General features: G+C 46.0%; 50 protein-coding genes (1 of these 50 running past the window's edge). 31 read left to right on the forward strand and 19 right to left on the reverse strand.

The features are described 5' to 3' along the window. Positions 1 to 502, forward strand: partial view of a glycosyltransferase family 2 protein gene (locus ACJJI0_RS01250; protein WP_444884312.1) — the 3' portion only. Its footprint begins 365 nt before the window's first position; only the last 502 of its 867 coding nucleotides appear in the window; the start codon falls outside the window, past its left edge; its stop codon occupies positions 500 to 502. A gap of 133 nt (positions 503 to 635) precedes the next feature. Here ACJJI0_RS01250 and ACJJI0_RS01255 read toward each other — a convergent pair whose 3' ends face one another. Next, positions 636 to 1790 carry a hypothetical protein gene (locus tag ACJJI0_RS01255; protein ID WP_444884313.1) on the reverse strand — a complete coding sequence of 385 codons (1155 nt, stop codon included), beginning with the start codon at positions 1788 to 1790 and terminating at the stop codon, positions 636 to 638. 2053 nt (positions 1791 to 3843) lie between these two features. Between ACJJI0_RS01255 and ACJJI0_RS01260 the strand changes: the two genes are divergently transcribed. Further along, entirely contained in the window at positions 3844 to 5331 is a 1488-nt protein-coding gene (locus ACJJI0_RS01260; RefSeq protein ID WP_444884314.1) for an APC family permease, read from the forward strand. A gap of 104 nt (positions 5332 to 5435) precedes the next feature. Here ACJJI0_RS01260 and ACJJI0_RS01265 read toward each other — a convergent pair whose 3' ends face one another. Next, positions 5436 to 6035, reverse strand: coding sequence for a hypothetical protein (locus ACJJI0_RS01265; RefSeq protein WP_444884315.1), 600 nt, complete (start codon positions 6033 to 6035; stop codon positions 5436 to 5438). A gap of 414 nt (positions 6036 to 6449) precedes the next feature. Then, positions 6450 to 6614 (reverse strand): hypothetical protein, encoded by a 165-nt coding sequence (locus tag ACJJI0_RS01270; protein ID WP_444884316.1) that lies wholly within the window; start codon positions 6612 to 6614, stop codon positions 6450 to 6452. Positions 6615 to 6897: 283 nt separating this feature from the next. Here ACJJI0_RS01270 and ACJJI0_RS01275 point away from each other — a divergent pair, with 283 nt between their 5' ends. The 3 genes from ACJJI0_RS01275 to ACJJI0_RS01285 all read left to right on the forward strand — a co-directional run bounded on the left by ACJJI0_RS01275 (position 6898) and on the right by ACJJI0_RS01285 (position 9558). Then, positions 6898 to 8379 (forward strand): lytic polysaccharide monooxygenase, encoded by a 1482-nt coding sequence (locus ACJJI0_RS01275; RefSeq protein WP_444884317.1) that lies wholly within the window; start codon positions 6898 to 6900, stop codon positions 8377 to 8379. Between the two features lie 168 nt (positions 8380 to 8547). After that, a complete protein-coding gene (locus tag ACJJI0_RS01280) occupies positions 8548 to 9255 on the forward strand; it encodes an alpha/beta fold hydrolase (protein ID WP_444884318.1) in 708 nt (235 codons plus the stop codon). Positions 9256 to 9333: 78 nt separating this feature from the next. Beyond that, positions 9334 to 9558, forward strand: a complete 225-nt coding sequence (locus ACJJI0_RS01285) for a GDCCVxC domain-containing (seleno)protein (protein WP_444884319.1) — start codon at positions 9334 to 9336, stop codon at positions 9556 to 9558. 88 nt (positions 9559 to 9646) lie between these two features. Here ACJJI0_RS01285 and ACJJI0_RS01290 read toward each other — a convergent pair whose 3' ends face one another. After that, a complete protein-coding gene (locus ACJJI0_RS01290) occupies positions 9647 to 10807 on the reverse strand; it encodes a patatin-like phospholipase family protein (RefSeq protein WP_444884320.1) in 1161 nt (386 codons plus the stop codon). A gap of 462 nt (positions 10808 to 11269) precedes the next feature. Between ACJJI0_RS01290 and ACJJI0_RS01295 the strand changes: the two genes are divergently transcribed. Next, complete coding sequence (locus tag ACJJI0_RS01295; RefSeq protein WP_444884321.1) at positions 11270 to 11752, forward strand: hypothetical protein; 483 nt, start codon at positions 11270 to 11272, stop codon at positions 11750 to 11752. Between the two features lie 243 nt (positions 11753 to 11995). After that, positions 11996 to 12316, forward strand: a complete 321-nt coding sequence (locus ACJJI0_RS01300; RefSeq protein WP_444884322.1) for a cupin domain-containing protein — start codon at positions 11996 to 11998, stop codon at positions 12314 to 12316. Positions 12317 to 12349: 33 nt separating this feature from the next. Here the strand turns inward: ACJJI0_RS01300 and ACJJI0_RS01305 are convergent, their stop codons facing one another. Further along, on the reverse strand, positions 12350 to 13393 hold the full coding sequence (locus tag ACJJI0_RS01305) for an alpha/beta hydrolase (RefSeq protein WP_444884323.1): 1044 nt from the start codon (positions 13391 to 13393) through the stop codon (positions 12350 to 12352). A gap of 435 nt (positions 13394 to 13828) precedes the next feature. On the opposite strand from ACJJI0_RS01305, the gene ACJJI0_RS01310 reads away from it, so the two are divergent. Next, positions 13829 to 14767 carry a PI-PLC domain-containing protein gene (locus ACJJI0_RS01310; RefSeq protein WP_444884324.1) on the forward strand — a complete coding sequence of 313 codons (939 nt, stop codon included), beginning with the start codon at positions 13829 to 13831 and terminating at the stop codon, positions 14765 to 14767. 27 nt (positions 14768 to 14794) lie between these two features. Next, positions 14795 to 15862, forward strand: a complete 1068-nt coding sequence (locus tag ACJJI0_RS01315) for a jacalin-like lectin (RefSeq protein ID WP_444884325.1) — start codon at positions 14795 to 14797, stop codon at positions 15860 to 15862. A gap of 195 nt (positions 15863 to 16057) precedes the next feature. Here ACJJI0_RS01315 and ACJJI0_RS01320 read toward each other — a convergent pair whose 3' ends face one another. Continuing rightward, positions 16058 to 17029 carry an EamA family transporter gene (locus tag ACJJI0_RS01320; RefSeq protein ID WP_444884326.1) on the reverse strand — a complete coding sequence of 324 codons (972 nt, stop codon included), beginning with the start codon at positions 17027 to 17029 and terminating at the stop codon, positions 16058 to 16060. A 73-nt stretch (positions 17030 to 17102) separates the two neighbouring features. On the opposite strand from ACJJI0_RS01320, the gene ACJJI0_RS01325 reads away from it, so the two are divergent. The 5 genes from ACJJI0_RS01325 (at position 17103) to ACJJI0_RS01345 (ending at position 24699) form a co-directional block, all read left to right on the forward strand. Beyond that, positions 17103 to 18506 carry an aminotransferase-like domain-containing protein gene (locus ACJJI0_RS01325; protein WP_444884327.1) on the forward strand — a complete coding sequence of 468 codons (1404 nt, stop codon included), beginning with the start codon at positions 17103 to 17105 and terminating at the stop codon, positions 18504 to 18506. A 197-nt stretch (positions 18507 to 18703) separates the two neighbouring features. Beyond that, a complete protein-coding gene (locus tag ACJJI0_RS01330) occupies positions 18704 to 19477 on the forward strand; it encodes a hypothetical protein (RefSeq protein ID WP_444884328.1) in 774 nt (257 codons plus the stop codon). Between the two features lie 395 nt (positions 19478 to 19872). Next, a complete protein-coding gene (locus tag ACJJI0_RS01335) occupies positions 19873 to 20337 on the forward strand; it encodes a GNAT family N-acetyltransferase (RefSeq protein ID WP_444884329.1) in 465 nt (154 codons plus the stop codon). 774 nt (positions 20338 to 21111) lie between these two features. After that, positions 21112 to 22980 carry a carotenoid oxygenase family protein gene (locus ACJJI0_RS01340; protein WP_444884330.1) on the forward strand — a complete coding sequence of 623 codons (1869 nt, stop codon included), beginning with the start codon at positions 21112 to 21114 and terminating at the stop codon, positions 22978 to 22980. A 57-nt stretch (positions 22981 to 23037) separates the two neighbouring features. Then, positions 23038 to 24699, forward strand: coding sequence for a D-arabinono-1,4-lactone oxidase (locus ACJJI0_RS01345; RefSeq protein ID WP_444884331.1), 1662 nt, complete (start codon positions 23038 to 23040; stop codon positions 24697 to 24699). A gap of 65 nt (positions 24700 to 24764) precedes the next feature. Here the strand turns inward: ACJJI0_RS01345 and ACJJI0_RS01350 are convergent, their stop codons facing one another. From ACJJI0_RS01350 to ACJJI0_RS01360, 3 genes are all read right to left on the reverse strand, one after another. Then, positions 24765 to 25547 (reverse strand): alpha/beta fold hydrolase, encoded by a 783-nt coding sequence (locus ACJJI0_RS01350; protein ID WP_444884332.1) that lies wholly within the window; start codon positions 25545 to 25547, stop codon positions 24765 to 24767. Between the two features lie 96 nt (positions 25548 to 25643). Then, a complete protein-coding gene (locus ACJJI0_RS01355) occupies positions 25644 to 26084 on the reverse strand; it encodes a hypothetical protein (protein ID WP_444884333.1) in 441 nt (146 codons plus the stop codon). Positions 26085 to 26337: 253 nt separating this feature from the next. Beyond that, complete coding sequence (locus tag ACJJI0_RS01360) at positions 26338 to 26820, reverse strand: Lrp/AsnC family transcriptional regulator (protein WP_152456185.1); 483 nt, start codon at positions 26818 to 26820, stop codon at positions 26338 to 26340. Positions 26821 to 27389: 569 nt separating this feature from the next. Here ACJJI0_RS01360 and ACJJI0_RS01365 point away from each other — a divergent pair. Continuing rightward, entirely contained in the window at positions 27390 to 30902 is a 3513-nt protein-coding gene (locus ACJJI0_RS01365; protein WP_444884334.1) for an indolepyruvate ferredoxin oxidoreductase family protein, read from the forward strand. 112 nt (positions 30903 to 31014) lie between these two features. On the opposite strand, the gene ACJJI0_RS01370 is transcribed toward ACJJI0_RS01365, so the two are convergent. Next, positions 31015 to 31698, reverse strand: a complete 684-nt coding sequence (locus ACJJI0_RS01370) for a ChrR family anti-sigma-E factor (RefSeq protein WP_252082294.1) — start codon at positions 31696 to 31698, stop codon at positions 31015 to 31017. 7 nt (positions 31699 to 31705) lie between these two features. Next, positions 31706 to 32323 carry a sigma-70 family RNA polymerase sigma factor gene (locus ACJJI0_RS01375; RefSeq protein ID WP_252082293.1) on the reverse strand — a complete coding sequence of 206 codons (618 nt, stop codon included), beginning with the start codon at positions 32321 to 32323 and terminating at the stop codon, positions 31706 to 31708. Positions 32324 to 32470: 147 nt separating this feature from the next. Here ACJJI0_RS01375 and ACJJI0_RS01380 point away from each other — a divergent pair, with 147 nt between their 5' ends. The 9 genes from ACJJI0_RS01380 to ACJJI0_RS01420 all read left to right on the forward strand — a co-directional run bounded on the left by ACJJI0_RS01380 (position 32471) and on the right by ACJJI0_RS01420 (position 43707). Next, entirely contained in the window at positions 32471 to 32902 is a 432-nt protein-coding gene (locus ACJJI0_RS01380; protein ID WP_252082292.1) for a nuclear transport factor 2 family protein, read from the forward strand. A 3-nt stretch (positions 32903 to 32905) separates the two neighbouring features. Then, positions 32906 to 33682: an SDR family NAD(P)-dependent oxidoreductase gene (locus ACJJI0_RS01385; protein WP_444884335.1), complete on the forward strand. Its 777-nt coding sequence runs from the start codon at positions 32906 to 32908 to the stop codon at positions 33680 to 33682. Next, positions 33682 to 34935: an NAD(P)/FAD-dependent oxidoreductase gene (locus ACJJI0_RS01390; RefSeq protein WP_444884336.1), complete on the forward strand. Its 1254-nt coding sequence runs from the start codon at positions 33682 to 33684 to the stop codon at positions 34933 to 34935. The genes ACJJI0_RS01385 and ACJJI0_RS01390 overlap by 1 nt, the downstream gene beginning before the upstream one ends. After that, positions 34932 to 35762, forward strand: a complete 831-nt coding sequence (locus ACJJI0_RS01395) for a DUF1365 domain-containing protein (RefSeq protein ID WP_444884337.1) — start codon at positions 34932 to 34934, stop codon at positions 35760 to 35762. Before ACJJI0_RS01390 ends, ACJJI0_RS01395 begins: the two co-directional genes overlap by 4 nt. Further along, complete coding sequence (locus ACJJI0_RS01400) at positions 35759 to 37012, forward strand: class I SAM-dependent methyltransferase (RefSeq protein WP_444884338.1); 1254 nt, start codon at positions 35759 to 35761, stop codon at positions 37010 to 37012. Before ACJJI0_RS01395 ends, ACJJI0_RS01400 begins: the two co-directional genes overlap by 4 nt. 1 nt (position 37013) lies before the next feature. Next, the gene (locus ACJJI0_RS01405; RefSeq protein WP_444884339.1) at positions 37014 to 37520 is read left to right on the forward strand and encodes a DUF2878 domain-containing protein; all 507 of its coding nucleotides are present in this window, start codon (positions 37014 to 37016) and stop codon (positions 37518 to 37520) included. 304 nt (positions 37521 to 37824) lie between these two features. Next, on the forward strand, positions 37825 to 38220 hold the full coding sequence (locus tag ACJJI0_RS01410; RefSeq protein ID WP_252082282.1) for a YMGG-like glycine zipper-containing protein: 396 nt from the start codon (positions 37825 to 37827) through the stop codon (positions 38218 to 38220). A gap of 174 nt (positions 38221 to 38394) precedes the next feature. After that, positions 38395 to 39411: an NADPH-dependent aldehyde reductase Ahr gene (gene ahr / locus ACJJI0_RS01415; RefSeq protein ID WP_444884340.1), complete on the forward strand. Its 1017-nt coding sequence runs from the start codon at positions 38395 to 38397 to the stop codon at positions 39409 to 39411. A gap of 771 nt (positions 39412 to 40182) precedes the next feature. Next, entirely contained in the window at positions 40183 to 43707 is a 3525-nt protein-coding gene (locus ACJJI0_RS01420) for an amino acid adenylation domain-containing protein (RefSeq protein ID WP_444884341.1), read from the forward strand. 207 nt (positions 43708 to 43914) lie between these two features. Here the strand turns inward: ACJJI0_RS01420 and ACJJI0_RS01425 are convergent, their stop codons facing one another. Both ACJJI0_RS01425 and ACJJI0_RS01430 read right to left on the reverse strand, forming a co-directional pair. Then, positions 43915 to 45213: a type II toxin-antitoxin system HipA family toxin gene (locus tag ACJJI0_RS01425; RefSeq protein ID WP_444884342.1), complete on the reverse strand. Its 1299-nt coding sequence runs from the start codon at positions 45211 to 45213 to the stop codon at positions 43915 to 43917. Beyond that, positions 45207 to 45590, reverse strand: coding sequence for a helix-turn-helix transcriptional regulator (locus tag ACJJI0_RS01430; RefSeq protein WP_444884343.1), 384 nt, complete (start codon positions 45588 to 45590; stop codon positions 45207 to 45209). The genes ACJJI0_RS01425 and ACJJI0_RS01430 overlap by 7 nt, the downstream gene beginning before the upstream one ends. 1264 nt (positions 45591 to 46854) lie before the next feature. On the opposite strand from ACJJI0_RS01430, the gene ACJJI0_RS01435 reads away from it, so the two are divergent. The 3 genes from ACJJI0_RS01435 to ACJJI0_RS01445 all read left to right on the forward strand — a co-directional run bounded on the left by ACJJI0_RS01435 (position 46855) and on the right by ACJJI0_RS01445 (position 49196). Then, positions 46855 to 47157, forward strand: coding sequence for a DUF1330 domain-containing protein (locus ACJJI0_RS01435; protein ID WP_444884344.1), 303 nt, complete (start codon positions 46855 to 46857; stop codon positions 47155 to 47157). A gap of 651 nt (positions 47158 to 47808) precedes the next feature. Next, positions 47809 to 48399 (forward strand): hypothetical protein, encoded by a 591-nt coding sequence (locus ACJJI0_RS01440; RefSeq protein WP_444884345.1) that lies wholly within the window; start codon positions 47809 to 47811, stop codon positions 48397 to 48399. A 212-nt stretch (positions 48400 to 48611) separates the two neighbouring features. Continuing rightward, positions 48612 to 49196 (forward strand): hypothetical protein, encoded by a 585-nt coding sequence (locus ACJJI0_RS01445; protein WP_444884346.1) that lies wholly within the window; start codon positions 48612 to 48614, stop codon positions 49194 to 49196. Positions 49197 to 49703: 507 nt separating this feature from the next. On the opposite strand, the gene ACJJI0_RS01450 is transcribed toward ACJJI0_RS01445, so the two are convergent. The 5 genes from ACJJI0_RS01450 to ACJJI0_RS01470 all read right to left on the reverse strand — a co-directional run bounded on the left by ACJJI0_RS01450 (position 49704) and on the right by ACJJI0_RS01470 (position 53655). Then, positions 49704 to 50870 (reverse strand): patatin-like phospholipase family protein, encoded by a 1167-nt coding sequence (locus tag ACJJI0_RS01450; protein WP_444884347.1) that lies wholly within the window; start codon positions 50868 to 50870, stop codon positions 49704 to 49706. Between the two features lie 126 nt (positions 50871 to 50996). Continuing rightward, positions 50997 to 51869, reverse strand: a complete 873-nt coding sequence (locus ACJJI0_RS01455; RefSeq protein ID WP_444884348.1) for an AraC family transcriptional regulator — start codon at positions 51867 to 51869, stop codon at positions 50997 to 50999. A gap of 156 nt (positions 51870 to 52025) precedes the next feature. Then, positions 52026 to 52568, reverse strand: a complete 543-nt coding sequence (locus tag ACJJI0_RS01460; protein WP_444884349.1) for a hypothetical protein — start codon at positions 52566 to 52568, stop codon at positions 52026 to 52028. Continuing rightward, the gene (locus ACJJI0_RS01465; protein WP_252082264.1) at positions 52568 to 52843 is read right to left on the reverse strand and encodes a hypothetical protein; all 276 of its coding nucleotides are present in this window, start codon (positions 52841 to 52843) and stop codon (positions 52568 to 52570) included. The genes ACJJI0_RS01460 and ACJJI0_RS01465 overlap by 1 nt, the downstream gene beginning before the upstream one ends. Positions 52844 to 53121: 278 nt before the next feature. Then, positions 53122 to 53655 carry a mechanosensitive ion channel family protein gene (locus tag ACJJI0_RS01470; RefSeq protein ID WP_444884350.1) on the reverse strand — a complete coding sequence of 178 codons (534 nt, stop codon included), beginning with the start codon at positions 53653 to 53655 and terminating at the stop codon, positions 53122 to 53124. Between the two features lie 392 nt (positions 53656 to 54047). On the opposite strand from ACJJI0_RS01470, the gene ACJJI0_RS01475 reads away from it, so the two are divergent. Together ACJJI0_RS01475 and ACJJI0_RS01480 are read left to right on the forward strand one after the other, a co-directional pair. After that, positions 54048 to 54437, forward strand: a complete 390-nt coding sequence (locus ACJJI0_RS01475; RefSeq protein WP_252082261.1) for a LexA family protein — start codon at positions 54048 to 54050, stop codon at positions 54435 to 54437. Next, complete coding sequence (locus ACJJI0_RS01480; RefSeq protein WP_444884351.1) at positions 54438 to 55691, forward strand: Y-family DNA polymerase; 1254 nt, start codon at positions 54438 to 54440, stop codon at positions 55689 to 55691. Positions 55692 to 56154: 463 nt separating this feature from the next. On the opposite strand, the gene ACJJI0_RS01485 is transcribed toward ACJJI0_RS01480, so the two are convergent. Next, entirely contained in the window at positions 56155 to 56586 is a 432-nt protein-coding gene (locus tag ACJJI0_RS01485; RefSeq protein WP_252082258.1) for a winged helix-turn-helix transcriptional regulator, read from the reverse strand. Positions 56587 to 56780: 194 nt separating this feature from the next. Between ACJJI0_RS01485 and ACJJI0_RS01490 the strand changes: the two genes are divergently transcribed. Both ACJJI0_RS01490 and ACJJI0_RS01495 read left to right on the forward strand, forming a co-directional pair. Next, complete coding sequence (locus ACJJI0_RS01490; protein ID WP_444884352.1) at positions 56781 to 57245, forward strand: hypothetical protein; 465 nt, start codon at positions 56781 to 56783, stop codon at positions 57243 to 57245. A 10-nt stretch (positions 57246 to 57255) separates the two neighbouring features. Then, entirely contained in the window at positions 57256 to 57636 is a 381-nt protein-coding gene (locus ACJJI0_RS01495; RefSeq protein ID WP_444884353.1) for a tautomerase family protein, read from the forward strand. Positions 57637 to 57671: the final 35 nt, after the last annotated feature.

Below are 57671 nucleotides of genomic sequence, written 5' to 3' on the forward strand. Positions count from 1 at the left end.
GACAGGGTTGAGGGAGTTCATTCACTTCAAGGACGTTGAGGTTGATATGATCGACGGCACTGATACACATCTAAGTGCCTGCCCCAGATTTAAAAGCCCATCGAATTATGGGTTAACAAAAGATAGAAGGATCGGTAAGATAGAAGACTTACCTGATACGGAGCAACCCTGGGGTCATTTCTATGGTTGTAATATGATCTATAAAAAAGAAGATATTATCAAAGTGGGAATGTTTGACGAATTTTATGATGGTACATGGGGGTATGATGATATTGATATGGCTTACAGGGTTATCAGTGAATTAAAGGTTGAACCAATTTTTGCAGATAAAGCCGTTGTTTATCATCAAGATGAGGTTGCACCGGCTGAGAAAATTGACAAGTCAGTCTCAAAGACTGAAAAGCTAAATAACCCAAACTATCAGTACATTTGCAAGAAAATTAACGGATACTATGAATTTAGTACTCGTGAGTTCAGGCGTTTTGGTTTAACAGGTTTTTAATTGACTGAAGTTGCTAAAATTTTTCTGAGTTGTTTTGTGTCTATTGGGGGATAGTGCTAGATCAAAATAGCAATTTACTGGTTCTTAATAAGATATGATTCACAATATTCGTGAAGAAATGAGCCTCCAGCCATTAGATGCCCGTTACATTGCATTCAACTGAGAATTTTCTTAAGAAAAAAGTTATCTTTTTTATGTCAAAGGCCGCTTTATTGGCAGTGGTGTATATCCAATAGCCCTTGTCATATTTGTTTATAGTAAAATTCAAGGTATCTCTAGCGACAGCATAGACTGCAATGCAGTCATCATCGTCAATGGGTAAGTAACTCAGCATAAAATCTACTTTTTCCGGCTGGTCAGATCTTTTCTTCACGCCAAGAACATCAAGTAAAACCATTCCGTAGTAAGCTATATCATATTTCTGCAATAGATGAATCTGCTGACGCGCAGATTTATTTAGTGTGCTGAAGGAAAATTTAAACCCGCAAGCAGTATTGCCGATTTTTTTCTGAATGATGTGTTGTTTGGGTAAATTTTGTGTAAATTCTTGTGTTATTATTATATTTGCCTTTTTCCTGCCCATAAATTCTGTAAAACAAACGATAAACTTTTCAGTGATATCCTCAAGAGAAGGTTCTTCAGTGCTCACTTTAGCCGATAACATTGCAATATCGTCAACGGCTCCTTTTGTATTTCTATACCCCTTCAAATAGAAAGGATTTTTTTTAGGATCCCTTCTATTGTACAAAATTAGTCCAACAATGAGAAATAAGGCCTTGAGAAAATCTATTGAATACTTCCAAAGAGAGCGATTTCTACTCCCATGGTAGAGTCTTTTTAACTTTAAATAATATTTTTCGGATCTGGCTTTTTCTCCTTGCAATACATGTTTTGCACATTTAACAACCAGCAGCCCCGTATATCCTGAGAAGAATTCGTGATTAATAATGAAGTAGGTACTGTCATCGCAAAAATGAATGTAAATTGGAATCCTCATCTTTTCTAGGTTTCTATAAACAAAATTTCTACTTGAATTTTTGGTTGTCTGCTTTTGTAATTCTTTTATTTGAGAAAGATAATAAGGCTTAGAGTGAGGAGCAGAAGTTAGCTCTACTAGATCATAAAGTATGCTCAAGCAACTCGTAACTTCTTCCTTTCCATATTTTTTAAAGCGATATACCATTAATGTTGTTACAGTATCATTCTCTTTTAAAAACTGCTGTACAAAACTTTTTGGAGTTTTTACTGGAGTAAATAGATTGATCAATATTTTGGTGAAAAGTTGCATTAGATCTCTCTGCGAGTGTGAGCTAATATCTCAGTTATAAGAAAACCATATTTTAAAGCTCTAAATAAGCTTAGTTTGTCATTAGAAGAATTAGAGGTCTCCTTATAGATCATTATTAAATTTATAACATTCAATGCGGAAAAAATTTCATCCAGTATTTCATTTAGGCTGTGTGTCAGATGTTGTGTTTAAAGAGGTGTCTATAACACTTATTCCAAAAAGCTATTTCCACGCCTCTTAAATCTCTTTTAGTTATTTTTAGTGATACCTTTGATATTGAAAGCTATTACATAATTTAAAATTGGTTGGTCTCACGTAATCACATAAAAATAAGACCGACAATTGAGAGTCGATTCAAGTCAGGATTAACAGGTGATCATTGGAAATGATCAAACCTTGCCCTTCTGCGCTTAAAAGAGGTCCAAAGCCCACTGATCGGCTAGAAAGCATGTTATGAATTTTTCCCTCCTGAGCTAATGGAAACGTCTTCTTTTATACTATCCCCATCGAGCACTTGCTGGAAAAGGTACTAACTATAGGAAGAGCAAGGTACTTGTTTAGGGGGGCGGTGAAAGTTTCTGGGACAACTTAATCAAAGGTTTCTGTTTGAAATGGGGCATCATTTCCGATTACAGCTTTTCTACAGCAAGAAAATGAGGGCTGAAGTTGGGAAACTATTCGGAGTTAGGATACAAAGTAGATGGTAGTAGTCGGCTGCGAAGACATTTTATTACGGGTTACCGTTAACTCATTAGCTGAAGTAAATTCATTGCATCCTAATTCATATTATGCATTGAAGTACAGAAATTGGTCGCTTTGTAAATTCTAAAGTGACTGCCCCTAACTTTCGCCGAGATTACTTAGTGAGTCATGGATTGGATCTCACTTGCCGGCAGAGGGGAAATAGGAAGCAGATCAAGAAAGGATGGTGAAAAGCTCAGAATTTATTAGATAGCTTCGAAGTCTATCTGTTGGTTGTATCGTATTTAGGCCTTTGATAGGTAATCCTCTTCTTCGCCAATGTTTTTTTATGTGCAATTTGGCAATGAAACTTATTAATTTTGTGCAAGATTTTCCATAATTATTTGTTGACTCGCTAATTTATTTTAATAAATGTCTGGTTGGTAGCAATTTTATATTTTTTAACAATATTTGAAATCTAGTACTCGACAAAAGTAGGGTGTTGTGTTTTGAGCTTGTATGTATAAGTATTTAATTTCTTTGAAATATTAAGCTAGGGAAGATGTTTGAATGGAAGTTGAATCAATCCTTGATTGATATTAATTGGTTGAAAAATAACTTAATAATTTTTCAGAGGAAACCGTACAATACTTCACTGTCTTACATAATCAATTTAAGGTGGTGATCGCACAATTTTTTAAAACAAAAGATGAACTTGTATGCCGATCTATTGAAACAGTTGCAGGTAGTTAAATTAATAGTATTACATTGCCATATGAGCTGCCGGTTTTTATAGTTTTATAATTATTAAGATGATGGCTTTTTTTGTTGATACTTACTTAAAGTCTTGAATCCAATGTTAGCCAATACAGGTGAGTTCCCCAAAAGTTATTTGCTATCAATTGTGACCCTAATACGTTTGCAATATGTTTGTACCAGTATAGATATTTTAATCAAATATATTTTCCTTATTGGGTAGGCTAAAGGTAGATAGAAAATATAAATATATTAGTAGATAAATGACGAATTCTATGCCTTTTAGAGGTATTACACGACGAATGATTCTTATTTGATGTCGGTTGATAGTTAAACAGTATACTAGGTGCTTCAATTGATCGGTATTGAATTTGTTAACCACAGAATATCTAGGGTCAATAGTTAAATATTAGGCTTTATAACTTCTTAGAGGTTATGAATCTGGTAATTTTATATAAGGTCGAAAAAAACTATTGGACGCTACGAGCTGTAGATAAGTAGATGCAAAAGCTTGTGTATATTTTTTTGATCAGATGGGTGAATAAGAACTATTGATATTCTTCGATTGGTAAAATGGTGATCTACTCAAAATATAAATTATAAAAATCTACCAAATATGCATCATAAGAAGGGTGGTAAAAAAAAAGCGACACTGCTAAGCGCAACATTGCTCAGTGCAACTTGCATGATAGGCTCGGGCTGGCTGTTTAGCGCCCAATTAACGGCTAGATATGCGGGTAACTGGGCATTTGTGGCATGGATACTCGCAGCAGTTTTAGTTTTGATGGTAGGTTTGTGTCTTGCGCGCGTCGTGTCGATTTATCCGGTCCGAGGTGCACTAGCTCAAGCCTGTGCTTATTCTTATAACAGTATCTTTGGTATGCCTTTTTCCTTTGCCAATTGGTTTGGCATTCTAATGGTGGTTGCAACGGAGGCTCAGGCTACTACACAATATCTTTCTTCTGCTATTGGCTCTTCTTTACTGATTGAAAGTCATAGTCTTACCATTTGGGGAAAATTACTTGCCCTTAGTATCTTAGCGTTATATCTACTGATTAATTTTTATGGTATTCGTTGGCTAACTAAAATCAATAATATTGTAACTGTACTCAAGATTTTTACTCCACTATTTGCTCTGACAGTTTTACTCATTGTAGTTTTTACCCGAAATCACATAGGTTCAAATTTTTCTCTTCCTTCCAGTCAGGAATTTGAGTTCCATAGTGCCTTTTCAGCCATCATTGGTGCAGGTTTGATCTATTCCTACAATGGGTTTCAAGTAAGTGTTGCTTTTGCTAGTGAAATCAAAAATCCTAAACGCAATATTCCTTTAGCGATAACACTGTCGATAGTAATCATTACTTTGGTTTATTTGTCATTGCAATTTGCTTTTATGGAGGCCGTTCCACATCAGGTGTTGATAGAGAATGGTGGCTGGCAGGGGTTGAACTTTGCTTCACCACTGTTAGATCTAGCCACTCTGCTTGGCCTCCACTTTTTGGCGTTAATATTACTTGCAGATAGTATCACTAGTCCCTCAGCTTCTGGATATACGTACCTTGGAGCTTCATCAAGGATTTTATTTGCGATGGCCAAGGTAGGGCAAATGCCTCGCTGGCTAGCGGTGCTAGATCCAGTGCACAATATTTCCAGACGATCCATTCTAGTTAACTGGGTATTGGCAGCTATTGTTTTGGCTAATGCGGATAGTTGGGCAGCACTTATGGTAATAGTAACAGGGTACCATATTGTTAGTTATATGGCTGCGCCTATCAGTATGGGAGCCCTTGAGCCTAACACCCGTTGGTTTGGGCTGATAGTTTTTATCCTACTGGGTTTATTAATGCAGACATTACAGTCTTCTTCGCTGCTTTTAGTATGTGCATCTTTATCAGTTTTGGTCTCTATATATGCAGGGCTTCATATAACAAAAGCTGGTATTCATAAGCTAATTATATTTACTTTTCCATTTTTGGCATACTTATGGAGCTTGTACCTTATATCAAATGTTTGGTTGATAATAAGCGCATCTACAGGTTTTTATCTGTTGATGTCTTCGCGTTATTATGTTGAATTCTGCAAAAGTTATAAGGCAAGAGATTGAGGGTAAAAGATGCTCTCATAAAGTGGGCATCTTCATAAAAATTGGGTCTGAAAGGTTTGACCTGACAGCAGTGGTGAGATATCTGCCAGGTCAAATTTTGAAGGTCAAAACATAGAATTAATCATCTTGTTGGCTTTCGAGTTGCCTGAACCATGATTGAGATCATCCCAGGTTACTTTTCCGCTGGCAAGATCTAACTTAACACCCTGATGTCCAACATAATTTCCACCTTGACGTAAAGTCATCTCAGTGAAAACTCCCTGGGTAGTGAAATTAAATCTTTCAGTATTCGTAATGTTAAAATTAACATCAAACATGCGATTAAATTCCAACACGCCACGTACGGTATCAACTAACGCTCGTGTGTGTGTCAAGCTAGATCCATTTCCAAGCATGGTTTGATGTGAAGAGCTACCATTGAGTGATACGCCACCAAAAACCCATCCCCGCCACTTTCTACCCGGTGCAATAGGGCAGACTGCTGCCATTATCTCAAGGGCATCATTTCTTACCTGCGGAGCTTGCATTGATCCTGAAAAATGAGCGACTACACCAATCTTTCTAGGGGCGCCGCTATAGAGTACTAGCCCTACACAGGAACCATAACCGTCAGAACGCAGCTCTCCTGCATTGGTGCCTGTCACCCAAGTACATTCCGGTCTGAATCGATAAGCAGCATAATTACCACCTAGCTGAACTGCCATAACATTGCCTCCATATCGGATAATTATCAATTATGTGACTGTTTGGTCACTGTCAATATAACCGTACATCACGCAGTGACCTTGATCAATATCAGTTAATTACAAATTGAAAGAGAAATATTGCTTGGGATTTTGCTGGTGAGTTCTTTCAGTTTTTAAAGGTGGAGATCATGTCCTTCCTGTTCGAAAGTATAGGCGTGTGGTTTCAGTTAGTGGTTTTGGGTTTTTCACTTAGAAGGCAGAGTTCTCAGGGTACAATTGACGTTATATAGCTCTATTTATTTACACTTGCAGACTTTCAACTATACGTAGATGCGCTTGCTCAGATTTTATTTTATTTCCCAGTTGGAATTGGACCGAAGTAGAGTTGTGAAATATCTTTTTGTGTGCGGTTTGCCTGTCAGTCACCAGGATTTATTGTACTTGAGGGCAGAAGATAACTATTGATGGGCCTCCATATGCGGATATTTTACAGCGTAATTGTGCAGGAAATATGGAAAACATGGCTACTGCTCCTTGTTTTTTATTGGCTTGTTTTTTTGCGCCACTAATCTGGCCGTAATTGTCGTTAGTGTTCATTAATTTTATCCAGGCATTGTGAATTCGAATCATAATTTCAGTTTTTTATGCTCTCTTAGTCTTTTTAAGTGGTTTTATATTGCTTTTCCTGAATTGTTGTGAGAGCAAGGTTCTATTTTCAATCTAAATGGTTTTTTACTTGGTTTATAGGAACCGTGTTAATCAGTGGCGGTCCATAGCTTTGTCGCTAACGCTACTTCTGAAGTAAAACCTGCTTCGGTAAGTGAAGGATCTAGCTTAACTGGGGAAGGACATCGGACAAGATTGAATAACAGGCAAAGATATGATTTACCGAAAAACCAAATTAGCTTCTGTATTTAAACAACCTTTTTTTAGTCATACATTAATGGCTGTAGTTTTAACTGGAATTAGCTCTAATGTACTTGGCCATGGTTATGTAGAAGCTGCTGATGGCGGGGTTGCATCCGCACGTGGGGTACTATGTAAATATCCTCTCGACTCTGGAGAGATGAATATAAACTGCGGTGCAGTTCAGTGGGAACCACAAAGTGTAGAGGGTAATGAAGGCTTCCCGGAAAGTGGACCCGCTGATGGGCAGATTGCCAGTGCGGGGAATAGCTCTTGGTCAGAGCTAAATGAACAGTCTTCTGATCGCTGGGTTAAGAATTATATCAGTTCTGGTTGGCAAACCTTTAAATGGCACTTCACTGCGAACCATGTAAGCAGGGATTGGAAATACTATATTACCAAAGAGAACTGGAATCCAAACGCGTCCTTAACCCGTGATCAGTTTGATCTTAATCCCTTTTGTGAAGTGGATGGAAACTATGAGCAACCTCCAACAAATATGACACATGAGTGTCAGGTTCCAGATCGTGAGGGTTACCATGTCATCCTCGCTGTTTGGGATGTTGGTGATACAGTGAATGCTTTTTATAACGTTATCGATGTTGAGTTTGATGGTGATAATGTTACTAATACTGCGTGGAGTGCTGTAGGCACAATTAATCCAACACAAGACTTAAATATTGGAGATAAGGTATATACCCGTGTGTTTGATAGCTCCGGTGAAAATAGCTCTTATTCTACACTTCTGGAGATTGCCTCAAGCGAGCAAGGGATCGCAGAAAATTGGTCTCACGACTTGGCTGAATTGATTAACCGAGAGCAAACCAGTATTAGAGCTGGTGATTATGATGGTAGCAGTAGCTTTGAATCCTTGTACGGTATTAATAGTATTTATCTGCTAGAAAATAGTGGCCTGAGAAACGTTGAGATTGGGTACGAACTTAGTGCTGATCAGGGGGATGGTACTTCAGATACCAATGACGATGATTCAGATGATACTGGAAACACCGAAGGTAGTGGGAATACTGGGACTGCCTCTTGTGCAGTATTTGAGCAGCCCTACGCTGGTGATCCGGGTTACGCGATTGGGGATATCGTTATTTTTGATGGTATCGCTTACGAATCCAAACACGAGCCCAATTGGTGGTCTCCAAGCTCGGCGCCAGCACTTTGGATTGAAACCACTTGTCAAACGGTAGGGGGTGAATCAAACAACGATTCTGATACGGGATCAGGCAATACTTCCTCTAATAACAATTCTGATGACAATACCAGCACAGAAGGCGACACGGCAGCTTCCTGCCCGGAATTTCAGCAGCCTTACGCAGGCGATGAGGCCTATCAGTCTGGTGATCGTGTAACTTTTGAGGGCCAGGTATATACTTCCACCTACGGGCCAAATTGGTGGTCTCCCACTGCTGCACCCCAGTACTGGGAGCAGAGCTCATGTCAGTAACTTAAACATTCTCAACCGCTTCCATATAATGAGAGGGATGCGGTTGAATATAGGTGGCCCATTTCCTTAGTATTGACAGCATGAAATACAGCTTTCCAAGTTATTTCTTACCAGCCTTTTGGCCGGTTATTACATGTAAATTCATTACGTACATAAAGGTGGCAACCGATGGCAACCTTCGTTTTGGTACATGGCGCTTGGCAGGGAGGTTGGTGTTGGCGGCGGGTTGCGGATCGCTTGCGTAATTTTGGCCATTTAGTATTTGCTCCCACATTAACAGGTCTAGGAGAGAGAGTTCACCTTTTAAATGATAAGATTGACCTGGACACACATATTCAGGATGTTCTTGGTGTCATTGAATCGGAAGAACTCTCTAACATCATTTTATGTGGTCATAGCTATGGGGGAATGGTCATTTCCGGTGTTGCTGATAAGGTACCCAGCAATGTCCGCACTCTTGTTTATCTTGATGCTTTGGTGCCGGAGAGCGGGCTATGCACTTTAGAACTCTTACCTAAGGAAATAGGTTCTACCTTGCTTGAAAGTGCGAGATCCACAGATAAAGGCTTTCTGGTAGCCCCAGATCAGGCTAAAAACTTTGGAGTAAATATTCATGATCAGGCCTGGGTTAATAGGCGCTGTGTAGACCAGCCCCTCAAGACCTTTGAGCAACCAATCTTTTTGGAGGGGGCTTGGAAACTAATTCCTGATCGCATTTATATCTATGCAACAGGGTGGGCTCCGGGAATTGGTAAGCCATTTTATGAAATAGCACAACGGGATAGCGGATGGCAGTCCAACTCTATTCAATGTGGACATGATGTAATGATTGATAAGCCTGAGGAATTAACGCAGATATTAATAGCCTCTATTTAAATATTCTTATCAGATTGCTACTTGAGAAACTCTGGACTTGTCTTTATAGTCTAAGTCATAAGCGTTATAGGGATTGATATGACAAAGAGTACGCAGGTTTTAACTTCCAGGATCACCTGCCCTTTATGTGGTCATGATCATACGGAAACTATGCCGATTGATGCATGCCAATGGTTCTATCAGTGTAAGAATTGTGGAGAGCTATTAAGTCCCAAGAAAGGCGATTGCTGTGTATTTTGCTCTTATGGAACGGTTGCATGCCCACCGGTTCAAAAAGATGGAAAATCCTGTTGCTCCTCGTAAGGGGCAGCCATAATTTTAGTGGTAAGAAAGTATAAACAGGTAGGCTGTTGGCTCAAGCGGGATCGAAAGTATAGGCGTTTAGCCCATTCTATTCTGATCTCTCCTTTAGGTGTTCAATGGCTTGATCAATTTCCGGCTTATTTTCTTCTATTAATCTATCTGCATGAATTTTTAATGAATCGATTGATTCGTAGTCAAAAATCCCGACTTTGGGATTGTTTACTTTTACGTTTAAGTAGTCAAATTCTATCCTCCCTTTTGGAGATAATAATTTTGCAATTCTTAGAGCGTAGAGCTGCTGCGTATCCATAGATCGTTGTACATCTGTGATAAGGTCAGGAAACCATTGCAGTCGTCCCCAGTTTTTTATGTCTTGATAACTATCCTTTGCGCTACGCAGAGGCGGGGTACCCGATCCCATTATAAGTATGTAATAATTTTTATTTGGGTATTTTTCAATAATGTCCAGTAATATCATGCTGGTCGGATCATTTTCTGATACCGCGGCATCTGCAAAATATCGATGACTGAGGTCCCTGCTTGATGTTAGAAAGTCTACAGGAGGGAATACCCCTTCCGCGCTGGATGCAGCAACCACTAGCTGATAGACACTGTTTGAAGGGAGTTCAGCAATTTCTTCACCATAATTTTTAAAAAGATGTACCCTTCCAGTGTAGATATCAAGAGAAGGTACAATGACTGGTTTTTCTAAATCAGTAAATTTTAAGCTTTCTGAGTAATGAAATTTTAAAACTTGATGGAGTCGATCTCCCATGAACCTCGGTGAAAACATTCCAGCTCCAGTCAATATTTTATGATACCAGGGTGTTGAGAATAAATATTTACTTTCAGATTTGTAAAGTTTTATCAGTAGGTCTATTTTTGAGCCGTAGTCACCATATTGTTCACGTAGTTGTTTCATGGGAATGTTGATTCCTGTAGCAATAATAGCTCCGGTGGATACTCCACTGAAAACATCAAATATTTCATTTATAGGCTTGCCTACTTGACGTTCAATATATTGAAGAACATATAGTGGGATAAGACCTCGAACCCCTCCACCATCCAAAATTAGGATGTTGATGGTTTCTTTATCCTTGAGGGGGGCTTCATAGATAATGGCTTCTTCAGTAACCGGTATCCTATGGAGCTTAGTTTTTTCAGTAAAGCGATGATTGTAGATATAAATTGTGATGCCAATTGTGGCTAACAATAGAAGTATAAAGAGTGTAAGTTGCCAGGTCTTCATTGTGTCACCCAAGTAGCCTGCCAATAATACAGGCATAATTTGAGCAATAATATTTATTTCCAAGTGGCTTTTAGCGAAGTTTTTGATTTAATTTTTATTTTTCTTATTCATAAATTATATTGTTGGTAGGGTTGTTGGTGTTTTGATCGGAGTGGCTGAGATGGCTATTCCCTCTGGAATTCTATCGAAATGCATATATTGCAGAAGAGTATATAATCTGGTTGGTCTTGTGATATCTACATGGTCAATATTCTGACTGTCTGTTAACATTTTGCACAGGTATTGAGAACAACTACCTTTCAAAATGATGATATTTAGGATAACCTCCTAGACTCACTGTATTCTGCTGATCGAATTATGACTTATGCTACGATAGAGTCATTATAGATGTGTACCGAACCCTAGATATAGACCCACTGGTTTTGTAAAGAATTCTAAGCTGTGAGCTCTAGGCTAATAATTATGTTTAAATATTTTTTTGTGGCCCTTTTGTTGTTGATTTTGGCTTCATGTGGCAGGCCCGAGTCACTTTCAATTGAATCTGGGGGGGAAGCTAGGCTTGGTACTGAAGAGGTCGTTGGGGGGACGCTTGAGCAAGAAAAACAATTACAGGACATTGTTAGTTCCACTGAGCTATCTAAAGATGATATTTCAAGTGTAGAAGATCACACTGAAACTCCTGATAACCAACATGGCCCTCAAAGCGATCTAGCCACTGAAAAAAGCTCTAGGCCGATAGATATCAGTGCAGCTTTCGAGAAGGGCGTATCTTCAGTTGAGAAGTATGATTTCTCCAGAAAAAGCACATTGCCTAATCTTTTTGAGACGCAGCAAAAGGCTGAGAATGTCTCTTTTAGTGGTAAGCTAATAAACGATCCTGAAAATCCTGATTACCTTCAGTCATTGGAGGGGGTGGAATTCTCAATAGAAATTAAAACACGATAGAATAAAATAGAAAGGCAATTCGCTGCATCTAAGGTGGTTGCTGTAATATATCAATATAATTGGTTCTCTAGTGTCTGTTTGAGTTTTGCCTCTCTTTGATTAACTATTTTTTCTCTATGGGTTAGATGCAGCCGCTAATGTCTTGTGTTATTTTATTTCGGATAGTGCGCTCTTTATCTTCCTGGTCTAATATTTTATTTGCAGGAACGGGGCTCAAAGTTTAATACAAGGAGTGTATCCAGAATGTCAGGAAGTTATCCAGATAGAATTAAGCAGCTACCTATTTATGATGGTCGGTTTGATGCCTACAAGTTGGAGGCAAAAGGAGGTGATGTCCTTTTTGCATCATATCCGGCGGGCACTGTTATTCCAGATCATACGCATGCGACTGATAATTATGGGGTGATTACGAAAGGCGAGTTGATACTAAGTATGAATGGTGATGTTCAGCGCTTTGGAATTGGCGATTGGTACCATGTTCCGGAAAATACTGAACATGCTGCCTCATTTGAAGAGGATACAGATGAAATCGAGTTTTGGTTTCAAGCTAAAGATAAAGAGTAAAGCCTTTAAATTCCCCAGTAAAATCTATTAAATTCAAAAGGATTGAATAACCCGAATACGGTCATCCATGGCTCTAATGGAGATTGGGATTGTAGGTGCAAATACCTCCCAAGCGTGATTAACGCCTGGACGCAAGTGGAACTCTGTACTTACCTCGTCATTGGCGAGTAAGCGTGCATATTCAATATTTTCATTGCGAAAAATGTCCAATTCCCCAATTTCAATATATGCGGAGGGCAACCCTTTCGCGTTTTTTAAGTGAGCTGGAGCGGCAACAGCGGTTACTTTACTTGTGCCCATTGTTTCTCCGAGATAAGCCTGCCAAGCGGTAAGGTTGTCATCATTAGTCCAAAGTACATAGGGAGCCAGCTTTGGGTCCTCAACAGTATTCCGGTCATCAAGCATTGGATATATAAGAATTTGTTTTGCTAAAGAAGGGCCATTCCTGTCCCTTGATAAGATGGTCAGTGCCGCAGACAGCCCTCCGCCAGCGCTATCGCCCATAACAGCTAACCTGTTGGGGTCTACTTGCAGCAATTTGGCATTCTTATGGAGCCAGCACAATGCCGAGTAACAATCCTCAATTGGGGTTGGATAAGGATATTCTGGCGCTTTGCGATAATCCACTGAGAGAAATGGCACGCCACTCTTTGAGACATAGTTTGCGACTAATCGGTCGTATATTCCTACATCATTGAAGATCAAGCCCCCACCATGTAAGTAGAGTACCGCTGACCCCGGCGTTGAGTTTTGTTTACAGTACCATCGCAATATGATGCTGGATTCATCGGGCAGCTTTACCAGAAAATCTTCTATTGATACATCGGTTGGCATGGGATGGGTTTGAAATACCTCTCTGAGAACATGCTCACCAACCTCACGTCTTGTGGCCACATCACCTACTGCTATTGGCTCTATGGATTCCAGTAAAGCCCTAAATTGCTCGATTGCTTGGCTGAATTGGCTGTCAAGGGTATAGGCCATGATTTTTCCGTATCTTATGGCTTGGTACTGACGGTAGGGTATTTCTATTGGAAAAAGTTGGACGCTTATAGCTTCGTCTATTTTTTCATCCATGTGTTGGAAATGCTGCCTGAATCCAGTGTTGCCTCGGGGGGTAACATTCACCCAGACGGGACGTTCAGAAGTAAAAGTGAAACTTTACAGTCATACCTAAATGATAGCGTTCAGCGCTAATTCATTTGTGCCTATTGTGAAATTTTATGAAAAATAGCTTTATAGATTGACTGTGAGCAGCTACTACGTGTGTGAAGTAATAGTTAAAAAATAAGAAAGATCCAGAGTAATAATTTTCAAATTACCTCTCCACCCTCCTATCCAAAAATGTGTACGCATTATGGAATGGTTAAGTAACGTTAAGGATTCACTTTTGCTGCGGTCTTTTAGGGTAATTTTCCTATTGAAACGCCAGCGCTAGTCAACTCCCGAAAAACTGGAGAGACACTCTGTATTTTGTGTTTTCACTATCAAACGATCTGTCAGGGATAAGTAATGCTAAGAATAATTTACTCGTTATCTATTTTTTTACTGGGAATCTCAGCATCGATGATGGCTGCTGGAGAAATTGATTCAGGGGATGCAAAGGTGCATCGGTTGGATTTGCAGGGACAAATTGATACTAGGGCACCGTTGTCAAAAGCGCTATGGGCAGGGGCACATAATGCCTATGCTTCTTTCCAGTGGGATCAAGGAGTATATACCGATGTTAATCAATGGTATGCCCCTGAGAAGCTGTTCCATCGTGGTATCCGCTTAGTGGAGTACGATACCTACCCTTCATCCACGTTTAGTTCTACTCCACACATGTGTCATATGGGACTTGAAGAGGCGACTATGTGCATATACATGGTAGGCACAGCGGCAACTCTCGGGGATGGCTTTGATGAGATCACAGATTTTCTTGAGGATAATCAGGATGAAGTGTTATTTATAAAATTCGAAGCTTATGATTCAGATTATCATCAGAATTTTAGGAACAAAATTGGTGAAAAGATTGAGAGTCGCCTGGGGGACTATGTTTTCAAGCCAACTGACTGGGGTTACGCGGAAGGGGATTGCGCTTCATTGCCAGTGCAAACTTTAAGCAAGCAAGATGTGCTGGATACAGGGCGAAACATTATTCTTTTTACTCAGGTACCTAGAGAGTATCCGCACACAGGGGATAATAATCTTTGCGATTATCATGATGAATCCAAAACAAGCAAGTATTTAAGGAATGTCTGGATTGGCGTAGATGAAATGGATGCTGCTGGCAATCTAACCTCCAATGAACCTTTGGCTCAAAATTCCAGCCAGTTGACAGCGGATTCTGATGGTAATAGCAGCGCTACCACCCACTATAAAAATGGAAATTTCAGTGTCGCACAGGATGCGACTACGGAGTACAGTAAGAACGATATCAAAATTTATGGTGATACCGTCCAAGAATAAGCACAGGCAGGTTACCAGCTGATAGAGTTGGCTTTAGTTGAAGCCAATGCAACAACCATTGAAGCATCCAAAGCTCCACTTATTGAAGATTTCCTTTGGTCTTGGCGAGATGACTCACCGGGTACCGAGCACAGTTGTAGTTGGCTAACTAATGATGGGGAGATTAGAGATTATGATTGCTCTACGATCCGTGTATTTGCGTGTGTAGATGCTAATAGAAATTGGCACATCAGTGAGTCCACCGGTGCCTGGATTGATGGCTATAGCGCTTGTGCTGCAGAGGGCTATCAATACGGTATGCCTTATAATGCCCTTGAAAGTACTGAACTCTATGCTGAAAGAAATACTAAGGGCATAACAACTTCGGTTTGGGTAAATTATTATAAGGTATTTGAGGATTTTTGGCTTGCCAGCCAGGATGCTTACTCTGATTATGGTTACCTCAAAAAGGATGCGATTGGTGGCACTGGTGGTGCTGCATTTGATCCCATCGATTTAATCAAGCATAAACTGCTTGGTAGCGGCACTATGAATTTGAAATCGGTACAAATTCGTTCTGGAGGTCGTATTGATGGGTTAAAGGCTTTTTATGAATTCCAGCAGGCTGTTAGCCATGTAAATGCGAGTGATCGTGAACTTTGCATTGAGTATGGTGAGGGAGATGGTGGCTCAATGGGCTCTGTCCTTAGTTTTGACTCCGCCAGTGGTGAATATCTCGATGATGTTAAAATCTGCTGGGATGATGAAAAGTACAGTTCCGGTAGTATTTATTATTTAAAACTGACTTCCAGTACAGGGGAGACAGTTTCAGGTGGCATGCAGCAGGGTTCCTGTAAGAGCTATTCTTCTACCTCTACCCAGCAGATATTTGCTTTCCATGGGCGCCAAGGGGATGAAGTTATTGCTTTGGGTGTGCACAAGCTTTCCAGTTCTTTGATCAATGCTGGCTATTACGCAACGGAATGGCTCAACAATGACAACCCCTCCTCTGGTGGCATTGACTACGAAAGCTTTAATGAACACAAAGCGGCAGGTAATATCTCCAATACCTGTGAAGTGAAAGATGTCGTAAATGTTGTTGGTCAGCTTGGCTGATTCCAAGCTGGATTACAGGTTTACAGGAGAGAGTATATTAGTGGGGAATTACGGTTCTAATTATCGTTTCTTCTGTGGAACAGAGAATTGTAGTGATTACGAGGTAAAATACTTCTTTACTACGCCTTCTTGTTTGCCCTAGGTGGCGGAGGTGAGGGCGGGTTGGGAGGCCCAATCCACACTTACTCTAAAACCTTATTGAATATTTATGGGCACACTTGCTTGCTTCTTTTTGCTCAATCTCACTTTATCCCACTTTATGACTCCCGCAATGAGCCCAGAAATGATCAATAAGCTTGAACAGATTTTCACTATCCCCAGAGGCTCTTGATAAACAAGCCAGCTAGCTAGGAGACCAAAAATTGGTACCAGTAAGGTAAGAGGAGCGATAGTTGATAAAGGGTAAGTGACAATCAAACGATTCCAAATCCAATAGCCTAGTAAGGTGGTGGGCCAAGCCTGAAATAGAATTGAGGCTAGGGTAAGCTTATCAATTTCAATAAGGTTGTTTAAAACCTCTTTACCTTCCAGAGCCAACGCAAGAACCAGTAAAGGGATGGGAGCAAACAGAAGGCTCCAGACAATAAAAGCGAAAACCTCCTTGGTATTGGCCGCTTTGACAATCAGCCCACTGATACCCCAGCAAGTTGCTGCCAGAATCACTAGCACCACACCGAGGGGGCTGACACTGCCATCTTCAATAAGGAAAGCAATCCATAATCCTAAGATTGCCAGGCTGGCTCCCAATATTTTTTGTGTACTGACCGTCTCTTTAAGGATCAGCCAGCCAAGTAATACGCTAATTGCTGCATTGAGCTGGAGCAGCAGTGATGCCATACCTGGAGAGAGCCCAGCAGTAAGCGAGCAAGTAGCAAGTCCCCAGATACCTGTGCCAAAGACCAAGCTATAGCTGAGGATATAGCGCCAGGCAACGGGCGGCTTGGGAATAAAGAAAATGGCCGGTATTGCTGCAAGAGTGAAGCGCAGCGCGGTAACTAGTAGTGGATTGAGATTTGTCGTACTCACTTTAATGGCAATAAAGTTGACACCCCAAATAGCCATCACGAAAATTCCAAGGCTCAAATCTTTGTATCTCATAACTACTGTCCCATTGATATCGGGATAGTTTCTGTGCATTCTGAGGTTAGGGACAGATACAGATTTCAATTAAAAAAAGTATACAGTTTGTTACTTTCTGCCCAATAAGGGGCTGGAAGGTTAATTGAGTTTGGGGAGTATGATGCGGTACAAGAAAATGGCTGATTATTTAGTGGAAGATATTCGCCAGGGAAAGGTGCAGCCAGGACAAAAGCTTCCTTCTCTACGTCAGCTTGCTAGGGTGAATGAGGTTAGCCTGACTACCGCATTGAATTGTTATCGTTATCTGGAGGAGACGGGATGGATTCAGGCTTTACCGCAGTCAGGTTTTTATGTAAGAAAACCTTTGGATGTTTCTGGGTCTCCTGAGATGCCCGCTTTTTCTTGCCAGACTACGACACCGATTGCGGATCATTTCTTTCATTCGGAGGAGCCAGGCCCACTGGGAATAACTCAGCTATCTGTAGAGTTGCAGCCTGTTTCTAAGTTAGAGCGAAGCTTACGTCGCGCTTCACGTAGTCAGGGGAGCCGGGTGTGTCTTTATCCTAATGTGCAAGGAGAATTGCCTTTGCGTCGTTCTCTCAGTGAGCACTTTGGCGCTTCGGGTTTCCATTTCCAAGCTTCTGATCTGGTGATAACCAATGGCTGTCTTGATGCTGTACGTACAGCACTGGAAGTAACGACAAAACCTGGGGATGCAGTAGCGGTCAGCTCTCCTTGCTATAGCGGTTTACTTCAGCTCCTCGGGGGAATGGGGCGGACTGTCGTAGAGATACCATCCACAATGGATGGTTTAGATTTGCGACAGATGGAGTTACAGATGCAAAAAGGCGGTGTTCGGGCTGGGCTTTTTACCTCTAGCCATATGAACCCAACCGGTATTAGTCTCAGTGTCGAACAGAAACAGCAGCTGGCTGGGTTAGCGAATAAATACCGAATCCCGATTATCGAGGACGACGTCTACCATGAGTTAGATCACCGGGGAGCCCCTCCACTCCCTGCATACCATTGGGATACCGGGGGATACTTATTATGGTGTGGATCTATATCAAAAACACTGAGTGCTGGTTATCGACTGGGTTGGTGTTTGCCTGGACGATATTTAAATAATTACAGACAGCAACGTCAACTCGAGAGCTTGGGGGTAAATTCACCACTCCAATTGAGCTTGGCTGATTTTATCAGTAGTGGGCAATATGCTAAGCACCTGGCGACATTGAGACCCCTGTTGCGGGAGCAAGTTGATCAGTATCGTAATTTCCTGGCCGACCATCTCATCCCAAAGGTGCGGATTAGCATGCCAACAGGAGGATTGGTTTTATGGCTTCAAGTTCCCGGGTTAAATGAGGATGAATTCGCGATTCTTTTAAAGAGGCAACTCTTGGATATTCGAACCGGAGTATGCTTTAGTACCTTGAATTACTATAAAGACTGCTTGAGGATTAATTGTGGTTTTCCATTGAGGGATAATAATGGTGAGTATTCCCAGGCAAAAAAACAGCTGGAGCAGTTGGTCGAACTGATCAATCGAAGTGTTGCTGCATAAGCTATACAGCTTAGTCCGGAAGGCATCCGTAAGTTTATTGTTATGTGCCTGCACCAAGTAGCTACTGACTTCAGAGGGATCAACTTTAGTTAGCAATGGCTGCTCTGTCACCATATTACAAAAATGTTTCATTCGATGGCTTCCCTTTGCTAGAATCCGCGACGATTTTGAGAGAGTAAGTTCATGGAGGATTTCGAATGAAAACCATTGCATCCTTATCTGTAGTAGCTATGGCTGTTGCTGCTGCTATTCCTGCACAGGCCAACACAACGTTTGATTTGCCGAATTTTAGCCAATGCTCCGAGGCTGCGACTCAGAGCAATACAAATGACCGTGAGGTGTATCGCATTTTTTCAGATTTCTACTATGAAATTGAAGATAAGCGCGAGTATGCCGTTACCGCGGTGAAAAACTGGGCAAAAAACTTTGCCTCTAGCTGTATCACTTCGACCACTCAAATCACATTAGATGATGTACAGTGTGATGATTTTATCGGTGGCGCGCCAGTTTGCCGTATAGAAAGTGATGAAGGTGACTATGTTGTTGTAAAAGACTATGTTGATTCCACCAATGTAGTCCTTTCCAAGCATGACCAGCAAAACTGGCCTGCAGTTCACACCTCTAATGACATGGACATGCTGTGGATGGCCAATCCTGCGAAGTGTTACTCAGACCTTCTAAAGTCTGGTGTGGATTCCCAGGCGTATTACCTGGATGCCTATAATTACCGTTACTTTGGTGATTATCGATTTGTGTTGGCTAGAACTACACGTGATCTGGTGCAAAATCTGGCGGGACAATCTAATCAATGTGCCTATGAAACGATAGGTATTGAAGCCAATAAAATGGAGTGTTCCGAGACCTCTGGCGGTACTAAAATATGTGCTTCCAGGCACACCAATGCAGGTTATTTCGTATTTGTTAGTGATGACAACCACGGAATGCATGTGGTATTTAATCGCTGGGACTGATAAGTATTGATGGTTGTGAAAGCTCCTCAAGTGGGAGCTTTTTTTGTGTCTTTGTGATATTTCCCTGTTTTACTTGGCTCAATAAGATAGGCTTTTTGTTCTCCAATACGCTTAACTGTCCCTGGCCCCATTTCAAAGTATTCTCTAACTTTTTAAGCTGAGGGAATAAATAAATTGGTTTCAGCTGCTCAGTATGAAGGTAATTCCTGAGAAGCTTTGGTTACCGTCTTTCCCCTTGTTCTGAAAAATACTCCTTTCGCTGATCATTGATTTCAGGGGCAGTATTTCTTTCCCCTTGCTATAAGTGCTTTTGGCTGATAGCCTGAAAATGTGATCACATTTAAAAGCCTTTGAAGATTCTTTTTTTTTGGTAAATAAATTCAGGGAGTAGAAGTATGCAGGGTGAAATAATAACTGCCACGCCAAGGCATGCCGATATAGTAGCGCATCTAGTTGCCAAGCTATTAATGGCTTTGGTGGGGCATAAGCGTGAAATCAAACCTGATCAACTCATTGAGGCAAGTAACAAGCTGCTGGTAAGGGAGAGTGCTTATAATGCTTTTCTTTATAGAGTTGAGGGTGAGATTGTTGCTGTTATTACCGTTTCCAGGTCTGCAGCTATTTATGCTGGAGGGTATTATGGCGTAATTGAAGAGTTTTACGTAGAGCCTGAATACCGAAGTCAGTCGATTGGGAAAAAAATGCTGGACCGAGTGGTTCAGTTTGCAAGAGAGCAGGGGTGGCCACGTTTGGAGGTGAGTACACCAGAGAAAGACAAGTGGAGCAGGACAGCAGATTTTTATCGTCGGGAAGGATTTTCAGATAACTCTAATGGGGAGAGGTTGAAGCTGGAATTATAGTCCTTATTTTTCTGTAAGGTTCGGTGCCTTCTGTATGTCTATTTTCCTTGCGGTTTTTATTGATTGTATCGGGCCCTGTATAGGCTGAGGAATCGGTGTGTATTAAGGTGGGAAGGTTTATATTAATTCGCTCTCATCGTTTAAATTTAGGACTTTGTAAGGGTGCCTCAACAAGCTTTCTACAAATAATACTTCTATAACATTGAGCGTGGACGGGAAACATATGCTATGCCGATTAATGTAAATATTTGTTTGGTGGTGAAAAACTCCCTGTTTTAGCTTTTAAGGCTGAATGAATCGTTGTGGCGTCATTATGTTGCACGATTTTTTAGTGGTAAATATTTAGGGGGTTGTGGTGGTTGTAATAAAAATAGAGTTTGGCTCTTTGAGATTTTCTAGCCTAGACGTTCGGAATTACAATAAGTACTGAAAAAGATTCTCATTTCCGTCTGAGTTAATACTTGGAAATATGATTTAGTGGATGTTTTATTGATATTATTTTGTCTGACTGTTTAGTTCTGTAGGGCGCTTATGCTTTACGGAAAAACTGGTTAACAGTGTCATCATCTCGTTCTTGATTTTTGCGGTTTAATATAATTAACTGCCGCTCTGGTTTAAATATTTTCACCTTTGGTGTGCTCGCCAAGCTGGGAAATAATAAATATATATCGCTTGGTGAAAAGGGTGTTAAAAGTCAAATATGAACACATTGCGCTAAATTTATAAACATAAGGTCAGTTAAAGCAGTCGGCCGTTTTTATTACAAGGAAAATAATGAAACGTCGCGATCTTCTGAAAGCCGCAGGTGCTCTATCGGCACTGCCACTGGCTGGTATGACCAGTTCTACAGCTCAGGCAAGTAATCGCCTAGAGGATTCCACCTTCCCAAAGTCAATTATGCATGGCAGCCTGCAGGATTCTTCCGGTTTCCTTAAGGTGGTTCAAGGTAACTTGCCTGATGATGTTACCGGCCATTTGTTGATGGCCGAGGGGATTCCTCTCGCTCCTAACCATTTGACTCCAAATGGAAAAGGTGCGCTTACCCGGTTGGATTTCAGTGGTAGAGCCAGTAATGGCAGTGTGGCTTATACCCGAAAAATGATCAGAACCGCCTCTGCAATTATGCAGGAGCAAGATTTGAGTGGTTTCGATAAGTTTAATTTGCTGGGGGGAACTATCTATTCCAGCCCAAATCTTGGCTTTATGAATTATTGCAATACGGCCCCCAATTATATGGGGGAAAATCGCTTTGCGATGAGCTATGAGGGTGGGGTGCCCTATGAGTTCGATGCAACCACTCTGGAAATGATAACCCCTATTGGTGAGGTGGGAGAGTGGGAATCCAGTCTTCCTCCTCTGTTGGATAACCTAACGCCAAAGAAGTGGTTGTTCCCACAAATTCGCACTACTGGTCACCCCTTCTTTGATTTGGAGTCCGGTGAGTGCATTACCATCAATTATGGTGGCAATATGGGTGACTCCGGCCGCTCGGGCTTTATTCGCTTGATTTCCTGGGATCAGCGGGGGGCTTTCAAAAGCTGGAATATTCGTGACCGCCAGGGAAATAACGCTTATATCGCGGCCAGTTCCCACTCCCTGGGAGTTACTCGTAACCATGTCATTATTTTTGAGACCGCGGCTAGGGTCGAATCCACTCGTATTCTCGGTACCCATATTGTGCTTCCGCAGGAGCACAAGACTCGCTGTTGGGTGATACGCAAGTCGGATATGGTACCTGGGCGTGAGGATATTATTGCTGACTACCTGGAGCTGGGTTTTGATACCTCCGATATTGTTTGCAACTATGACGACAGCGCCGGTGAAATCACTCTCTATGGCCAGTATATGGGAGCCATGGACAAGTCTGAACAGCTGTTCCGTTATGAAATATTCCAAGAGGGCGGGCTAGTGCCCAAGTGGTTGTCCGGTTATCCGGCGGCGCCTGTGGATGTTGGAGGTCTGGTGCGGGCTAGAATACAGGTAGCGTCCAACTTTGCACGGGAAATCAAAGACGATTACCGGGTTATCCGCGATGAAAACCTTCTTTGGGATATGAATGACCCAGCTTATCGAGGGCACTTTCAGTTTCCAGAGACATTTGAGCATCTGTATTGGGCTGCAGTGGGCTACCGCCCAGATTTGGTTTCTATGCGCGTTTCCTGGGCATACCGCAATTACCCAGAACGTTTTTATAGTTATTGGGATATGCCCGAGCAAAGTAGGCCATCTGCTTTGGTACATATGGATTGCACCCGTATGCAAATTGCCGATGCTTATCAGTTCCCCGATGATTGTGTGATGCGGACCCCGCAGTTTATGGCGCGGCCTGGATCCACCGCGCAGAATGATGGTTATCTAATTGCTGCGGTTGTTCGGAAAAATCCGAGTAGTGCGCAATCCAACGGTAAAGAGTTCTGGATATTTGATGCTGCCGCACTCAGCCGGGGGCCACTCTGTATCCTCGCCAGTGAGTCTTTGGAATTTGCTACCACCAACCATGCCCTGTGGGTGCCCTCTATAGGTCGCCGTCCAGCTATGGCTTACCGTTCTGGATACGGGGATTTCCTGCGCAGTAAAGCGCCTGATCACAGTCGCAATGTTCAGGAAATAATCGATCGGGAGCTATTACCTAGATTTGGTTAATTTTTTCATTAATTGAAATACAACAACTCAATAATGCAACAACAAGGAAGCAAAGGCATGTACCATCCACTTCTCTCCGGGCGAAGTCATTTGTTGCGCCGGGCTACCAATTTCTTGTGTGCGGCAGGTTTGTTTTTTGCTGCGGGGGCTTCGGCGGAGCAGTTACCTCCCCCCATTGATGTGCCTGAGGTTTTGAAAAACTATCAGGACACCCAGGATTGTTTTCCCGGTGTTATTCATGACCCTTCAACAATCGCTCAGGTACAGTCGATAGTGCGCGATGCTGCCGCTCAGGGGCGTAAGGTCATGACCGGTACCCGGCGCTTTAACAGCCAGATAGACGCGGCTTGTGCGGGCAACGGCGAAGTGCAAATCACTCTGGAAAATATGAACCAGGTGGTTAGCCTGGATAAAGAAAACCGCTTGGTAACTGTTCAAGCTGGTATGCGTTTTAATGATCTAGCAGCCTATTTGCGTGAGCATGAACTCAGTGTACCGATGGTTACTGAGCTGGCGATCTTCTCGATTGGCGGGATGCTCGGCAGCGGCACTCATGGATCCACCTTTACTCAGAAAAGCAATATGATTTCTGACTATGTCACCGAGATAAAGCTCGTTGATGGCAAGGGGAATCTGCGTGTAATCACTGGTGAACTACTCAATGCTGCGCGGGTTAACCTTGGTGTTTTGGGGGTTGTGGTGGAAGTGACTATTGAAGCCGAACCCGGCTACAAGGTACAAGCCAAAGTGAAGGGACACCGGGATGACAGCGATCTGGAGAATGTCATTTTGGGCTTGGCTCGGGATAACCACTCCGCAAATATTGCCTGGTTCCCAGGTCTCGGCCGCTATACGGTTACTACTTATAATAAGGTTCCTTTGGACACCCGGGGCAATGCTTATAACGCTCAAGCTGATGTCTCGGATTTTTCCGAGTATCTCTTTGGCCTGATTTTTGATAGCTTGCATGAAGCCGACAGTGCTGCTCTGCAGTGCTTTGCCGCATCTCTGCGCTATACGGCCCGCTCCAGTTCTTATTTCCGCGATGTAAATACCGGTCTAAAGAAATTCATCAAGCCCACGGGGCACGCGGATCTGATGCAGCATTTTGTCTGTAAAGAGCCGAACAATTGTGTCTGGGATAAGTTGCCGATTGCCTTGCAGGAAGTGGCCATACCTTTTGAGGAGCTGCCCAACTGGATTGCCGATGTGCGCCAGATTATTGCCCACAGTGAGCGCACCTGCTTCCCCTTGAATGGTATTTACTTCCGCTTTGGTAAGGCCTCCGATAGCTATCTGGGAATGAGTGCTGGGCGCGACACCGCTTTTGTAGGTATCGAGTATACTCTGCGCCAGCGCGGTGAGGCGGTGCCTAAAAACTACTTTGTAAACCTGGAAATTGAGCAGATGTCGCTGCGCAAATATGGCGCCAGACCGCACTGGGGTAAGAATTCGGTGGCTATTTTTGAGGATATGCCCTCGCGCTTCCCGAAATGGTCTCAGTTCCTTGATGCCAAGGCGGAATTGGATCCTGAGAATGTCTTTACCAATCCATTCTGGCAGCGGGTTAGTGGCCAAGACCCTCTTGAGAATTACCTAACGCCCCAATGTAATGCTGACGGTCAGTGCTATTGCAGAACCGATGCACATTGTGAGCAAGGGGCAACTTGCCAAGCAGGTAATTGGTATTCCGAGGCGCGGATATGTAAGAAAGATTAGGCTTGTATTGATACAAAAGGAGTGGTGGTTTCACCACTCCTTTTTATTTTATTGATGATTGAATGTTAATTCTTTGAAAGGTGCTCTTTAATATACAGGCAAAACTTTTCTGGATTTTCTATTGGCAACATGTGATTTTCTGAAGACGCTTGCAATAATTTAGATGAAGGAGTGTGACTGGCAGCAGATTTGGATACTATCTGAAAGAGATTTCTGGTATTACTGCCGTATCCAATCGTAGTGGGGATTTGGATTGTCGACAGGTGCTCTTTATCCAGGCAGGGCTTTTCAGTTTGAGAGAGTTGCAAGGGCAGGGTGTGAGCATTCTCCAGTTGCTGGGCCCGAAGCGCTGGTGCTTGTGAAGAGAAGTAGCCAGCTCTGTTCCCGGAGCCATCAATTAGAAACGTCACAGCCTCCTCCAGCTCACTATTGGCAACCGCTTCAAATACCTTGCCAAACATGGCTTCGGCATCCTGCATAAACGCTTCCATTTTCTTGCTATCCAGGTGTCCTGGATAACCTGGCTCATAGACAAATAAGCTTTTGAACAATTTGGGGGCTTTTATCGCTGCGCTTAAGGCAACATCAGCACCATAAGACCAGGCGATCAAGTGAATGGGGCCATCGCCAAGCGTGGCTGAGAAATTAATTAAATCATTGGCATGAGTTTCAATGCCAAAACTTCCACTCGAGCCTTTATTATCAACACCAAAATGTCTTTGGGTAAGAGAAGCAACCCTGTATTCTTTTGCGAGTATACGATGGTGTGGTTCCCACATTCTTTCATCGGCAAGTGCACCATGAAGAAAGAGGACAGTTTCTTTAGGTTTTTCTAGTGAGTGCTTCATCTTTGGTATATAAACTTTATTATTTATTTCTAACTTTTCACTCTCTGAATTAGAGAGCGCTAATAGCTTGGGTCTGCGCTTCTATGCCTTAAGGTTTTACTCTTTGTAAAGTCTGATAAGGGCCAAGAAGCTGATAGCGGCCAAGTTTACTCCAATCCCCCAGGTTTGTTCACTTAATGGGGAGAGTGAGTATTCAGCACCGATGCTCAGGCGATATGTATCACTGAAGGGTGGATATATCAATAAAAAGGATGCGCCTACTCCGGTGGCAAGTTTAAAACTCAGAGTAGGAGATGTGATCCAGGGGATCTGTGCGATAAAAACCCGCTCAAGGTGCTTAATGTTTGAAGGGAATCTCAAAAATTTTATGCCCGCGTATACTGAGTATACAAAAAAGGCAAATACTAGGCTGCTACCAATTGCTTTATTGAATGTTAATTCTCGTGAAATCATGGTATCTGCTGCAACCATAATGCTTCCAATAGAGCCGCCTGCAATTGACGTGGCCAGTAAGATCTTTCTGATTATTGCTTTCAATGACTTCCCTTAAAACACCAGTTATTCATATTCTTTTTTGCGGATAGCTTTTCCCAGACCAAGTATATTGATAATTCAATGATCTATGAGAGTCTGTCTCTCAATGAGTTAGCCTGATGGACCCCATTAACAAGAGCAAGATTAATAAACGATCTGCATCGCGAGAGCGCCCGGGTATAACTCAGGCGCTTTAAACTGGAGGATTGCCTTAAAAATTTATCAGGACAGTGGCAGGAGGGTATTTCTGTCTAATTTATTTTTCCAACAACTGATCCAACGGTAATTCAGTGCGGTAACGTACCTGTTTTAGGGAAAAGCTACTCTTAATATGATCAATACCCGGTAACTCCGTCAGTTTTTTATCGAGAAATTCCTGGTAGGCCTGTAGGTTGGGAACAACCACGCGGAGCAGGTAGTCGAAGTCACCGGTCATTAAGTAACATTCCATAACCTCCGGCCATTGGCCGATAACAGATTCAAAATCCTGTAGCTCTTTTTTCACTTGGTGGTTGAGGGTTACCTGAATAAAGACACTAACTGGAAGGCCTACTTTTTCGGGCTCCAAAAGGGTCACGGCGCGCTTGATAAATCCCTGTTCATTGAGATTTTTGACCCGCCGCGAGCATGGCGAGGGGGAAAGGCAGACTTTTTCTGCCAGCTCAATATTGGGAATAGTGGCATCCTCCTGGAGGATCTCCAGGATTTTTTTATCGATGGCATCCAGTAAATAGGCCATGGTTTTTTCCGTATCTCTTCTCTCTGAACGAACACCGGATTATCCGGCTGCTTCACTGCCATGCCGGTATGACAAAACATCCCGGTTGAGTCCTTTCTGGGCAATTATCCTGTTTTATGACTGCGCCGTGAAACCGTTTATTCTTTGTTATCAATATCCGCTCACTAGATCTGTGCTGAGTGACTAGCCACCACCTACTCGTTCACTCAGCTTTCCTGTAACCGACTTGCAAACTAGGAAGGTGGTTACGTGTAGGGGTAGATTCTGCGTCTCTTACAGTGGCGCCCCCGTGTAGGGCCTATTCGATGAATCCCTAAAAAACTGACTTTTTGAGTGAATTGTTGCTGGTAGTTTGTGATCTTTAGCGAGTTGTGTCCGTATTATGCCCTAGCCAGGCTTATTTTGGTATGACCTGCCCGGCCGGGCGGTGTTAATTTTAGCGGCTAGTAAGCAGATGCTTCGGTTTGGCTTTGAGCTGTTTCAGTTTGTGCCGAGAGAAATGTGGCACCGTGGCTATCGTCATCAAACCGGGCAAAAGAAAAGCAATAATGAATTAATAGGTGGTACCCATGGCAATGGTCGAAGGCGATCAGGAGCTGGGCTTTGATACCGAGTATTCTCTCAAAGCCGCATTTACTCGTGATTCTGGCCGAGTCTTTCTGACTGGTATTGATGCGCTGGTGCGCCTGCCGCTCATGCAGAAACGTATGGATGAGCTGGCTGGCCTGAATACTGCGGGCTTTATTTCCGGCTATCGGGGCTCCCCTCTCGGCGGTTACGACCAAGCGCTCTGGCGTCATAAGAAGCTACTCGCTGGGCACGATATCCACTTTGAACCGGGTATTAACGAAGACCTTGGGGCCACCAACATTTGGGGTACCCAGCTAGTCGATCACTACCGAGAGCAGGCTACCCGCGATGGGGTCTTTTCCATTTGGTATGGCAAGGGCCACGGGGTGGATCGCACCGCAGATGTATTTCGCCAGGCGAATATCCAGGGTACCGCCAAACTCGGCGGTGTGCTGGCATTGTGTGGCGATGACCACACCGCTGAGTCCTCCATGTTTTCCCACAACACCGATCAGATTTTTGAATCGGTAATGATGCCGTTGCTGTTTCCCGCCAGTATCGACGAGTATCTCACTCTCGGTCTCGCTGGTATTGCACTTTCGCGCTTTTCCGGTCTGTGGGTAGGGTTCAAGGCCATTACCGAAACGGTAGAGGCCGGTGCCTCTCTGGTGGTTCCAAGCTTGCCGCAGTTCACTATTCCGGCGGACTTCCCCATTCCTGCCCATGGCTTGAATTATGACCCACACCTGAATTGGCCCGCTGAGCGCCTGGAGTACGAGCGCCGTATGCTGGAGGAGCGTTTGCCGGCGGCGCAGGCCTTTGCCTATGTCAATCGCCTGGATAAAACAACGCATGAAAGCGAGCGCAAGCGCTTTGGAATCGTGACTGTGGGCAAGGCCCATGGGGACCTGCTGGAAGCGTTACAACTGCTCAACCTGAGCGAGGAAGATCTGCGCCAGGCGGGCATTGCCATTTATAAGGTGGCGATGTCATGGCCCCTGGAGCCTCGCGGTATCAGTGAGTTTGCCGACGGTATGGAACGGCTGCTGGTGGTGGAGGAAAAACGCCCGCTGGTGGAAGACCAGTTGAAGAACCTGCTGTATGGCTGGGAGGACAACCGCCGCCCGAAAGTGGTCGGTAAGAAGGACCTCAATGGTGAAGATCTGCTGCCGGCGATCTGGGGTTTTGGACCAGATCAGGTGGCCAAGGCGATTACCCGCTGGCTGGCAGATACTGACCTCGCACAGCGTTTGATCCCCCTGGCAGAAAAATTGGGAGGCAATGTACCTCAGCGAGCACAAGGCCTGTTGGCGCGGGAGCCAATTTTCTGCGCTGGCTGCCCCCACAATACTTCCACCAAACTGCCGGAGGGCAGCCTCGGCAGCGCCGGCATTGGCTGTCATATCATGGCGCTGGGCAAGGGGCTGCGCACCGATACTTACTCCCATATGGGCGGTGAAGGCGCCCATTGGGTGGGGTTGCACCGCTTCTCGAATGCCGAGCATATTTTCCAAAATATGGGAGATGGTACCTATAACCACTCCGGTTTATTGGCGATTCGCCAGGCAGTCGCCAGTAAGGTCAATATCACTTACAAAATCCTTCTCAACGATGCGGTGGCTATGACCGGTGGCCAGCCTGCCGATGGCGAGGTAAACGCTCCAAGTCTGGCCGCGCAGCTGCTGGCAGAAGGCGTTGGGGTGGTGGTTCTGCTCAGTGAAAACCCCGATCACTGGCATCAGCACCGCGGCCAGTTGCCGGCGAAAGTGGAAGTGTTAGACCGTTCAGAGCTGGATGCCGTCCAGCGCCGTCTGCGTGAAACGCCGGGTGTCACCGCCATTATTTACGAGCAGGTGTGCGCCGCAGAAAAACGCCGGCGCCGCAAGAAAAAACTGATGGTGGATCCGCCCAAGCGCCTACTGATTAACCAGCGCGTGTGTGAGGGTTGTGGTGATTGCAGTGTGCAGTCGAGCTGTATCGCCGTGGAGCCCCTGGAAACCCCCTATGGCCGCAAGCGTCAGATCAATCAGTCCAGCTGTAACAAAGATATGCGCTGTGCCGATGGCTTCTGTCCCAGTTTTGTCACCATCGAGGGTGGTGAGCTGAAAAAACCGCCGGTTCAGTCTCTGGCCGAGTCCCTGGATTCTGCCATTATCGATTTGCCGCCAGCGCCGGTGGCAGCCCTGGAACAACCTATTAGCATCTTGGTGGCCGGCATCGGCGGCAGCGGTGTACTCACTGTGGCGGCACTTTTGGGTATGGCCGCGCACCTGGAAGACAAGGGCAGTACCACGCTGTATTTCACCGGCCTATCACAGAAAAATGGTGCGGTGGTCGCCCACGTAAAAGTGGGTGCACGCCCGGAAGCCATTACTACTGCGCGTATCCGCGATGGCGCCGCTGAGCTGCTGCTCGGTTGCGATATGGTCACCGCTGCGGGCCAGCGCCCGAAATTTGCCACGGGCAAAATGCGTGCGCTGGTGAATACGGCCGAGGTGCCGGTGGCGGCCTTTGTGCGAGACAACGAACTAGCTTTCCCGGCGGATGCCACCCAACAGAGTATTGAGTCCCTTTGTGCCGAGTATTTCGCCTTCGATGCGAATAAGTACGCACAGGCACTGTTTGGCGATACGGTTGCCAGCAACCTGATGATTATGGGCTTCGCCTGTCAGAAGGGACTGCTGCCAATTGGTGAGGCGGCACTGGAGCGGGCCATCGAACTGAATGGTGTGGCGGTGGAAAATAACCTTCGCGCATTCCGTGCAGGGCGCTTGTTGGCGACGGATCCGAGGGCGATAGAAAAGCTGGCGGTACCGGCGCAGCCCGTAAAAATGATCGAGCCGCAGGAATCTGTGGAGCAATTGATCGCGCGTTTGAGCCGCGAGCTGGTTGAATATCAAAATGCCGCTTACGCTCACCAGTTCACACAGGGTATCGAGCATTTATACCGAGCGGAGCTGGCTCTTGCCGGCACGACGGGGGAATTGACCCGCACTGCAGCCAACAGCTTGTTCAAAGCCATGGCCTATAAGGATGAGTACGAGGTAGCGCGCCTGTACAGCGGCGAGGATTTCCAGCGTCAGTTGCGCGAGACTTTTAGCGGTGATTATTCCCTCAAGTTCCATATGGCCCCGCCATTGCTGGCACGCCCCGATGCCAGTGGCCGGGTGCGCAAGATGCAGTTTGGCCCTTGGATGGGCCGCTTAATGCCATTGTTGGCGCGTGGTAAAGCGTTGCGTGGTTCCGTGCTGGATGTGTTTGGCTACACCGAAGAGCGCCGCGCCGAACGGGACTGGGCACGCCAGGTGGCGCGAGCGGTACAATCGGTAGCGGCTCAGCTGAGCGCTGAAAATCTTGCCGAAGCCCAGGAATTGCTGGCAATTCCTATGCAAGTGCGCGGTTACGGGCATGTGCGTGAGCAGAAATTTGCCCAGGTACAGGAGCGCTGGCAGCAGTTATTCAGCCAGTTTACCGCGGGGAACAAGGAGCAGGCGCCGGTGGCGGTTTCCTGAGCCCCTGGGTAAGCAACGGAAATAGTGCATCGGAAATAAGTAAGGAATGGATGTATGGCAGGGACGCCAGTGATATTTCTTACCGTGTACCTGGAGGCAAAATCTATCGGGTCTAACCCGGCCGAAAGGGGATCAGCGGATTGAGAAACAGACCGCGGACTCCAGTGAGTGAAACCGGAGCTTCTACTGCGGAAAAACACAGGCAGTCCATGTCCTGAGTGGCGATGGGCCTGTGTACCTGCCCCGGCTCGCGCAGGACGAAATCCCCCCGCCCATAGATACCGTTGTGATCGGAAAAGCTGCCGTGCAGTACCAGGGCGAATTCCCGCCCACGGTGATCGTGTTTCGGTAGTCCGCTGCCGCTGCGCAGGCTGTGAAAAGCCACTTCATACTCTCTCTGTCCAGACTTGAGCCGGCATATTTGTAGGTTGCGAGTCAGGGTCTTCCAGCGCCTGTTTGGATTGCTGGCCAATAATTTATTTAACACTTTGGGTAAGTGGTCCATAGCCGGTTCCCTGCTGACTGGGGCCGGGGTGGAGCTTTCTTCACTTTTGTGGAGGATTTTCTCCGGAATCTGGCTGATGCGTTCCATCAGGCGCTCGAAGGCGTTGGCTTGCAATGGCTGCGCCGGGCTCCCATTTAGGAGGGAGCCACCGAGATTGTTCAGGGTATGCAACTGGGATCGGCAATCAGCACACATCTGCACATGGGCTGCAACAACCAGGCTGGGGCCCCTGGCCAAGCTGCCTGAGGCGTATTCCAACAGAAGGTTTTCATCCGGGTGATGGCGAATCATTGGACGTTTACCTGACGAATCGAGCTTGCAATTTCTTCATGGCCAGGCGCACCCTGGATTTGACCGTGCCGAGGGGGAGGCGCAATTCTTCGGAGATCTCGCTGTGGGATTTTCCCTCCATATAAGCCTTTTCCAAAATGTGGCACTGCTCAGCGGGCAGGGCGCTGAGTCCATCGGCAATATCGCGCTCGTTGCGCTTGTGTTGTAAGAACAGCAGCGGCTGGCTTTCCAGGTTCTCATCCCAAATATCGGCCACATCAACATCGTTGTCGCGATTTTGATGGCGCTGGTTGCGGCGCAGCATGTCAATACGGCAATTGCGCATAATAGTGAATATCCAAGTGCTGGCCGAGGCCTTGCCCTGGTCAAAGCGGGGGGCTTTGTGCCATACCTTGAGCATAACTTCCTGCACCAGTTCATCGGCCGCTTCGGCGTTGAGGGCCTGGGTACTGCGGCTGTGGTGGAAGCCCTTAATGAGCGGGGCAAAATGTCGGAAAACACGCTCAAACGCCTGGCGGTCGCGCTGAGCGCCAACCTGCGTTAGCAGCCTGCTCCAGTCATCCTTGTAGTCCTGGGAAGCTTTCACCGCAATTCCATTGCCGTTTTGTCTTTGCCTATGCGCCATATTAGCGCTCTCTAATGTTGTGTCGATCCTTACTACGCATCTGCGCACTAAATGGATTGGGTTATTTTTATTTTGGCGCTGTGATCTGCCATTGGCAGGCTAACGTAAATCAGAGGGGTAGCGCCGCGGAATACAGTGGAAGGGAAAATGAGTAGCCGCACATTGGTAAAAGAAGTCCAGTCTTATTATCGGGATTTTTTGGTTAGAGACCCGGCGGAACTGTCAAATATGTACAGTGACAAAATTGTGTTTCGCGATCCTCTGCACCGAATCGAGGGGCTCCCCGCCCTCAAGGCCTATTTCTCTGATATGAGCCACGGCCTTACCCAGTGTCGCTTTCGCTTTGAGGAGGCTTCCATTACCCGGGATAGTGCTTGCCTGCCCTGGTATATGCACTATGCGCACCAGTCTTTGAAGGGTGGCCGGCCGCTGCGTTTACGCGGTTGTAGTTTGGTGCGCTTTTCCGACAAAGTGTTTTATCACGAAGATTTCTATGACATGGGGGCAATGGTGTACGAGCAGGTGCCCCTGCTGGGTTCCCTATTGCGCAGGATTAAGTTGCGTCTGGAGCGGGGCTGACTGGTGACGGAGATTCGCGACAGGACACTATGGGTTACTGGAGCCAGTTCCGGCATTGGCCGCGCCCTGGTCTTGCGCCTTGCCGAGCATAATAACTTTGTAATTGCCAGTGGACGCCGGCGTGAAGCGCTAGAAGAGCTGCAACAGCTCGCTCCCACACATATTCGCATACTCGATTGCGATGTGGCCGACGACCGCGGTATGGCCTCTACCTTCGAGCGCCTCAAGGATTTAACCGATCATCTGGATACGGTGATTGCCTGTGCTGGCACTTGTGAGTACGACGATGATTTACAGCTTGATACCACAATGTACCGGCGGGTTTTTGATGCCAATTTCTTTGGTGTAGTGAATACATTGCATTGTGCTTTACCGCTGCTGGCTGTCAGTGCTTCTCCGGTTTTTGCCGCATTGGGCAGCTTATCTTCGCTAGTGCCATTTCCCAGGGCAGAGGCTTATGGCAGCTCCAAAGCCGCGCTGGATTATTTTCTGGCATCGGTACGTGGGGATGTCTGTCATACCAATCTCAAGGTCGTGTTGATCCGCCCTGGTTTTGTCGACACCCCGCTTACCGCGCAGAACGACTTTGACATGCCTTTTTTGATTAGCGCGGAGCAAGCAGCGGAGTATATTGAGGTGGGGTTGGCTCGCAGAAAATCCATAATCGATTTTCCTTTGCGCTTGAGCCTGCCACTGCGTTTTCTCGGATTTTTCCGTTCTCTTTGGTTTCGTTTTTGCACACCAAAAATAAGTAGGATTCGTACCTTAAGGAAGAGTTGATGCGTATTGCCATCGTCGGGAGTGGAATTGCCGGCATGACGGCGGCTTATCTTTTGAGTCGCAAGCACGAGATTACCTTGTTTGAATCACAGGACCGCCTGGGGGGGCATACTGCGACTATTGATGTAGAGGAAGAAGGCAAACGAACCCTGGCTATTGATACTGGCTTTATCGTGTATAACGACTGGACCTACCCGAACTTTATTCGTTTACTCAATGAACTGGGTGTCGAATCCCAGCCAACCTCTATGGGTTTCAGTGTGCGCTGTGATCGGGAGGGCTATGAGTATGCCGGCAACAATCTCAATACATTATTTTCCCAGCGCTCCAATCTTCTCAGTGCCGGCCACTGGCGCATGTTATGGGATATAGTGCGGTTTAATCGCACTGCTATGCGAGATTGGCGCGAGGGGCGTCTTCACGAGGGCCTGACTCTGGGGGAGTATTTACCGGCAAATGGCTATTCGGCCGAATTTGCCAACCGTTATCTGGTGCCCATGGGTTCGGCAATTTGGTCGGCCAGTGTGTCGCAGATGCTGGAATTCTCGGTAAGTTTTTTTGTGCGTTTCTTTTTCAATCACGGGTTGCTCAATCTGCTGCGGCGGCCACAGTGGCGCGTGATTAAAGGGGGCTCTCGCTCTTATATTCCTGCCCTGAGTGCGCCTTATGCCGACAGGATTCGGCTCTCCACTAAAGTGAAATCCCTCTGGCGCAAGGAGCAAAGCGTAGAGCTAGTGACCAGTAAGGGGGAGCAGCTGACGTTTGATCAGGTAATCCTTGCCTGCCACTCGGATCAAGCGCTGGAATGCCTTAAAGATGCCTCTAATTTGGAGCGACAACTGCTCAGTGCCATCCCCTACGCGTGCAATAGTGTGGCTCTACATACCGATTCCACTTTATTACCACAGCACAGGCGCAGTTGGTCCAGCTGGAATTACCGCTTGCGTGCCGAAAGCGATGAGCTGCCGGTACTCACTTACAACATGAATATCCTGCAGGGACTGGCAACGGATAAAACCTATTGTGTCACCCTGAATGCTGAGGAGCGTATCAACCCCAAAAAAATTCTCGCTCGCTTTGAATACGCGCATCCCCAGTTTTCTGTGGCGGGTAATCGTGCCCAACAGCAGTGGGAGAGGATAAATGGAGTGAATCGTATCTGGTTTTGTGGCGCTTACTGGGCCAACGGCTTTCATGAAGATGGGGTATGCAGTGCGCTGCGGGTTGCCAAATGGCTTGGGGTTGATTGGTGAAGGAAAAGCCAAAGGCTATCGTTGCGGGCGCGGCCATGAAGAGCGCTATTTATACTGGTTGGGTTCAGCACCGTCGTTTTGCGCCCCGTCAAAATCAGTTCCGCTACAAAGTGTTTATGGTTTATTTAGATTTGGCGGAGCTGGATGATTTTTGCTCGTTATCGCGCTGGTGGTCCAAAAAGCCCTGGGCACCGGCTCGATTTCGTCGCGAGGATTTTTTTGGCGATCCAGAACTCAGTGTCGAAGAGGCTGTATGTCTCAGGGTTGAGCGGGTTGCGGGAGAGCGCCCGCAAGGTCCCATACGCGTGCTCGCTAATTGGCGCTACTTTGGCTATAACATGAATCCCATCAGTATTTATTACTGTTTTGATGCCGAGGGCAGGGAAGTGCATTGGCTATTACTGGATGTTCATAATACTCCCTGGAAGGAGCGTCATAGCTATGTACTCGATTGCCGCTCTGGGGCTCGTGTACAGAAAGTAGCTTTTGCAAAGACTTTTCACGTCTCCCCATTTATGCCGATTTCCCAGGGATATCGCTGGAGAAGTATTACTCCCGGCGGTCGCCTAACCGCTTATTTACAGAATTTTGATTTAAGCGATGAGGAGCAGGAAGAGCGCCCCTTATTTGATGCCATTCTCAGTCTGCGCCGCAGTGAGCTGAGTGGTGACATGCTCAATCGTATCCTGATCCAGTATCCATTTATGACCGTAAAAGTGATTGCCACAATTTATTGGCAGGCGCTGAAATTATGGTTCAAGCGCACACCTGTCTATGCCCATCCCGGTGGCAGGGGTGAAGTCCAGGGAGGGGAGAAGCGTTTATGAATGCAAAAGAATCTTCACAGGTTATTGTCGAAGGAGAGAGCCAGTCCTGGTTGATCAGGCTCGCCCGCAAGCTGGTTTTGGGCAAGATGCAAGTGATAGAGCGCGGCCATCTATTGATTGAAGAAGGGGATAGCCATTACTGTTTTGGTCAACCAATTGAACAGGCAAAAGTTCGGGCGCATATTCGTGTGCGGGATCCCATTGCCTATGTACAGGTATTGTTAAACGGCACTATTGGTTCCGGTGAAGCCTATATGGAAAAGGTTTGGGACTCCCCGTGCTTATTGGATGTCATTCGCCTGATGGTTGACAATATGTCCCTGATTGAAAGTATGGATAGCCGCTGGAGTAAATTGCCCCGTGTACTGCTGCGTGCCCTGCATTGTCTCAACAGTAACAACCGCCGTGGCTCGCGTAAAAACATTGCTGCACATTACGATCAGGGAAATGATTTTTTTCAGTTATTCCTCGATAAAACCATGCTCTACTCTTCGGCGATATTTCCCTCAGAGCAGACAACCTTGTACCAGGCTTCCATCCATAAAATGGAGCATATCTGCCAAAAACTGCAATTAAAGCCCGGCGACCACTTGCTAGAAATAGGCACTGGTTGGGGGGGCATGGCCATTTATGCGGCAAAACACTACGGATGCCAGGTAACCACTGCGACTATTTCTGAAAAACAATATCAATACGCTCGCCAATGGGTGGAGCGTGAAGGACTGCAAGATAAAGTACACGTGCTGCTACAGGACTACCGGGATTTAGAGGGACGCTTTGATAAACTGGTCTCTATTGAAATGGTTGAGGCAGTAGGGCACGAATACCACCACAAATTTTTCTCAATTTGTGGGCGCCTGCTTAAAGAGGATGGCCTGATGTTGATGCAGGCCATTACCATTTCGGATCAACGCTACCATCAATATCGCAAAGATATTGATTTTATCCAGCACTATATTTTTCCCGGCGGCTGTCTGCCATCCAATCAAGTGATTGCCCAGCAGATTGCCACGGCTACCGATATGCAGATTGTGGGGTTAGAGGATATTGCTGCAGACTATGCGCGTACCTTGCAACATTGGCGCAAAGCATTTTTGAATCAGCTGCCGCAAGTGCGTAATTTGGGTTTTGACGATCGCTTTATCCGCATGTGGGAATTCTATTTGTGTTACTGCGAGGGCGGCTTTATGCAGCGGGTGATCAGTACTGCTCAGTTCGTCTTCGCCAAGCCACGCGCTCTTATCGGCTGATATGTGGCGGTTGATAGTCAACGCTTTATTATTTGATATTGCCTGGCCTCTCTGTGTGATTGTCGCACGCCCCTGGATTGTAGTGCCCTTTACCTTGATCAATTTGTTCATCCACTTAACTTTTGTGGCAAACCTGCGTAGGGAGCCTTTGTGGTTGGGGGGTGTTTTTCTATTTGGTGTGGGGGTGGATTCCATTCTATTCCATTTAGGTGTCTTGCAAAATCTCAGCGGTATTTCTTGGCCACCCATCTGGCTGGTGTGTTTATGGTTGAACTTTGCGATGACATTGCGTTACAGCTTGGTGTTTTTGCAGCGTAATTTGTGGTTGGCAGTGTTACTGGGTGGTTTTTTTGGTCCTTTTAGCTATTACACCGGCGCTTTTCTGAATGGCACCGTAGAGCTGGGTCAGCCCCTGTGGCAATCACTGATGATCCTGTCTCTAATTTGGGCATTGATATTGCCGGGATTTAGTTACCTGGCTCGCGCTATTAATCCCGCTTATCGGTAAAGAGTTTGAACTCTGTTCACGGGTGAATTTTTATGTGAGAGCTTGTTTTTAAGCTTTTGCTTGGCAGGTAGGCCCCTTTCCTTGAAGGCTCCCTGAAGACCTCTTAACTTTTTCCTCCAGGCAATCACAATGGCTTTGGCAGGTTCGAAAGCCATATCAAATTCCGATTGTTAGGCTATCTGGTCACTCTTTTCTTCGCTTTTTCTCACTGTCGACTGGCGCCATCTTCAACCAACAGCTAAACCTAAAGATGAAAAGCGTGACATGTACGCAATCTCTAGGCTCAGGCTGTAAGAGGTGACCGATGAAAACTGGTATTAGCGCAACTGCAGGATTTTGCATAGCTCTATTAGCTGGCTGTGCTGCTCAACCGGAACAGGTACCTGGTGCCGGTGGCATTGTGATTGATACCTGGGGTGTCAATATGAACCAGTATCAAATCGACCTCTCTGAGTGTAAGGGGATTGCTTATTCCACCTACAGCGACCAGGGGCGCCGGGGGTTAACCGGTGCTGCGGGCGGTGCTGTAGTGGGCGGCGCGCTGGGCGCTATTGTTGGTGATAGCAGTCGCGCAGCGGCGGCAGGTGCTGGAGCGGGCGCTCTGGTGGGTGGTCTCTCTGGTGCTGGCAGTGCCGGTGCAGAAGCCCAGCAGATTATCAAGAACTGTCTGCGCGGGCGCGGATATCGCGTGCTCAATTAATTCCCCTCACAGGAGTTAGCCAGGTTTTCTCGTGGGTCCTCTGATATTCGGCAACCTCACAGGACTTGGCTTGGGCCGGGAAACCCCCGGCTCTTTTTTTTCATTCTTCTTAGCCGCGGCTTTTTAGGCCGAATGCACAGGGTTGATCTTCAGTGAATACCACGGGAGTAGGTTATGACCAGTGGGACTACCATTAATGCCTATGGGGTTATGCAAGCCGGCGGGCCCTTTAAACCGTATCAGGTAGAAGTGGGGGATCTGGGAGCAACAGAGGTGGAGTTGGAGGTGCTCTACTGTGGTATTTGCCACAGTGATCTCAGCATGATTGAGGATGAGTGGGGGGTGTCCAAGTTCCCCATGGTTGCGGGTCATGAAGTGATTGGACGGGTGTTGGCTGCGGGAGAGCAGGCCGGGCACTTTAAGCCCGGTACGGTTGTCGGCCTGGGTTGGAATTCCGGCTATTGTGAGACCTGCCACTACTGCCGGCGGGGCGATCAAAATTTGTGTGCCGAAGCTCGCTTTACCACTCTTACCGGCGGGGGCTTTGCCGATAAAGTTCGTGCAGATATGGGTAGCCTGGTGGTTATTCCAGAGGGAGTAGACTTAGTTTCGGCTGGGCCTCTCCTGTGTGGCGGCATTACGGTGTTTAACCCTCTGATACAGTTTGATATTCAACCGACGGCTAAAGTGGGGGTGATTGGTATAGGAGGTCTGGGGCATTTGGCCTTGATGTTTTTGAATGCCTGGGGTTGTGAGGTAACGGCATTTACTTCCAGTGAGCATAAGCGCACCGAAGCTTTGTCTCTCGGTGCTCACAAGACATTGAATTCACGTGATCCGGAGGAAATTAAATCAGCCTCCATGAGTTTCGATTTCATAATCTCCACGGTCAATGTCAATCTGGATTGGGATTTATATATTCAGGCTTTAAAACCAAAAGGGCGCCTGCATTTTGTCGGTGCTGTTGTGGATCCAATCCAGTTTACCCTCTTCCCCATGATATTTGGCCAGCGCGATATCTCAGCTTCTCCAGTGGGCAGCCCTGCAGCCATTGAAACGATGCTTGACTTTGTCGCACACCATCAGATCAGGCCGCAGGTGGAAATTTATCCTATGAGCCAGATAGAAGAAGCTTTTAAGCATTTGAAGTCGGGCAATCCCAAGTATCGTATCGTGCTGTCCAGGGAGTAATAGGAGGGATTGGGGTGCTATTAGGATCATTGCGGTCAATGGCGATCTTCTCAAACCTTTCGATACGCGGGGTCTGATTTTATTTTCTTTATTTGTTCTTAGTAAGCTGTAAATAAACCGCTTAATCTTGATGGCACTTAAGGTGCCTTTTTTCTGGTTGTTATTCCTCTCTGTGAACATTTTCGAAATGCAGGTAGGCATGCATGTACCATTTATTTGAATGCTCAATGAGAGTGAATCATTTTCTAGTGAATTTTTAACTGTGGGTGCAGTCGTATAAATTTCTTTGGCAATAAAAAATAAATATAAGGTGGTTATATTAAGGTTGATCTGCAGGGTTGCGAGGGAAGGGTTTTAGGTGCTTGTTTATCAAGTTTTCCCCTGAAAGATAACTCAACAATTTACTTGCTAGAGCTTTTGTCTGCGTAGCGTTTGTTTGTTGGTTTAGAGTTCTTGGAGGTACTTATTTAAAAGATGAAGCTTTGGTGTAAGCTAAAAACTTCTCTAAATAGAGAATTTAGTATCAGTTTGAGTGTTACACTTTTTGTAAGGTTCAAATAAATATTTGTACTTGTGTGTTTGGTTTTAAATTTAGGGGAGCTCTAAAAAGTAAGAAACTTGACCAAGTTTGAAAGACATTAATTTGCATTGAAAGTTAATTTCCAGATCTTTAATAAAGATAAAAGGTAAGATTCTGTGAGTAGTCCAGTTAAAAACTCCAAAATAAGATCCCAGTTCAATATTTCAATCTGCCACTTGATTGCACAGCAAATGAAAGCAGCTCCTCATCGCATAGCGATTATTGATGGGGAGGTCAGAGTGAGCTACGAGTGCCTGCTGCAGCGGGCCGGCGCGATTGCGGCGGAGCTTGAGCGCCGGGATATTCAACCCGGCGCCTTGGTGGGGGTATGCATGAAGCGCTCCTGGGAGCTTGTGGCAACTTTAATTGGCGTAATGCGAGCAGGGTGTGCCTATGTACCTTTGGATCCAGCTTACCCTCAAGATCGTGTGGGTTACATGCTGGAACATTCAGGTGCTGTGACAGCTATCGTGGATAGTGATGGCTCTGCGGACCTATGTCGCGAAGTGGGTGAGTTAATCTGGCTCAACAGAGTGAGTGCTCAAGGCAAAGAATTTCTAGCTGATTCAGCGGGGCCATCAGCCAGTGACTTGGCCTATGTGATCTATACCTCTGGCTCTACCGGCAAGCCAAAAGGTGTTGCGGTTGAGCATCGGTGTATTGTGGCCATGTGCCACTCTATGGATGAATTGTTCAGTGAGGAAGAACTCCGGGGGGTCTTTGCAGGGGCCTCAGTCTGTTTCGATACTTCTGTAATGGAAATCTTCGGTACCTTGTCACTTGGGGGCACAGTAATACTGGGTAAGAATATTCTGGAATTACCAAACCATCCGGCAGCAGATCAAGTCAGAACTTGCGTATCTGTCGCCTCCGCAATGCAGACATTATTAGCTTCCGAGAAGTTGCCAGCTGGACTTCAGTGTCTTGTATTTGGTGGAGAGGCATTAAAGCGGTCTCTGGTTGATCAAGTTTATACCTTGAGGCCAGGGCTGCGGTTGTTTAACGCCTATGGTCCTACCGAAGATACCGTGTACTCGACCATTGCCGAAATTAAGCCTGGCACTAAGTCGATCACAATTGGAAAATCAGTACCAGGCTCCCGTGCCTATATTTTAAATGAGTCCATGCAACCCGTTTCTTCAGGAGAAGCCGGTGAGTTGTATCTTGCAGGAGGTAAGCTGGCAAGAGGTTATTTATATGACGAAGCCCTCACTAAAGAGCGTTTCATCGAAATAGAATCTAGTGACCTCATCCAAGATAGCCGTTTATATAAAACTGGGGACCTGTGTCAGTGGGCGGAAAATGGAGAGATCGAATTTCTTGGCCGAATCGACCAGCAGGTTAAGGTCAGGGGGTTCCGCATTGAGCTTGGGGAGATAGAGTCGACGCTTGAGGCTATGCCGGGTATTGATGCTGCTGCAGCGGCCGCCGTAGATGGTGGTATTGGCCAGAAAATGCTCGCGGTCTATATTGTTAACCAGGATAAAACGGTAACAGATATAGCCGTTAAAGAGTTCCTGGCACAGCGACTTCCAAAATATATGGTCCCGCAAATTGTGAGGCACCTAGAGGTATTACCTATGCTCCCCAACGATAAGCTCGATCGCAAAAAGCTTATGGAGCTAGAGGAGGGCTATGCTGGTTTGGAATTAAGTGTTGATACAGTGAGTAATTCCAGTGACTTGATGCGGCGCCTGATTGGTTCCAGCTCAGAGCAGCAAAGCATCTTATTATCGATTATTCAAAGAGAGGTGGCCGTTCTCCTGAATTTTCCTGATCCGAAAGAAGTATCTCCAGAACAGTCCTTCTCTGGTCTCGGCCTCGATTCCCTCACAACTCTGGAATTGGCCAGACGTTTGAGTAACAACTTGGGTCGCTCGGTTGCTTCCCAGGCGATTATTAATTACGCCACTCCTAATGCCCTAGTGAACTACATCCTCGGTACTTTGAGTGATGGCGAAGCCAAGGGTTCGGATGAAAAAGTGAACCGCACTGCATCGGATTCACTTGCCAGCTTCCAATCGCATATCCAGTCCAGCCATCCTACATTCCAGGCTGCAAAAGCGCCGTCCTGGTCTGCACTGGATAAGAGTAAGCTGGTGCAGGAAGTCATGTATATGGTGAACGACCAGCGCAGAAATCCCTACAGCAAAGTCCTGCGCACAGGTAGCGCCACTCATGGCACGGTGAGTGATGTTTACAACGATGAAGAACAGGAAGCAATAATCTGGACCACCAATCTATATCTTGGCCTGAACCGAGATAAGAAAGTTATGCAGGAGGCCGCTTCCGCAGTAGCGAAATTTGGTACTGGTATGGGGACCTCTGCGGCAGCATCAGGCCTCACAGATCTTCACCTGGAGTTCGAGACCGAGTTTGCACAGCTGGTCGGAAAGCCGAGCGCTTGCCTGTTCCCAACAGGTTATACCGCTAATGTTGGAGTGGTTGCAGGGCTTCTTGGTAAAGACGATGTAGTGGTTATCGACCAGCTTTGTCATGCATCTATTGTGGATGGTGCTCGTCTTTGTGGTGCCACGATTAGGACCTTTAAACATAATGATGTGGCCGACCTGGAGTCTGTGCTTGAGTCGGAGGTATCCCCATACCGAACGGTCCTGGTTGTTCTGGAGGGCGTATACAGCATGGGAGAGGGCGCCGCACCGGTAGCCAAAATTGTCCGCGCGGCCAAGAAATATGACGCGCTTGTCTTGGTAGATGAGGCACATTCTTTCGGTTTTTATGGTGAAGGTGGCGCGGGCATTTGTGCCGCTCAGGGAGTTACCGATCAAGTAGACTTTATTATGACAACGCTCAGTAAGGCACTTGGTAGCCTCGGTGGCGTTATTGCGGCGAAGGAAGAATATGTAGATCTTTTGAGATCATCATCCAGAGCTTACATTTTCCAGGCTTCGATCAGTCCTGCAGATATTGCCGCGGCATTGACTGCTTTGCGCAGGCTCAGTACTGATGATGGTTTACGGGAGCGGCTCTGGGATACGACACGCTATATGCGGCAGCGCTTCGAACAAGCTGGCTATGATTTGGGAACAGGGGATGGGCCTATTGTCACGCCGCACTTTAGTAGCAAAGACAAGCTGTTTGCGATAGTACAGGAATTATATAAACGTGGTGTTCAGACATCAGCGGTTACCTATCCCATAGTGGAGAGTGGGCGTGGCCGACTCCGGCTTATTTGCTCGGCAGCCCACACGAAAGAGGATGTCGATAAAACTGTTGAAGCTTTGATTGAGGCGGAGCGGGAAGTTGATAGCTCATTGGTGGCTAGTAAAGAGCAATCGATGGATTCAAACTCTGCACAGTCCGAAGTAGAAGATTGGGCTCATAGTTTTTCCAGCTATCTTAAACGATCACTGGCCAAGCGCTCTGGTCCAACGCCAAACTTGTCTTTATCCATTCGTGTTTCTGACCAGTCAGAGCCAGTAAGGATTTTGTATTACGACGGCAATGTCACCTTGAGCGATCATGAAATTTCCGGTCTGCCTACGTGTTCAATTCTTCTTAAAAGCAGCGGGGCTGTTTCCGCCTTGCACTCCTCCGATGTACAAAGTCTGCTTAAGAGCATCTGCGAAGGAGGCTGTGTGTTAAATGGCCAAGTGGAAGCGTTTATTTGGTTTATCGCGCGCATGGTTGATCTGCGGCGAGGCTCTAAAGAGTCGGCGCGCAGTGAGTTGCGCCGCGAGCAAGCCGTTTGCTAGTTGAGGTGAAGAAATAACTTAGCGCCAAAAAGGCTCTAGATGTTTGGCCCCTAGGCAAATGCTGCGGGGCCTCTATCCAAATTAAGATGGCAGCTGGGAAGCTCAGATAAGAGTATCTACAGAAGCAGAGGGGTTACAGGGTTTCTACAGTTGTGTTTCTACTCCGTAGAGCCGTCCTCCTTGCAGGCTTACTGTTTTGCTTATCTATCAGCAGAGTTGTCGAAGGTTTTGACTAATTTCGACTGTCCAGCTTTCAGAAACCCCAGCGCGTTCAGCAAAGCCCTGCCACTGCTTCACGGCTGCTGCTACCTCTTCAATAATATCCATGGGCCGTTTAATACTGATTGCTCTTCCCACGGCAAGCAAATCCTCAAGTTGGAAGTGGTCGCGTTTGCCGTTGATACTCATCTGATGCTGGCTGGTCCAGGCGCCGCCCGGATTGTGGGCATAGGTTACATCGAATGCTGGCGATAGAGACCATTCGCCTTCGGGGTTCATCAGGAACGCAATATTCTTTGTATGATCATCCTGGTTTCTGGCTAATACATTGAATACCATTCGGCGATATTGCTGAATCGCCTCATTCTTGGGCAGGTAAAGTTCACGCATAACGCTAAAGGCTTGTTCGTATGAATGGGCACCAGCCATGTTGAAATCCAGGTGCGCGATGCCGCAGAGAGACTGCATATGTAGTTTCTTGCCATTCACCCGATCGAAGCGCCGCGTCATAAAGTGCGCTCTGCCATTTTCTTGCAAGAGTTGGCAGTCTGCCATGTTAATACCGGCTTCGATGGCCATCAGATGATAAGCATATTCAATGCGTCCATACCCATCGGTTGTACCGAGCTCAAGGTCTCCGGCACCATCGAATTTTAGTAGCCAATAATCGTAATCACTGGATGCGGGAACTTGGCCTGAACGTATATCTCCTTTGTTATTGATGGCGATAACTGCTTTTGCTCTGGCGCCCCCAGCGCTAGTGCCCACTCTTAATATGTCTAGCAGTGCACCGGATTTCTCCGCATCGCTGTTGCCAAGTTGGGCGTTAAGGTCGGTCTGCTTATGAGTGATTGTTGCTGCTAGTTTTACCAGTTCTTCAATATTGAGAACGACGGAATCCCTAAAACTACCATCTACTGCAGGCTGAAATTCCAGTGCGCCCATTCCACGGGTACCGGTATAGCAAAGTCGTTCAATAGGGTTAAAGCTTTCCGGAGTTCTCCCCTGTCGGGCGAGCCAGGCATCAATAACGGCATTACCGAATTTGTCCGGCAGGCAGTCTGCAAGGAGCCCCGGTAAGCCCTTAAAGGTGTCCCGACTGAGAGTGCGGAACGTATAGGGCTCCTTTGAAGCTTCGATAGGCATAGTAATTGGAGCAATATCCAATCCACTCTGCAGAAATTCCGGTGCGTACTCAAAGGCTCCATACCCAGTACTATCCCAGTGGACGGCCCCAACTATCTCTCCCCATAATTGCACCACTGCAGTATTTGTTTGGCTTACCATTCTGGTTTACCTCTCTTTTTAATTTTGCTTTCGCGTGTCTTGGAGGGGCTTTCTGCAGTGGTCTCTTTAAGCGCTTTCTCAGCGCTAGAGGCTCTGGCTCTTTTTCGCTGTTTGCCGTGAAGAGCAAGTTGCATAGGGCTGACTGTTGGGGCCGGGAGAAAAGCTTCCAGTGCGTCCAATCGGCGTAGGACTCTCAGTGCGGCGACCAGGCTGTCTAGCCTGCCGCGACCAGCCTCTAAACCTTTGATGGTGGAGGTGGATAAGCCGGCACGTTCAGCCATATCATCCTGGGTGAGATTCATGCGCAAGCGATACTCTCTAAGCCGGTCGCCCAGTGTCGCAAGTATCTGCTTATCGGATTGTCCATGGAGGTTCATAATAGCTGTTTTTCAATCTTTTATGAGTGAAAATATACTTTAATAGGTAATTTTTTGTCTATTATATCAGGATTGGATGATATGTCATTAATAGGTGCATTTACACCTTTTAAGCTTAGTCTAACCTTTTATTAGGTGTAAAAGCATCTTTTAGAGTAGTGCAGGGAGTCGCTAATTAAACTGTGAAGCGGATACCTCTCCCTCGCGGCAGGGATGAGATGGGTAGGTAGGGATATCCAGTTGGCCGGGAAGAGAGTTACCGACAATGGTAAAAAGAGGCGAAATCTAATAGCTCACATCGCATTTCTTTGCGTAGAGCTTTCCAGTGTTGACAGACGTTGTATCTCCTACACTTTTGATCCCACAAAATCATTGCTCCACTTGTGGGGATGATGGGCAATGGAGAGGGTGTGGGCTTGGTTCATATCAATGAAAAACAAGAATTGATGTTTGGTGGCTGGGATACCAGTGGAAGGGATTTGCTCAACTATCATGGAGGGATTATACGGTGGGTAAAACAATGCTCGTATTTCTTATTTTATGGATTGGATAGAAGCTTCTATATCTGCAGAAGAATAGAAGTAGCGCTTAGGGTTGGCAGGAGGCTACAGGAGGTAAAAGGATGAGTTTCTGAGTTGAGTTTATTGCGTGGCATATTTGTAACTCGCTATTTGGATACTATTGTAAGAATGTTATGTATAACCAGCCACTGGCATTTTTGACACACAACACTGATGAAAATCCGATTTCGAAATTTTAATCGTGGAGAGGATCAGTATCCCTGGATTAAAAATATACCCGGTGAGCTGATACGGAAGCCGAAATATTTAGTAGCTTGGGAGTTTTTGCAGTTCTTATTTGCTGTACTCGGGAGCGCTATGGTGTATTTTTATGCGGCCTCGTGGGAGCATTGGGTGCTCATTGGCATACCTGCTAGTTATTTAGCGGCCGCTTTATTACTGGCTTTTGATAATCCTTTGTATAGAGCTGTATCACTTCTCTCTGTGCTGGCTAGTATAGTGTTTTTACTATATCTGGGTTCTCAGGAAGGGAATGCCACCCTCTTATTAATTCCGGGGGGCTTTCTGGCTTGTTGGTGCAGCAGTATGTATTTGGGACGCAATGCGAAATCCTATTATGCTTGGTGTAAAGCGAAACGTTTATGATTTTGGTCTGGGGGAGAGACTAGTTATCAATTAGCCAAGTTCCTAGGCAGAAATGTATCACCCAGAGAGTAATCGAAGGTTGGATTTGGAGTGCTGAAATGTATGAGATGCTAGTAGGTTTGGATGTCAGTAATGATGATGTCTACCAAGTATATCGTGACGCTATGAGGCCTATGTTGGCGTCTTATGGTGGTTCGTTTGGCTATGATTTTAGGGTGTCAGAGGTGTTGAAATCTGAGAGTAATTTTAAAATAAATCGTGTGTTTACAATCAGGTTTCCATCTGAGCAGATAATGAATGACTTTTTCTCCAGTCCTAAATATACGGCTGTAAAGAAAAAGTATTTTGAGTTGTCGGTTCTTAGTACAACGATTATAGCTGGCTATGAAAAGCATACTTAGTGGAGTGCGAAGTATGGGGTGCCTTGTTAATTCCTGCCAGGGTTCAGATTTTTGGCCCCCAGCCTTTCTGGGCTTCTTTTACATTTTCAGTTTATATTCCCTGTATGTCAGCCGATAAATTTTGGGGGGGGCTGGGCCCACTTTATGATCCAATGCCATTAGTGATGCGGGGCTATATTCGTTAGCAATTTTCCACTTGGTATCCTTGTGCTATTTGTGTTGCATAGACAAATGGTACTTGAGGATTTTGGTTTGTGCTTCTGAGATTTACCTGATCATAAATTTTATCAAAATCCACATGGCAGGCTTTAGGGGGAGAAGGGGTTCAATAGAAAAAAGTGTGAGCCTCTTCTAGTTGCCCTAATAAAAATCATTAAGGATGTTGACATTCAAAGGTAAGCAAGTAACCTCGAAAAAGGTTACATTTGTCAATTCTGACATGTTGTGGCTATACCTAGCTCTTCACAAAAGTTACTGGCTTGGTGATTGGTCAGGGTAATGTTATTTGGTACTTGTGTTCAGGTTCTTGTGGCAGAACCCATATGAAAGGAATGGGCTCTTGCGGGGCGGGAAACTATTGGCCTTGGCATGTAATACATAAGGTGGTCGCACTGTCTGGAATTTTTCCCTTATAGATTTAAAGGAATATATATGTATATCGAAAGTGATTTCAAAAAAGAGATCGAGGGGCTTTTGGATCCGGCGGATCGTACCGCGCAACATATCGAAGCTTGCTGGCAGGTATACAATAATGCTGCCACCACTAAGGATGGAAAGATCGTCGCTGGTAGTATTGAAGATTTGCATGAGGCGTTAAAGGTTTTTGGGCCAACCAATTCAAGAGATAACGGCTCGGTGTTGAGAACAAAAACCTGGTCAATTATTTTGAATGACGCATGGATATTGGGAGCCGTGCACGCCAAAGCTGAGGTGGAGCTGGTTTCCCGGCCGACTTCCTCGACTATCGCTAATAAAGACTTTAAGAGTGGTGACCCTCTGGATCGTATTTTTAGGGTGACCGGTAGAGAGCTAATCGGACTGAAAAGTTTCGGTTATTCTGTGGTTCAGGGTCCCCTGATCTACAAGAGCCACACTGCTAAGGTTATTAATATGATGAGCTGTATAGATCATCGTTTGGCTGAAAGTGCCACCTTCAGCAAGTACAAAGAGACGATTATACGTCAGGCGGGGGTTATGGCTTATAAAGGTATTACAGCCATTAATAGCTTTCTGGATGCTTAGAGCGTTTTTAGGAAGGCTGATGTTTAATTATTAGCTTCCCGGCTTTATATTTTTCTACCGTTCCGCTGTTAAAAATAGAGTTGTATTCTTTCTCTTATATCTGCACTAATAGCGCTGTAAAAATTGCTTTCCTTGCGGCCAGTTTGTTGGGTTGGGCAGGTAGTCTTGATTGCCGATTATATTTTTTATTGCTTCTTGATGAGGTTTAGCTTGTGAGTTTTGTTTTTCGTGAGGGGGCCAGTGGCAAAGAAAAAGTTTATACCCTGGTATCCATGACGATAGTGCTTTTATTGATGGGTTCTGCCAGCGTTGGTAGATACCAGTTCTATGAGAATCCAGGCTATGGTGGTGTAATTGTTGGGCTTTTGGCTGCGATTTGGGTTCTACCTGCTCTCCTGGATAAGCACCCCTCAAATAAGATAATCCGCTCGAATATTGTTATTCGGGGTATTTACTGGGTTCTGTGGTATTTAATTTCTTATGGGCTGACTTGGGGAGCGGTGTATTATGCTATCCCCGCATACTATACAAATACGTTTGGCGAAGAGGCTAGCTTTGAGCAGGTTGTTACCCGTAAAGAGGTGAGGACAGGTCGCTTGGGGCATACTTGCTATAGTATTGATTATGGTCAGCCTTACTCTACATGTGTAAATCAACGTTTCTTTGACTCGGTTGAGACGGGAGATACTATAAGGCTTAATGTGTTAGAAAGTCACTCTGGTTACTTTGTGCGCTCTGTCCAAAAGTTGAACTCTAAAAATGCTTCAGGAGAACTGATTGGAATATTGCAATTTTAAAGTGGTTTGTTGCCTGGGTGTGCAAGGGCAGTGTAAGGCATCAGGGGTTTGAGAATGTTGGTTCTTTAATTGCTCTATTTAATCCCTCTTATCTCTATGTCTTGAGGTCTGCCCCAGAATCAACTATTAATACCAGCGGTTGCGCCTATGGAGTCGCTTTAGGTAGTCCCGCTCGCGATAATAGAGATCATCGTCATAGCAAATAAAATCACAGAATCTCTTATCGCTAACACAGTCGGCTGGAATCTCCCGGTTATTTTTAAGGCACCGATAGTAAACATGCTTGCAGGTTCGCAGGCATCTTTTGCGGGCCTCCTGCTCATTGAGGCTCCTCGCCAAGGAGAGTGAGGAGGCTCCTAAAAACACTAGGAGTATGCATGTTACCAGCGTCAATTTTCCAGTTGCCATACTGATTGCCGCATCTGTGAATGTCTCACCGGGAAACAGTAATGTTTACCGTGATGAAAAGCAAACTATACCTGTGTGGAAAGTGTTTTAGAGTAATAATTACCCATTCTGCTTGAGGTTACTGATTACCTGATCAATCTCTACTTGGTTTTCGCTGATCAGTCTATCGGCGAGAATTTTTAGTTTATCGATTGATTTGTAGTCAAATGGATCGACATATGGGTCGATAATTTCCACGTTTAAATAGTTATAACTGATTCTTCCTTTAGGACTTAGAGAGCTTGCAATCTCCAGAGTATATAGTTGTTGGTCATCCATGGACCTTTGCACACCGGATATAAGATCTTGAAGCCAGTTAATTTTCCCCCAACTTTTTAGGTTCCTGTAATTGGTCTCCATTGTGGCCAATGGTGATGTGCCGGATCCGAGAATCAACACATAGTAGTTTTTCCCCGGAAATTCTTTAATGATATCGCGTAATATAATACTGGTGGGGTTGTTTGCGTATATAGCGGCATCAGCGTAATAGCGGTGACGAATATCCCGCCCAGTAGTTATAAAATCGACAGGAGGGTATAGAGTCTCTGCGCTAGCTGCGGCGGTGACCAGTTGATACAGTGTGTCCGTTGGCAGTTTGTTAACCGTTTCGCCACGGTTTTTGAACAGATGTAACTGGCCTGTATGTATATTGAAAGAAGGTATAATGATGTAATTTTTTAGATCAGTGAAATTTATTTCATCGGTATAGTGTTTCTCGATGGTGTTGCGTAGGCGCTCTCCGCTAAAGCGAGGCGAGAAAAAACCATTCCCGCTCATTAATTTGTGATACCAGGGTGATGAAAATAGGTATCTGCTTTCATTTTTATAAATATCGATTACTTTCTCAGTTTTAGTTCTTGAGTCTATTTTTTCTGGGATACCTTCTTGATTTGGTATCTGGGTGACATTGAGCCCTGTGGCAATGATGGCGCCAGTTGATACTCCGCTAAAAACATCAAAGAGTTCATCAATAGGCTTGCCAGTCTGTTGTTCTATAAATTGGATAACATAGAGTGGTATTAATCCACGTATACCCCCTCCGTCTATAATCAGAATTTTAATAGTATCTTTGTCTTTGAGAGAGTCATTGCTATTAATAAACTCGTCTGTAACCGGGTAAGCGTTAAATTTAATGCTCTGGGTTAGGCGATAATTGTAGAAATACAATAGCCCCACAAAAGCAATGATAACAACGACCAGGATGGTCGATATGTGGCTGGTTTTCATGGGGCGACCTGTGCTCTTTAATCCATATCATAGAGAGTGCAGGTGGTAGGATTAGTTTTATTATTTTGAGTGATTTATGGGGCGCTTCTTAGCTGCATATTTATTGTATTTTCTCAACCCTTGCTGTTAGATATTTTCTTCTATGGGAAGAAATATATCTGTAATGATTTTACTCTCAGGTACTTCGGGAAAAAAATTTATCCGCTCAAAAAAGATCGGGAAATCACGAACTGCAAAAGTTGAATGATCCAACCAATGAAAGTATAGATGCTGAACAGCCGCTCTAATGGTATCGTCACTGCCTAAGTGCCTTATGACTGCGCATTTCCCTGCCGGAATTACTTTGTTGACTATATTCCTTTCACTGGCATCAATGGGGTATTGCACGGTACAGCAGACATCAAATCTGTATTGATCAGGGGGTGTGGTTACTGGGTCATCATAAACCAGGTTGAAAGTTCTGCTATTACGTGGTGAAAGCCCTTGAGCCTTCCGCCATTGGATAAACTGTTTGATAGTAGCACCCAGGTGGTGGGCTGGGCCTCTATGTTCCATGGCGGCGAGTTGAGTCTCGGGGAATTCAACAATGGTTACTTCGTATTTCGCTGTATTTCTCATAAAGTGACTCCTAAGTGCTGTAACTGGTTCATAGTGCTTATGCCAAACTTCCCAGTCTGGAGCGCGGCGAAATTCTGAGGGGCTCTTGCCAAAGAGTTTCTTAAAGGCTCGTGCAAAGGCCTCGTGGCTGTCGTAGCCACTCTCCAGGGCGATATCCACCACCTTTTTGTCTCTATAGGTGAGTTGATAGGCTGCCCTTTTTAATCTCAATCGCCTGATTAGGGCTATTACCGGCATTCCAAAAAAGGCGGAGCATTGCCGGTGAAAATGATATTTAGACAAGTTGGTGTATTGGCAGAGTTTGTCGATATCGAGTTCGGAGTCGAGGTTTTCCTCAATATAGTGCAGTACCTGCACAAACCTATCCCTATACTCTGCCATAGCTGTCACCTCTTCTTATGAAAGTATTCTAGGACTTGTGTGTGTCTGGAACTTGACCAAAATTGCTGGATATCGTCTCAGGAGGGACTGTTGGGTTTGAGTGCGGGGAGTGGACGCGATGGAGGGGGCATAGGCCCCCAAATTTGCTACTAGGGGCTAACAGGGTGTAGAAGACCCTTTGAAGGTGTTCACCATGACTTTTGCCTCTTTGAGGCGTAATAGGTAGTCTTTTAGAGATTTAACTCCCGCCTTAACGCCAAGGGAAATCAGTTTCATCATGAGGGAAAATGCAAGTTCTGATTTCAGGTGGGGAGTAAATGCCAGGAAGGCTTTGAAAATGGAGCAGTGGATTCTTTTGAGCAGGTCTTGAATATCTTTGTTGCCGGTGGATATCTTCTCGGCTTTTTTCTCAAAGGCTTTGAGTTCATCCAGGTACTCGATAAACAGACGGTAGTTAAAGACAACGGTTCTGTGTTCTTTGTAGCCGGCTATGATGCTGCTCAGCGCATCATTGATCTTCCTGAGCGCAATATAATCTGTTCTGGAGAGACTCTCATAGGAATTAGAGAGATACGCGATCGTATCTCTCCGCAGCTGACAAAACTCGAACAGGTGTTGGTCGTGCTTTCTTATCTCATGAAGCCGGTATAACTGAATTGCAATGAAGAGAAGAGCGATCGCGAGCAATATGGAGAGCACTACTCAAACTCCTTTTCATTAACTGGCTTTTTTGGGGCCACTTTTCTGGTGGGCGGAGAATAGGAAAAGGCATTATCCATCAGCTTGAGGAACCTATCCCGATACTCCTTATTATCTGCCGCTAGTCGATCAATTTCAACTTGACGATCTTTCAATCGCCCACTGTACATCCAGAACAATAAATAGTGTGCAAAGATGAAAAAAATGACAAACAAGCCATTTTTCAGGCCCATTTCCTGTACGAAGTGGAGTATATCTTTGAGGGTATCGGTCATGCAGTCCCTTAAAGCCAATTTCATTGAATCTTGCGCATTTTTAACTATTGAGACGGTTGAAGCAAATTACTTCGCTGGAGATGGGAAGTGGTAAGAACTTTTTTTGTGCCTTTTGTAGAGATTTTGTGGGCCTGTTTTTTTGTTATTTAGGTGTAGCCAGCCAGCCAGATGGCATGGTTTTCTGTATGGGAGAGAAGGGCGCGTTGGTACAAAAGTTCCAGAGAGGACTTGTCGCTTTCAGGTGTCCCGCCCTGAATTGAGGGCGGGAAAGTAGAGAGCTATTGCGCTTCAGTCTGGCCGGCTTCCGGCAGCTTTGCAGGTGCTTCAGTCTGCTGCTTGCTGGGGTTTTTGATTACGCCTTTTTGCAGAATTAAAGTGTTTGGGTAAGTAATTAATTCTTCGCCGCGCCTGATGAGAACATGAAATAGTGTGATCTCCTCAATAGTGCCGGAGATATCGTCGTCTTTGTCTATCACCCGAATCTGGTCGCCAACCCGGTAGGGAAAGCCGAAGAAAATAATCAGGCTGGCGGTAATATTACTCAGTATCGACCACTGAGCAAAAAGTGCTACGCCAATTACTGCGAACACAGAGGAGAGAAAAATGGAAACCTGGGTGTATTCAAACCCCAGGGCACTGATCAGCAGCACCAGATGGAATACCAAGACGGCAATACTGATGGTTTTGGAGATATATTTGAGGCGATAGGGCTTCACCGCTCTGGCCTGCCCGAACCGGTTGATAGCGGAGGAGCTAAGCCTCATGCAGATAAAATAGGAGGCCACGATCAGTGCCGCTATAGCCAAATTCATTTTTTGTCTCGTCTCCGTACTGTGTTCACTCGGGTGGGGGCTGTTGCTTTTTTAGGGCGGGCCTTGTCATCGATCATTACCCGCCTGTTGCGCGGATCATAATCCCAGGCAGCTATGCTGCCAAGCGGCCACTTGGAGGGAGGTTGTGGTCCGTTGCTTGGCTTTACCCAAGAGTGCACTGGGTTCACAGTATGCTCGAATAGCCCGTAGAAGGTATTTACACCTTGCGGGTCCCCGCTACAGGGTACCCGTTTTAGTGTGTGTTGTGCTTTGTGGCCTTGCTATGGACCTGTTGCGAGCACGGCTGGCGGCTCGCTGGTCAGCCATCGTTCTTGCCGGAATTGGCGAACTCCCCCTAAACTGTATGCATATACAGTGTCGAGTGAAACCCTATGAAACTAGCAACTCTCTACAGTCACGGTGTGGCCGCGGGCTTTCCATCCCCGGCGGATGACCACAAAGAGAAAAGCCTCAGCCTCGATCAGCATTTGATCACTCATCCGGCGGCCACGTTTATGGCTCGTGCCAATGGCGATTCCATGCAGGGCTTGGGGATCTTCGACCGCGACCTTTTGGTTGTTGACCGTTCACTAACGCCAGTACACGGCGATGTGGTGGTGGTGGCTTTGGATGGTCAACTCACCTGCAAAGTACTGGATCGACATCATGGGCGGTTGCTGTCGGCCAACGATCGTTACCCGCCGATACCGGTTTGGGAAGGGCAGGAATTGATTGTTGAAGGGGTGGTTAAAGCCTCCATTCGTTATCACCGCCCTCTCTGAATGCTGGCACTGGTGGATTGCAACAGCTGCTACGCCAGCTGTGAACAGATATTCCGGCCCGACTTAAGGGGGAGGCCGGTGGTGGTGCTCTCTAATAATGATGGTTTTGTGGTGGCGCGCTCAAAAGAGGCCAAGGCACTGGGAATTGGGGATTTGCAGCCCTTCTTCAAGATTGAACATCTGTTGCGGCGGCACAATGTGGCCATCTTCTCCAGCAACTATCCACTGTACGGCGATATTTCCCACCGGGTTATGGAGACCCTGAAGGGCTTTAGCCCAGAGGTGGAGGTGTACAGTATCGATGAGATGTTTCTGAATCTGTATGGTTTACAGGAGGAGTGGTTGGATTACGGCCAGCGGATTCGCACAACCCTATGGCGCGATGTGCGTATGCCGGTGAGTGTGGGGATTGCTCCGAGTAAGACCCTGGCCAAGTTCGCCAATCGGGCAGCGAAAAAAATTGCCAAGTGCAACGGGGTTTGTGCCCTGGATACTCCACAGAAATGGCAATGGCTGCAGAAACGCATGGCGGTCGATAAAGTCTGGGGAGTCGGCAGGCGTCTTGCCAAGCGATTGGGGCGCTTGGGTATAGAGACCGCCTATGACCTGGCCCAGGCCAATCCTAAAATCTTGCGCCGACACACCAATATCAATATTGAACGAACCATTGAGGAATTAAATGGGGTGTCATGCCTGAATCTGGAGGAGCAGCCGCCGGCAAAAAAACAGATTTATTGCACGCGCTCTTTTGGCGAGAAATTGAGCGAACTACAGCCCATTCTGCAGGCAGTTAGTCTCTATGCCAGCCGGGCGGCAGAAAAGCTGCGCGGGCAGGAGTGCCTGGTGGCTTCGATACATGTCTTTCTGCACACCTCGCCCCACGAGCCCCACTATTACAGTCGCAGTACGCTGGTACAGTGCCCCTATGCCACTAATGACACCCGCTTGATTGCGAGCCTGGCCAAGGGGGCCATAACCGAGCTTTACCGCCCTGGTCATCGTTTTATGAAAGCCGGTGTGGGCCTGGTGGAGCTGGTGCCCAGCTCCCTGGGGCAAGGGGATATGTTTACCGCCGGCCAGCCGGCCCGTGCTACGGAGATGATGCAGGCCCTCGATAGAGTCAACCAACGCTTTGGCCGCGGCACTCTTTTTCTAGGGGCTGAGGGGGTGCATAAGCACTGGAAGATGCGTCAAGCTTATCGCTCACCCGCCTACACCACACGCTGGGAGGCCCTGCCATTAGTACATGTTTAAGAAGGTGTGTTTTTAATAAGGGTCTCGCTGGCCCTGCTTCGGAATATCGAGATTTAGCGCTCCGCAGTTGCTGCAGTTTTTGAAGAGAATTGGAATATTGTCCAGCTGAGTATTGCAAAAGAAACAGTGGCCGCTCTTTAAGGTCTTGTGGCCTGCGAATTGCTTCACCGCCATCATGGGGAGGCCAATGGTTGGTTTTAAAGTTTTGATCAGCTTTGCGCTAATTCTGCTATCGGGAAAAGCGCGGAGGATTTCCTGTATTGAAATAAGCGCTGAATCCTCGATATTCCAGAGTTGGCCGCAATGATCACAATAAAGTTGCATCGGGTGGTTAGGATTGGTTACCGATCGATAAATCTAGTCTAGCTATAAGCCGTGAGCGAGGGGAGGGAACGAGGGAGGGTAGCGAGATAAGTAAGTGTGGAGAGAGCAGGCCCCTCGGTGGGTCTTAACCCGCTGCTCTTTAGTATTTCAAATCCAGATCCAGCAGGGATACCGGCTTACCATCTTTACTCACCAAATCTATCTGAACAGGCTCCCCGGTTCTTTTATCAATCACACGGGACCAGCGCACATTGGCTTTCTCAGACCAGTGTGCACTCCAATCAATCATAGAAACCAAAACGGGAACGAGCGCGAGGCATTTTGGGGTAGGGCTGTACAGCATACGCCGTGCTCCGGGCTTAATGGGCGCCTTAATCAGAATGCCGGCTTCTTCCAGGTTGGAGAGTCTTTGTGTAAGGATATTTCGGGAGATCTGCAAGCTGTCCTGAAGCGAGTCGAACCGATTAACGCCTCTCAGTACATCGCGGACAACAAGCAGGCTCCAGCGGTCGCCGATTACAGAAAGTGCCTCTTCGATCCCACATTGAACAGCGGGTTTACTCTCGCTCATAGCAGTCCCAGGGTTGCTCAAGGCGCCATAGTCTCACAAGCCAGTTCCAAAACAAAACTTCCCTGGAGGCCGCTTCGGGCCGTCATATTGCCATAGGTTATTGAGAGATCGGCCGATAACCTATCAATTTTAGTTGTATTTTGGAACTTAATGGTATTAAATTAGTTCCGAAATGAAACTTATTTGGAGATGAAATGCATTTTAAACCTATCGTGTTATGCGCTCTGGTCGAGGGCTCGCAAGCAAGTTTCAACAAGGCTGCGTTGGAGCAGGTGATACGGCGGGCTTACCGGGGTCACCTGGACCAGTCCGTCACTCCCAGGCTGGTGTGGATGGAGGTTCCGCCAGATCAGGCCTTTATGAACGGAGAGAAATCTTCGGTGGCTACCCTGATGGCTCCCGTGCCTGATGGGACATCAAACAAGCTGCGTCACCCGTTTTTATACGAACTGCTGGAGCAGTGGTGTGTCACCACTGGGATCAATAAAAACGAGGTCGTTATTACTGCACCTGACCAGTCTCTCAGCAGGAAATTTCTAAGTGCAAATCGCAAACGTATGCCGCCGCTGCGGCAAATTGCCTACATAGCCAAAACACTGGTGCGTTTAGTGAGATCCAAAAGCACCACGGGGCACTTCAACACTCATATCAATCTATAAGAGGCCGCAAATGCCGCTTTACACAATTTCCACCCAGCGCCCACTATCCGGCTCCGAGCAGCAAGCTCTTGTCTCCGGGGTCACAGAAGCTCACTGCACAATAACTGGCGCGCCCGCGCAATTTGTACAGGTTGTATTTAGTCGAGGCATTCATTTGCGTTCAAAGAGTAGTCTTCATATTCTGGGTTCCATTCGCTCAGGCCGTAGCGATAAAATCAAGTCAGCTCTAGCTAATAGCTTTATCAAAATGGCCTCTCAGCTTTTGGGTTGTTCATCAGCTCGTTGTGAGGTGGATCTTATTGATGTTCCCGCCAGTTGGGTGATTGAGGGCGGGGCAGTTATGCCGGAGCCCGGAGACGAGCAGGAGTGGCTCACACAGCAATCCAGCTAGGTTCGCTTTGCTTTCTATATATCAAAATAAGAAAT

It is taken from the genome of Microbulbifer mixtoriginis (SeqCode), from assembly GCF_052466695.1.

Bases quoted from the DNA above. Each gene is read 5' to 3' on its own strand.
- ACJJI0_RS01255 (WP_444884313.1), bottom strand. From the start codon at position 1,790: ATGCAACTTTTCACCAAAATATTGATCAATCTATTTACTCCAGTAAAA.
- ACJJI0_RS01260 (WP_444884314.1), top strand. From the start codon at position 3,844: ATGCATCATAAGAAGGGTGGTAAAAAAAAAGCGACACTGCTAAGCGCA.
- ACJJI0_RS01265 (WP_444884315.1), bottom strand. From the start codon at position 6,035: ATGGCAGTTCAGCTAGGTGGTAATTATGCTGCTTATCGATTCAGACCG.
- ACJJI0_RS01270 (WP_444884316.1), bottom strand. From the start codon at position 6,614: ATGAACACTAACGACAATTACGGCCAGATTAGTGGCGCAAAAAAACAA.
- ACJJI0_RS01275 (WP_444884317.1), top strand. From the start codon at position 6,898: ATGATTTACCGAAAAACCAAATTAGCTTCTGTATTTAAACAACCTTTT.
- ACJJI0_RS01280 (WP_444884318.1), top strand. From the start codon at position 8,548: ATGGCAACCTTCGTTTTGGTACATGGCGCTTGGCAGGGAGGTTGGTGT.
- ACJJI0_RS01285 (WP_444884319.1), top strand. From the start codon at position 9,334: ATGACAAAGAGTACGCAGGTTTTAACTTCCAGGATCACCTGCCCTTTA.
- ACJJI0_RS01290 (WP_444884320.1), bottom strand. From the start codon at position 10,807: ATGAAGACCTGGCAACTTACACTCTTTATACTTCTATTGTTAGCCACA.
- ACJJI0_RS01295 (WP_444884321.1), top strand. From the start codon at position 11,270: ATGTTTAAATATTTTTTTGTGGCCCTTTTGTTGTTGATTTTGGCTTCA.
- ACJJI0_RS01300 (WP_444884322.1), top strand. From the start codon at position 11,996: ATGTCAGGAAGTTATCCAGATAGAATTAAGCAGCTACCTATTTATGAT.
- ACJJI0_RS01305 (WP_444884323.1), bottom strand. From the start codon at position 13,393: ATGGATGAAAAAATAGACGAAGCTATAAGCGTCCAACTTTTTCCAATA.
- ACJJI0_RS01310 (WP_444884324.1), top strand. From the start codon at position 13,829: ATGCTAAGAATAATTTACTCGTTATCTATTTTTTTACTGGGAATCTCA.
- ACJJI0_RS01325 (WP_444884327.1), top strand. From the start codon at position 17,103: ATGCGGTACAAGAAAATGGCTGATTATTTAGTGGAAGATATTCGCCAG.
- ACJJI0_RS01330 (WP_444884328.1), top strand. From the start codon at position 18,704: ATGAAAACCATTGCATCCTTATCTGTAGTAGCTATGGCTGTTGCTGCT.
- ACJJI0_RS01335 (WP_444884329.1), top strand. From the start codon at position 19,873: ATGCAGGGTGAAATAATAACTGCCACGCCAAGGCATGCCGATATAGTA.
- ACJJI0_RS01340 (WP_444884330.1), top strand. From the start codon at position 21,112: ATGAAACGTCGCGATCTTCTGAAAGCCGCAGGTGCTCTATCGGCACTG.
- ACJJI0_RS01345 (WP_444884331.1), top strand. From the start codon at position 23,038: ATGTACCATCCACTTCTCTCCGGGCGAAGTCATTTGTTGCGCCGGGCT.
- ACJJI0_RS01350 (WP_444884332.1), bottom strand. From the start codon at position 25,547: ATGAAGCACTCACTAGAAAAACCTAAAGAAACTGTCCTCTTTCTTCAT.
- ACJJI0_RS01360 (WP_152456185.1), bottom strand. From the start codon at position 26,820: ATGGCCTATTTACTGGATGCCATCGATAAAAAAATCCTGGAGATCCTC.
- ACJJI0_RS01365 (WP_444884334.1), top strand. From the start codon at position 27,390: ATGGCAATGGTCGAAGGCGATCAGGAGCTGGGCTTTGATACCGAGTAT.
- ACJJI0_RS01370 (WP_252082294.1), bottom strand. From the start codon at position 31,698: ATGATTCGCCATCACCCGGATGAAAACCTTCTGTTGGAATACGCCTCA.
- ACJJI0_RS01375 (WP_252082293.1), bottom strand. From the start codon at position 32,323: ATGGCGCATAGGCAAAGACAAAACGGCAATGGAATTGCGGTGAAAGCT.
- ACJJI0_RS01380 (WP_252082292.1), top strand. From the start codon at position 32,471: ATGAGTAGCCGCACATTGGTAAAAGAAGTCCAGTCTTATTATCGGGAT.
- ACJJI0_RS01390 (WP_444884336.1), top strand. From the start codon at position 33,682: ATGCGTATTGCCATCGTCGGGAGTGGAATTGCCGGCATGACGGCGGCT.
- ACJJI0_RS01400 (WP_444884338.1), top strand. From the start codon at position 35,759: ATGAATGCAAAAGAATCTTCACAGGTTATTGTCGAAGGAGAGAGCCAG.
- ACJJI0_RS01405 (WP_444884339.1), top strand. From the start codon at position 37,014: ATGTGGCGGTTGATAGTCAACGCTTTATTATTTGATATTGCCTGGCCT.
- ACJJI0_RS01410 (WP_252082282.1), top strand. From the start codon at position 37,825: ATGAAAACTGGTATTAGCGCAACTGCAGGATTTTGCATAGCTCTATTA.
- ahr (WP_444884340.1), top strand. From the start codon at position 38,395: ATGACCAGTGGGACTACCATTAATGCCTATGGGGTTATGCAAGCCGGC.
- ACJJI0_RS01420 (WP_444884341.1), top strand. From the start codon at position 40,183: ATGAAAGCAGCTCCTCATCGCATAGCGATTATTGATGGGGAGGTCAGA.
- ACJJI0_RS01425 (WP_444884342.1), bottom strand. From the start codon at position 45,213: ATGGTAAGCCAAACAAATACTGCAGTGGTGCAATTATGGGGAGAGATA.
- ACJJI0_RS01430 (WP_444884343.1), bottom strand. From the start codon at position 45,590: ATGAACCTCCATGGACAATCCGATAAGCAGATACTTGCGACACTGGGC.
- ACJJI0_RS01435 (WP_444884344.1), top strand. From the start codon at position 46,855: ATGTATGAGATGCTAGTAGGTTTGGATGTCAGTAATGATGATGTCTAC.
- ACJJI0_RS01440 (WP_444884345.1), top strand. From the start codon at position 47,809: ATGTATATCGAAAGTGATTTCAAAAAAGAGATCGAGGGGCTTTTGGAT.
- ACJJI0_RS01450 (WP_444884347.1), bottom strand. From the start codon at position 50,870: ATGAAAACCAGCCACATATCGACCATCCTGGTCGTTGTTATCATTGCT.
- ACJJI0_RS01455 (WP_444884348.1), bottom strand. From the start codon at position 51,869: ATGGCAGAGTATAGGGATAGGTTTGTGCAGGTACTGCACTATATTGAG.
- ACJJI0_RS01465 (WP_252082264.1), bottom strand. From the start codon at position 52,843: ATGACCGATACCCTCAAAGATATACTCCACTTCGTACAGGAAATGGGC.
- ACJJI0_RS01470 (WP_444884350.1), bottom strand. From the start codon at position 53,655: ATGAATTTGGCTATAGCGGCACTGATCGTGGCCTCCTATTTTATCTGC.
- ACJJI0_RS01475 (WP_252082261.1), top strand. From the start codon at position 54,048: ATGAAACTAGCAACTCTCTACAGTCACGGTGTGGCCGCGGGCTTTCCA.
- ACJJI0_RS01480 (WP_444884351.1), top strand. From the start codon at position 54,438: ATGCTGGCACTGGTGGATTGCAACAGCTGCTACGCCAGCTGTGAACAG.
- ACJJI0_RS01485 (WP_252082258.1), bottom strand. From the start codon at position 56,586: ATGAGCGAGAGTAAACCCGCTGTTCAATGTGGGATCGAAGAGGCACTT.
- ACJJI0_RS01490 (WP_444884352.1), top strand. From the start codon at position 56,781: ATGCATTTTAAACCTATCGTGTTATGCGCTCTGGTCGAGGGCTCGCAA.
- ACJJI0_RS01495 (WP_444884353.1), top strand. From the start codon at position 57,256: ATGCCGCTTTACACAATTTCCACCCAGCGCCCACTATCCGGCTCCGAG.